The sequence below is a fragment of the Streptomyces sp. NPDC107546 genome, from assembly GCF_055639175.1.
This window is the reverse complement of sequence record NZ_JBVKBA010000033.1, coordinates 1-55,746: the sequence shown is the minus strand read 5'-3', so window position 1 is coordinate 55,746 and position 55,746 is coordinate 1. Positions and strand designations below refer to the sequence as shown.

Genomic DNA, 55,746 nt, shown 5'->3' with positions numbered 1-55,746 from the left:
CTCCAGGGGGAGATCCTGACCGGCGACCGCCTCGCCGAAACCGTCTTCGCCAGCACCGTCCCATTGACTTCCTGGCGTGCCCTGGCCTGTACGGCCCGCGGTACCGCTCTGCTGTGGACCTCGCGGTACGAGGAGGCCGAGGCGAGCTGCTCGGCGAGGCGACCCGTGACGCGCATGCCGCCGGGCACCGCCTGACGCTCGTCCGCGCGCCGGGCCAGCGGGCGCTGCGCGCCCTGCTGGCCGGACGCCATGGGCCGGCGCGCATGCTGAGCGACGAAGCCCTGGACGCGTTCCGCGACGGCCGGCCTGCAGCGGCACTTCGTCGCGGCGCCCGCCTACATCGGCAGGGCCGGCCTGCTCCTCGATGAGGGACGGGCCGACGAGGCCGAACGGACCCTGGCCGACGTGGAAGCGGCGCTGGCGGACTCGTCCGGGACCGGCAGCGAACCCCAGATGCACGCCTGGTACCACGTCACACGGGCACGACTTGCCACTGCTCAGCACAACACGGCCGCCGCAGGGGAGGCCCGTGCGGCGGCCGAGCGGGCAGCGGCCCGGTGCGAGTCACCAGGACCACTGACGAAACTGCTCGGGCGAGTCGGCGAGGACACCGTCGTGCCGCTGGTCGTGTCCGGCCCCCAGGAGCTGTCGCTCGGGGAGCGCCGGGTGCTCCGCGCCCTGTGCGGTCCGCTGACACTGCGTGAGATCGCCTCCGAGTTCCATGTGTCCCACAACACCGTCAAGACACAGGTACGGGCGATCTTCCGCAAACTCGGCGCACACGACCGGAGCGCAGCGGTCGCCAGGGCCCGGGAGTGCGGCATGCTCTGACCCGGGCCCCGGCATCCTGCTACGAGGCGTTCTGACGAGAGGCGTCCTGGCGTCGGGCGTAGTCCGCCTGGGCCAGGTACGCGGTCTCCTGCTCCCCGTCGCTGCTCACGCTCTCGATGCCGCAGACCTTGCGTGCGAGGTCCGCCATGCTGCCGGTGGGGGACATCTCCGCACGTTTCATCGTGAGGCTTCGAATAGCCAGCAGGGGTGTGCCGTTGAAGTTCTCGAAGGTGCTGATGCGGTCGCCCCAGTCGGACAGGAACATGTCGCGGATCACGCGGCTGATCTTCAGCCGGTCGTGCGGCCTGCCGACCGGTCCGGTCTGCAACGCCGCTAGCCACGGCCGCAGTTCGGGCCGCTCCCACTGCCCCTCGGTGGGATAGATGAGCGCGGCACGACCGGACAGGTCGATGAGCTCGTGGGTCAGGTCGGTGATGTGCTCGATGTAGTACGCCCGCCCGAAGTCGAACATCAGGACATTCGGCTTGTAGATGCCGCCGGGAGTGAAGAACCCTTCGTCCTCCGAGGCGATCACATGCGCCTTGAGCGTCTGGAGGAAGCCGGCGAACCGGGCGATCCGGGCCTGGACGGGGGGCAGTTGGTAGGTGCCGATGTGCTCGGTGATCAGCAGGGCCAGACCGAGCATCAGCTCGGCCTTCACCATGGCACGCACCAGCGAGTGGTAGTGCAGCCAGTCGAAGACGCGCTGTGGGTACAGCGAGGCGTGCTCGGGGTTGCCGATGTGGAAGACGCGGTTCCAGGGGATGAGTACGTCCTCGAACACGATGATGCTGTCCAACTCGTCACCCTGCGAGGCGAGCGGGTGCTCCACCTCCTCGCCGTCGCGGACGTTGCTCTCGCGGCAGATGATGGTGACCCCGGGGGTGTTGGGCTTCACCGCCCCGTAGATGATCTGCTCCGACACGATGCCGGGGCGGTAGAAGACGCCGATGTGGATCCAGTCCCCGAAGGCCGCGCCGGTGCTGATCGCCTTCACACCCCGCACGGTGATGCCCTCGTCCGAGGTGGCGACCACCCGCAGGGCGGGGGAGTGGGCCTGTGCGGAATCGCGCGAGCGGTCCGCCTGCGGGTCGACGAAGGCCGGCGTCGCGTTGAGGTCGCCGTCCCGCATCACGTTCCAGAAGTCGAGGATCCCCCCGGTGAGGTCCCGCCCGTCGGTCCCGACGGACTGGCTGCTCCAGGGCTCCGGGTCGTCGACGTAGGTCAGCAGGACGTAGTTGTTGACGTCCGGTGTGCGCGGGATCGCACCGCCGCCCAGTTCCCGCTGCACCGTCTCCATGTAGCGCCGCTTGCGCAGCAGATCCTCCTTGGAGCGGTGCTGGAACCATGTCATGGACCGCCGGACACCGTCCTCGTCCACGAACGTCATGACGTCCTCAAGGTCCGGGCGGTGGTGCAGATCGTAGAAGTCGGCGATGCTCCGGGCGTACGCCCTCGTGCTGGGGTGCGTGGCCACGTTGTCGACGAGCTCGTCACCCACCCACACCGTGCGGCCGTCGTTCAGCGCCGCCAGGTATTCCTTGCCTGTACGCACGTCATGTTCCTCTCGGGGGCAACAGATCTGGACGCCCGGAACCATGCGTCGCGACGGGGTGAGCGGACGGCGCGGAACCGACAATCACCCGGGTGAAAGCGCCGGGCACAAGGGAACCGGCGTTGAGGTGGATGTGGCCGTGCGGCATGCTGGGCCCCATGCGCAGCACAGACCCCGCGGGCGACCGGCCCGGTGGGCGTGGGAAGCAGGCCATGAACGGGCTGCGCCTCAGGGGACGCGGCCGCGAGATGGCCGCTGTCCGTGAGGCCCTGGACGCGGTGCGTGGCGGACGGGGCGCCTGCGTCGTCGTGGAAGGCGCACCCGGCGTCGGCAAGAGCCGGCTGCTCGCGGAGCTGGACGACATGGCACGGCGATCCGGGTTCGACGTGGTGTCCGTACGGGCCGACGAGCTCGACCAGTACGCCGCCGGAGCCGCCCTGCAGTCCGCCCTGCAGTCCTCCGACGGTTCCGAACGAGCGGCCACGGCCACCGACGACCAGCGGCTGTGGCTGCTGGACAGCATCACGGACGCTCTGGAGGAGCGTGCCCAGCGAGCCCCGGTGGCCGTGCTGGTGGACGATGCGCAGTGGGCGGACCCTGCCACGCTCCTGGTGCTGCGCACCCTGCCCCGGCGACTGGCGGCCTCGCGGATCCTGTGGGTGCTGGCGGTACGGTCGGAGACCGAGCGGCCGACCGTTGCCAGGGTGCGAGAGGACCTCGAACGCCTCGGAGCCCGGTGGCTGACCCTCGGCCCCCTGCCGCAGCAGGAGCTGCAGCACATCGCGGCCGACGTCCTCGGGGCGAAGCCGTCACCCGGGCTGGCCCGGCTCCTGGGGGGCGTCGCGGGCAATCCGTTCCTGGCGATCGAACTGGTGCGCGCCTTCGTCGACACGGACGCCGTCAAAGTGGAGGCGGGCGTGGCGAGCCTGCTGCACGACGGCATTCCCGTCGGCTTTCGGCGGAGCGTCGCCGCGCGTCTGGAGCGGCTCCCGGAGGATGCCGTGCGCCTGCTCCAGATCGGGTCCGTCCTCGGCCGGGAGTTCGATCTCGGTACGGCCGCCCGCATGCTCGGCAGGCAGGCCGGCAGCCTGCTGTCGGGCGTCGAGGCGGCGCTGAACGCCGGTCTGCTCTCCGGCGACGGCCCGCGACTGGCGTTCCGCCACGACCTCATCCGGCAGGCTGTCCACGAGAATCTTGCACCGGCCGTACGGACCGCTCTGCACCGGGAGGCCGCCGACATTCTGCGGGGCATCGGGGCACGTTCGGCCGAGGTGGCCTGGCACGTCGTCCTGTCGGGCGGCCCGGTCGACGACGACGCCGTGACCACATTGACCACCGCGGTACGGGAACTGTCCTCGTCGGCCCCTGACGCGGCCGCGGACCTCGCTCAGCAGATCGCCGGACTGCTGCCCCTGCACGACCGGCGGCGCATCGCCCTGCTGACCGACGCCGCCGAGTACCTCGGCCGGACCCGCCGGGTGCACCAGGCGCTCGACCTGGTCGACGCCACCCTGTCGGACCGGCTGGAGCCGCTCCAGGAGGCGCGTCTGCGCCTGGTGGCCGCCGAGATCCACCAGGCCGCGGGGGACGACGCCGCCGCGATGACGCATCTCCAGCAGGCTCTGGCCCTTCCCGGGCTGCCGGCCGACCTGCGGGTCCGGCTGCTCAAGACCAAGGCGACGGGCCACGTGTACCTCGGGGACATCACCGCTGCCGAGCAGACCGACACCGGACTGGTCGAGGCCTCCTACCGCAGCAAGGACCCGGCCGTCGTCGTCAGCGCCATGGTGTTCCAGTCGCAGACGTTCTTCTATCGTGGGCGTCTCGCCCGCGCACTCGACCTCGCCGAGGAGGCCACGGCACGCGCCGGCACGGAGTCCGGCGTACTCCACCTGCGGCCTCCGCGGATTCCAGCGCTGTGGCTGGCCACGGTGCTGACCGCCACCGACCGGCTCGCGGACACCGAGCGGGTGCTGCGGGAGGGGCAGCGCGAAGCGGAGGCGCTGGGCCTGGGCTGGTCACTTCCCCACTGGCATGCGAGCCGTGCCTGCGCGCTGTTCGAACAGGGGGCGCTGGACGACGCGGCCGTGGAGGCCGAGTCCAGTCTGATGGTGGCCGACGAACTCGAGATCACCCAGCTGAATCCCCAGGCCCTCTCTGTGCTGGCGTTGGTGGAGATCAGACGCGGTGACCTCGCCAAAGCCAGGGACCAGCTCCGTGCCGCCGAAGCCGGTTCCGGCACGAGTACCCAGAGGTTCGGCCTGTGGGTGTCGCTCGCGCGCGCCTGCCTGGCCGACTCGGAGGGCCGGGACGCCGCAGCGGCGGCGGCGCTGGGCGGCAGCTTCGCGGACGCCGAGCCGACACAGCTGCTTGCGGTGCCGCCGTCCCACTGGCCCGGGATCGCGCGCATGGCACTCCGCGGCGAGGACCTGTCGCTGGCGCAGGCCGTGTCCGGCGCGTTGCGCACCCTCGCCGAACAGGACGACAGCCAGCAGATCATCGGGACCGTCCGTGCCCATGTGGACGGCCTGCTCCACAACGACCGAGGAGCACTTGCGTCCGCCGTCACCGGTTACCAGAGCACCGGCAGGCGGCTGGCCCTGGCCGCGGCCTGCGAGGACCTCGGGGACCTCGTGGCCGCGTCGGGCGACACCACGTCGGCGATCCCGTACTTCGAAGAGGCGGGTGAGCTGGCGTCGGCTTCCGGAGCCCTGCGCGATTACGAACGGATCATGCGGCGCCTCAGACAGTTCGGCGTGCGCACAGCTGCCCCACGGCACCACACGACCGGCGCACCGGGATGGGAGAGCCTGACCGAGTCCGAGCGGAAGCTCATTCCGCTCGTCGTGGAGGGCCTGACCAACCGGGCCATCGCCGACCGGCTCTACGTGTCCGTGCACACCGTCAACACGCACATGAAGCACATCTTCACCAAGCTCGGCATCAACACACGCGTCGAGCTGACCCGGCTGGCGATCGAACGGGGCGGCATCTCCGACGGGGCGCACTGAGCGACGCCTGCGGCGGCGGGGCGCGGCGGCGAGGATCCCGTGAATGGGCGATGCCGGCGCCTGACGTACGGGTGATGCTGGTCGCGACGGCGCCACAGGCACGGCGCCGTCAGCGATCCGATCACAAGCGGACGGCTAAGCCCGGAGACCGACCGGGCCGCGTACCAGGCGCTCGAGAAGGAGTACCGGCGTGGCGGGACTTTCCCCCGTGTCGCGGACGGATGGTCAACCGCGGCCCGCGTCATTCGGCACCGGCACCTGGATATGGGCCGCCTTCCGCCCATGGCGGCTCTAGCTGCGCTGGCCAGCCTGTTGCTCGCGCGGTGCTGTTCCGGTCCCCTCCTGTGGGGGCTCGTCGGGACGACCACGACGGCTGTCTACCTGCTCGCTGCGAGTGCCCAGTTCCTCTGCTTCGCAGTTCGCCAAATCACCTGGATGCCAAAGCCGTACAGTCACCACCGTCTGATCCACTGCCAGGCATCTGCGCTCCGGAACCCCTCCGGTCATCCACGCGTCCGCAGGCCCGGGGGAGGGTCTCCCCCTCCGGGACGGGTTCCGTCGAGCTCCCGGCGGTGTCGCCGATGGCGGTGTGCGCGGGCGGCCATGGCAGCAGGGCGATCAGGGAGTGTGCCCGATGGATGAGGAAGGCGGCGAGCGGCAGTTCGGTGGCCAGGGCAAGGCCCCCCGCCATCCAGACGTCCTCAGTTCCGAGGTCGAGCGAGATGTCGAACCAGGTGTCGCAGATCAGCAGGACCGCTGTGGCGTGCGCGTACAGAATGACCGAACGGCTGCGGCGCCAGGCCAGGAACGCCGTGGACGCCAACGCCATGATGAGCAGCACGTCGAATCCGACCCAGGTCAGGCGCCACTCGTGCACGTGGTGGGACGGCGGCAGCGTCAGACCCAGCATCACGGTCCACGGTATGAGACAGGCGGCGCACGTGGCGAGCAGCTCAGCGGTGTGCCTCCTGCGGCGGTCCGGCGTGAGGCCGCGGCGGCCGGTGTGTTCCTTGGTCACTTGCGGTCCGTCCTCACGCACTACCTCCGACACCGGCAGGTTTCCCGGATTCCACATGGGCACAGCCGTATACGTCGTTCCGGGTATTCCCGCGGTGTGCCACCGAACCTCTCGGGCCGCGGGCGATGCCGGTGTCACCCCCTACGGGCGTGCCAACCCAAACGTCTTCAGCTGCTCCCAGATCCACGGGTAGAAGCGGTCGTACGTTGAACAGTCCCAGACGTGTCCACGACGTCCGTCGTGGTGCCCACCGACGGTTCCCGTCTCGGCCACCGCACCCGCTCGGGCAGGGACGCGCGCGTCGGCCGGAAGAGCAGCCGCGTTCGCGGAACCCCCGGCGACGAGGAGGGCGCCTCCGGCGAATGCCAGTGCGGCGGCGGCGGTCGCTGTACGCCGTACGAGCTTGTTCTTGGTGCGCAAAACAATCACTCCCTGGTTTCCGGAGAGTAGAAACTGCTAACGCGGCCAGTTTCGATCAGGAAGGTGCGTAGTGCATCGCATGATCTAGTGATTGACTGCTGCCCAGCTGGAGCCATGCTGCAGGTATGTATTGTGGGCTTGAGTCGAGACCTGGTAGTCACATGAATCGCTAGATTGTGCGATGTTCTCAGTTCCTTTCCGGTCCACTCTGTCCAGAGAGTTGACATCGCTCGAGTCTTCTTGACTCGGCGGTCGTCTGCAGAAGAAAAGTGGCACGCGAAACCAGATCGGGGTCGGGGGCGTGGAGGGCCGGGATGTCCAGGCGCAGTAGCAAAATCGAGTTCGTAGGCTCGCAGGGCGTCCCGCTCGTGGCACGCCTGGACCTGCCGGAGGGGACGCCTTGGGCGTACGCCGTATTCGCCCCCTGCTTCACATGCGGCAAGGACTGGTTGGCAGCCGCTCGGATCTGCCGGGAGTTGGCCGAACGCGGAATCGCGGTCCTCAGTGTGGACTTCACCGGCATCGGCGAGTCCGGGGGTGACTTCGCCGACAGTACGTTCAGTTCCGATGTGGACGATCTCGTGCGTGCCGCCGACCACCTGCGTGAGCACTTCACGGCTCCGTCGATCCTCATCGGGCATTCGCTGGGCGGTGCGGCCGTGCTGGCCGCCGCACACCGGATACCCGAGACGGCGGCGGTGGCCACGATCGCTGCGCCTGCGGACCCGGAGCACGTCGTGAGCACTTTCGGTGGCAGGCGGGACGAGATCGAGCGGCACGGGGAGGCCGAGGTGAGTCTCGGAGGTCGCGTGTTCCACATCCGTCGGGAATTCCTCGACGACATCGCCGCGCAGCCTCAGGCCGAGCGCATCCGCCGGCTGCGTCACGCGCTCCTGGTGCTGCACTCGCCGATCGACGAGACGGTGGGTGTGGAGAACGCCCAGCAGATCCTCGAGGCGGCACGGCACCCCAAGTCCTTCGTAGCGATCGACGGTGCCGACCATCTGCTCACCGATCGTGCCGACGCCTGCTATGTCGCGACGATACTGGCCGCATGGGCCGGGCGTTATGCCCGCGATTCGGTCCAGGCCGGGCCGGCGTGACGAAATTCGCACACGCCGAGCTGATAGGACTTCCGTCCGGCGAATGTGCCGCATATCGCATCATTGAAACTTTGTGACGCGGCTGGGGCAGGAGTAGGTTTCGCAGGTGATTAGAATTTCAGCGATCGCATTTATCGGAGCCCTGGCAGCTACATTCGGAGCCTTCGCGTCGACCGTGTCTCCCTGGTGGTGGCCGGCCGCCTTGCTGTGCGCGGCGTTGGCGGGTGTGGGTGCCTATGATCTCCTCCAAAAGCGCCACTCGGTACTGCGCAACTACCCTGTGCTGGGACATGTGCGCTTCATGCTGGAGTCGATCCGGCCGGAGTTGCAGCAGTATTTCATCGAGCGCAATTACGACGGCCGTCCCTACGACCGGGATGTGCGCAGTCTCGTCTATCAGCGCGCCAAGGGCCTGGAGGCGGAGCAACCGTTCGGGACCGAACGGAACGTCTATGCCGAAGGCTACGAGTACTTCGAGTCGTCGATGAGGCCACGCCCGGTGCCGTCGGAGCAGCCGAGGGTCCGCATCGGCGGTCCAGACTGCACCAAGCCCTACGACATGGCGTTGTTCAATGTCTCGGCGATGAGTTTCGGCTCGCTGTCCGCCAACGCCATCCTCGCCCTGAACCGGGGCGCCGCCCTCGGGGGATTCGCTCACGACACCGGTGAGGGCGGCCTGTCGGAATACCATCTGCGTCACGGTGGCGACCTGGTGTGGGAGATCGGCACCGGATACTTCGGCTGCCGCACCGCGGACGGCCGTTTCGACCGGGCGCGGTTCGCGGACAAGGCCGCTCACGACAGCGTGAAGTGCGTGTCCCTGAAGCTGTCCCAGGGAGCAAAGCCCGGCATCGGAGGAGTGCTGCCCGGGGAGAAGGTCACCGCCGAGATAGCCCGGGTACGCGACGTCCCCGAAGGTCGGACCGTCATCTCACCCCCGTACCACGAGGTTTTCAGTACCCCACGGGAACTGATCCGGTTCATCGCCGAGATGCGCGAGCTGTCCGGGGGCAAGCCGGTCGGCTTCAAGCTCTGTGTGGGCTCCCGGCGCGAGTTCCTGGCGGTGTGCAAGGCCATGATCGAGGAGGGCACCGCGCCCGATTTCATCATCGTCGACGGAGCGGAGGGCGGCACCGGAGCCGCCCCGCTGGAGTTCGCCGACCATCTGGGTAGCCCCCTCACCGAGGGCCTCATCACGGTCCACAACGCTCTGGTCGGCGCCGGCCTGCGGGACCGGATCAGGATCGGCGCCGGCGGCAAGGTGGCCACCGGAGCCGACATCGTCAAGCGCATGGTGCAGGGCGCCGACTTCACCAACGCGGCTCGCGCCATGATGTTCGCGATCGGCTGCATCCAGGCGCAGAGCTGCCACACCAACACCTGCCCCGCCGGAGTCGCCACACAAGACCCGCGCCGCGCCCGCGCGTTGCACGTCGACGACAAGTCGGTCCGGGTCCAGCGCTTCCAGTCCGCCACGGTGAACAGCTCCCTGAAGATCATCGCCTCGCTGGGCGTGAACGGACCGGCCGAGCTGCGCCCGCACATGCTGCGCCGGCGCGTGGATCCGGTCACGGTCCGCTCCTACGCGGAGCTCTATGAATGGCTGGACCCGGGGCAGTTGCTGATCGAGCCGCCGGAGTCCTGGGCTGTGGACTGGAAGGCCGCCGATCCTGATCGTTTCGCCGCTTGACTGGTCTTGCCGCGGTGAGCGGGCGGGGTGCGCCATCGACGCCGGCACCCCGCCGCTCTTCGCCGTGTCCAAGTCGCAGCCCGTGCACGGCCCGCGCATCGACCACGTCCTCGCCCAGGCCCCGCCCGAGGCATGGCAGCATCTGTCGGCGGGTGCGGGAGCCAAGGGCGAACGGTTCTACGACTGGGCAGCCGCCCGCTTGCCCGCAGCGTGGGAGTTCGACGGCGACGAGCCGACCCGGCAGCGGCGGATGCCGGCCCGCCGCAGCATGAGCAAGTCCGACGAAATCGCGTACTACCTCGCCTGCGTCCCGCTGGCGGCCACTGTCGTAGGAGTACGAGGTCCGCCGCTACATGGGACGGTGCCGGCACATCACGCTCACCATGCTCGCCCACGCGTTCCTCGCGGTGATGGCCGTCCAGAAGTGAGAAAATGGGGTGACCCGGCCGACGCACCCGACCTCGGGGACCTCACACCAGCTGAAATCCGTCGTCTTGCTGGCAACTGAAGCCCGCCACCCTCCTGCATGCCGCGACCACGCGGTGAACTGGTCCGGATGGCGGCGTCGCCACCAAGTACGCGCTCGCCGCTGTCACTAAGCGCTGTCCCGTAAATGGATCACGGTCCTGCTTGCTGACCTGCCTGCTCTCGGTTCAGCCGATGACGGTGAGGTTGTGGAGGCGGGCGATGCCGAGCATGGCGTGATGGACGCCGTCGCCTTTCAAGCGGCAGTCGCGGAGGATCTTCCAGCTCTTCATCCGGGCGAAGGTGTGCTCGACGCGAGCCCTGACCTTGCGATGCGAGGCATTGTGTTCCTCTTTCCAGGCCGGGAGTTCGGCCTGGCCGGGGTCACGGCGGTGAGGGATGATCAGGCCAGTGCCCCGGTAGCCGCCGTCAGCGATCACAGTGGTTCGGCCGATGGCGTTCTTTGCTCCGGATAGCTCCCATGCCTTGCAGTCGTTGCGGTTCCCCGGGACTGGCCGGCCGACGGCGACGACCGGGCGGGTGTCGGCGTCGATGACGACCTGGTGGTTGGTGGAGTACCTGTAGTTCTTCGACTGCTCGGCGATCGTGTGGTCACGGGTGGGGACCAGGGTGCCGTCGACGATCAGCACAGTGTCCCTCCGGAAACCTCTTGCGAGGCTGCAGGGCGAGCGATGGCCCGAGGTGGGCGATGATCCGGTCCGCGGCCGACTTGGAGACCCCGAACGGCGGGGCGGGCTGCCGCAGGGTGAGGTTCGTTCGCCAGTACGCGGCCACCAGCAAGAGTCTCTCCTCCAGCGGCAGGCCTCAGGGGCGACCTTTCCGTACTGGGTCGGTGCCCTCCCGCCGCAACGCGGTCACGAGCTTGCCGAACTGTCGCGGGCTCAGCCCGGGTAAACGGAGCTATCCAGGAGTTCCGACGCTGTGATCACACCAGCCACGGCGAGATCGTCTCAACTCATTCGAGAACGATCAGTTGGTCGCGCGGCAGGAGCGGAGGGACGGCGGGGACCTCGACGGCGTTCTCGATGTCCTCGGGGCTCATCCTGAATTCTTCGGGGTAATGGTCGCGCCGGGTGCGGCGCGCCGGTTCGCTGGTGCGCCACGTGTACAGGCACCGCTGGCACTGGAGCACGTCCCACACGCCCGGGACGGGTGAGGTGAAGAGCGTCTCGACACTCTCGTGGACGCAACGGGGGCAAGTCGGGGAGGTGTCCATGGCACAGGTCCTTGCGAAGTGGGGGGTCGGGTGGGGTCAGCGGGCGGCAGCTAGCCGTTGCAGCCTGGTGAGCCATTCACCGGTCTCGGGCAGGTCACGCACCCGGGAACTGCGGTCACCTCGCCGTTCGGGTTCGACGGGGGTGGTGGCGTCAATGATCAGCTTGTCGACAATGCCCGGCGTGTCGGCCTGTGGGGCCAGCGGCACCACCGACATGGCGGGGAGCCGGATAAGGTCGTGGGCCGGGTTCATCTTGGTGGACAGCGCCCACATCACCTGGGTCAGGTTGAAGGGGTCGACGTCCTCGTCGACGACGATGACGGTGGCCGCGTAGCCCAGGCCGTGCGACGTGCTCAGCACCCGTGTGCCGACCGCCTTGGCGAAGCCGCCGTAACGTTTCTTCGTGGAGACGATGACGACGAGTCCGTGCGTGTACATGGCGTTGACTGCCTGCACATCCGGGAAGTCTTTCTTCAGCTCCTGATGGATCGGCACACAGGTGTTGGCGGCCATCAAGTAGTCGATCTCGGTCCACGGCATGCCGAGATACAGATGCTCGAACACAGGGTCGGTGCGGTAGGAGATCCGGTCGATGCGGATCACAGGCATGGAGCGTCCGCCGGAGTAGTGACCTGTGAACTCGCCGAACGGACCCTCGATCTCCCTTGTGCGTCCCTCGACGACACCCTCGATGACGACTTCGCTGCCCCACGGCACGGGCAGCCCGGTCAGTGGAGCCTTCGCGATCGGCGCCGGCGCACCGCGCAGTGCCCCGGCCAGCTCGTACTCGTTCTCGTCGTACGCCATAGGAGTCGCGGCGACGATGGAGATGACGGGATCGTTGCCGAGCGCGATGGCGACGGGCAAGTCCTCGCCCCGCTCCTCGGCCTTGCGCAGGTGGAGGGCGATGTCGTGCACCGGCGCCGGCTGCAGGGCGAGCCTGCGCTTGCCCTTGACCTCGATACGGTAGATGCCGACGTTCTGTTTGCCAGTGTTGTCCGGGTCCTCCGGGTCCTTGGAGACGACGGCGGCCTTGTCGATGTAGAAGCCGCCGTCGCCGTCGTTGAGGCGGAACAGCGGGAGCACCTGAAAGACGTCGACGTCACCGCCCTCAACGGCATTCGCCGCCCAGAGGGGTTCCGCGCGCCACTCGGGCTGCACGGGGAAGTTTTCCCAACGGCGGATGAACTCGGCCACCTGCTCCTTGGTCCCCGTCTCCTTGGGGAGACCGAGCGCCAGGGCGTGGTTCGCCCACGAGCCGTGCACGTTCATCGCGATGCGGGCGTCGGTGAAGCCCCGGACGTTGTCGAAGTACAGCGCGGGGGCCGCATCTCCCATACGCGGTGCCGCGTTCGCCGCGGCGGCGATGTCCGGCTCGGGCATCACCTCGTCGGTGACGCGCAGAAGTTGGCCCTCCTTGTCGAGGACATGGAGAAAGCTGCGAAGGTCGTCGTAAGCCATGAGGAAGTGGAACTCCTTGGTACGTGGTGACGCGGCCGGTCAGACGGCGGGCTCGAGCCCGCGTGCGGCGCGCATGCCCGCCCATCGCTCGGCGGCGGGCGCGGGCAGGTCGAACTGGTCGAGGACGCGGGCGGTGACGTGGTCGACGATGTCGTCGACGGATCGCGGGTGGTTGTAGAAGGCGGGCATGGGCGGCACCATCGCCGCCCCCATGCGCGTCAGCGCCAGCATGTTCTCCAGATGGATCTCGCTCAGCGGCGTCTCCCGCGGCACCAGGACGAGCTTGCGCCGTTCCTTCAGGACGACGTCGGCGGCCCTGCCGATCAGCCCGTCCGCGAAGCCCGCCCTGATTCCCGCCAGGGTCTTCATGGAGCACGGTGCGATGATCATGCCGTCGGTCCTGAAGGAGCCCGACGAGATGGTGGCGCCCTGGTCCCCGGGTGCGTGCACCTCGTCGGCGAGCTCGCCGACCTCGCGGACGGAGAGCCTGGTCTCCAGCTCAATGGTGGCGCGCGCCCAGCGGCTGAGCACCAGGTGCGTCTCCACCTGCGGTAGCTGGCTCAGACACTCCAGCAGACGGATGCCGAACACCGCACCCGTCGCGCCTGTCATGCCCACGATCAATCGCACGTCGTATCCCTTTCTCTGGCGCACGGCAGGGAAGACGGCAAGCCACGGACTCTTTCGGTCACCCGCGCTTCCGTGCGTTCACCACGCTAGGTACGGATTGCAGCCACAGCGCAGTACGCTGGGGACACGCTATGAGCAAAAACGGTCAACCTGATGTCACGGACATCCCGTACCAGTCGTCCGTGGGAGCTCCACCGGGGATCGAGGTCCTCGACTTCCCCGGGCTGGCCGCGCGTGCCGCGAGTCACAACATCGACCCGTACTCCCCGTCGAGGGCGGCTTTCCACGAGGTGCTCACCGTGCGGACCGGCTCTTTGCGCTATTCGCTGGACTTCACCGAGCACCAGTTGCACGAGGGCCATTGGCTGTGGGCCCGCCCCCGGCAGATCCACCAGTACCGTTCCGACCTCACGGCCGCCGAGGGCGTCGTCATCCTCTTCCAGCCCGGCTTCCTCGGCGCGGCCACCGCACAGGCCGCCGACGCGGACCGGCCCCCGCCGCGGGGCCTGCTCGTTCCGGACTTCGCCGCTCATGACCGGCTGCAGCGAGTCCTCGAACTGTTGGAGAGGGAGTACCGCGAGCTCGCCGGCCTCCCCCTGGACGTGCACATCCAGGTGCTCGGGCACCTGCTCGCCACCCTCGTCCTGCACCTCGCCCACCTGCAGGGCTCCCAAGGCGGCGGCCAGCTCGGCAATGACGTGTTCCACCGCTTCCGCGATGCGGTGGAACGCGACTACGCCCGGAGCCACCGCGTGGAGGACTACGCCAGGGAGCTCCGTTACAGCGCCCGCACCCTCACCCGGGCCACACGCGCCGCCACCGGGTCCGGCGCCAAGCGCTTTATCGACGACCGCGTCCTGCTGGAGGCGAAACGCCTGCTGGTCCACACCGATCTGTCCGCCGCCGCCATCGGCGAACGACTCGGGTTCCCAAGTTCCACGGTCTTCACGAAGTTCTTCCGGCACCGCGTCGGCCGGACACCGACCGTCTTCCGCGCCTCCGAACTGGGCACCTGGACCTGACTGACCAGACGCCGACGATGCCCTTGGCGCGTGCAGATCTTCAACTCGCCTGTTGGATGTTGATTCACTGATCGTCTCAGAATGAGTTGAGCGCGAGATCGTCTCACCTTGATCATGCTCCGGGCCCGCAGCCTCTGGCGGGACACACCTCGGTCGCCCGGACAGGTTCGGCGTGAGAGCCTCGCGCCCGTGGCTACTGAAACCGAGGTGGGAGAGCTGTTGCACCAGTGCGGCTGGCGGACGGCATTCACAGTCGCTGAAAGGGTGAACACATGGGCCGCCCTGGTGAGCGTCATCGAGCGCGGCTACGGCGAGGACGTCTACGAGTACACCAACGACCTCTACTGCCGAGACTGGCTGCACGAGGCGTGGCTCCTGCTGGACGAACACATCGTCCAGCTCTGGACCCCGCAGATCAAAGCTCTGGACGACCGGTACAAGGCCGCGACCATCGACGACGACGGCCAAGCACTCGACCAGTTCCACATGCTGCCCGGCCCCGACCTGTGGTGGTGGTGGCGACACCCCCGCATCCTCACCGGAGACCTCGGGCGTTCGCTTCGCTCGGCCGGTGCCATCGGCGCCGACCCTGACGCAGCATGACCCTCAGCCTCGTGGGATTACGGGACAACGCTTAGATGCGGCGCGGACACACGTTGGTGGGACAGCCTGTCCAAGACCGTCCCACCCATGCCAAACCCTCGCTACGCTCCCCAGCTCTGACTGACTCACCGCTACTACACCATGACCGGTTTGGCGCTGCCATGCTGGGCCGTGGCGGACGACGTCCAGCGGGAATCCTCCGCGAGCTCAAAGTTCCATCTGCCGATGGAGTCACAGTGCAGGCACCGTATTTCGGTCCATGCCTGGTCAAGAATGAGGTGCTTGCGTCGTCCACGTTCGGCGGGTGTCTCCGCCCGTTCGGCGGCGATCCGCCGAGCCTGTTGCTGGTCCCTGGCGTTGTCGACCAGGTAGAAGCACCGAATTATACGATCGGGGGCAATGCAGTAGCGGAATCCGATCAACCAGATGACGGTGTCAGTCATTGTCGGCTCATCACCTTCAACGAGGGGATAGGGGAATGACATTTTCTGTCAGTGACTCTCCTGGCCGACTGCCAGCCACGGCGGCTTTTGGCGCTGCCGGTTGCTCGGGCTGTGATGCTGGGGCGGGGAGTTCGCGTTGACGGACACCCAGGGTCAGTTGACGTGTCCAAGCTCCGTGAGCTGGTCCCAGACCCAGGGGTAGAAGCGGTCGAAGCGGTCGTAGGCGTAGCGGCCGCAGTGCCCGTCCCAGGGGTTCCCGTGGTGGCGGTAGCCCTCACTCCTGACTCCGACGTACCCGCCGTTGTTCCAGCCGGTGGCTCCCGTCCCCGCAACCACACCTGATTGGGCGGGGGTGGGCGTGTCCGCCGAAAAAGCGGCCGCACTCGCGGAACCGCCGGCAGCGAAGAGAGCACCTGTGGCGACTGCAAGAGACGCAGTCACAATCCCGATGCGATGTGCGAGCTTTTCCATGGTCATTTCTCCTTGTTTTATCGATCGCTAACAGGAATCACTATGGATCGGAAAAGAGTGAGGAACATCGCACGATCGAGTGATTGGTCGGCGTGCGACCCGCCGCCCTTCTTCAGGGCGTCCCTTTCGGGCTCGACCGCAGAAAGATCGACTCAGGGCGATCCCTGTGCGCGTCGTCGAGTATCTCCTCGCCATCGCACGGTCACCAGTAAGGAGGAGTTACTCGCGACAGGGGAGGGAACGGTCGGACCGATCACCAGATCATGTGATGCGCCTCAGTTCCTTGCCGTGCCATTCTGACCAGGCAGAAAACCAGTAGCCCCATTCCCCTCGCCCGCGCGGATGTCGGGTGTGTCCGGCAGGTCATGCGGGCCTGCAGTGCGGGCGACGGCGGGCTCGCTGTCCGGGCCGTCAAGGACTCCGAGTCGCCGGTAGGAACCGAGCCCTCCGCACGAAGGAACGGCCGCAGATGAGCGATCAGACGAAAGTGATGGTCCTGGGAGTGATCGCACTCGTCCTCGGTGTCAGCCTTGTTCTCGTACTGCAGCATGCCTGCACGCACTGATGGACATGGCTCCCGAGTGAAGTTCCCCGTGATCGTGGACAGCGGATGGTTACGCTGCAGGGGCGAGGTCTTGTGCCGTCAGGGCCCTGGTCTCGACCGGGGTGACGTATCCGTAGACGCGATGCTTCCCCAGGCGGGTGCGGTTGTACTCGACCTTGATGAAGCGGAAGACATCGGCGCGAGCTGCCTCGTGGGATGCCCAGATCGTGGTGCCGATCTCCGCCTTCAGCAGCCCGAAAAAGCTCTCAGCTGCGGCGTTATCGTAGCATGAGCCCGTTCTTCCCATGCTCTGCCGAATACCCAACTCCCTTATGAGAGTGCGGTATTCGTGTGAGGTGTATTCCGAACCGCGATCCGAGTGCGCGATGCCCGGCCCTCAGCCCGCCTCGGCCGGCGGCCATCCTCAGCGCGTCGACGACGAGCCCGGCCCGATGGCGGTCAGCCATCGCATAGCCGACGACCTCGCGAGTCGCCAGGTCGATCACCGTGGCGAGATACCACCAGCCGGCCAGCGTGGGCAGGTAGGTGATGTCGGAGACCAGTTTCGTGCCGGGCTCGGCGGCGGTGAAGTCACGCCCGACCAGGTCCGGCGACGCGGACGCCTTCCTGTCCGACCGGGTCAGGCCACGGCGCCGGCGGCGGGTGATCCCGCTGATGCCACGCTCGCGCATCAACCGCTCGACCTTCTTCCGGTGGATCCGCCGCCCCTTCCTGCGTAGCGCCGCCGTGATCCTCGGGGCGCCGTATGCGCGGCGGGACGCAGTGTGGATATGCCGGATCTGGGCAACCAGTTCGTCCTCCCGGCGGGCGCGTTCCTCGGCCATGGGCCGGGCGGCGAGGTAAGCGTAGTAGCCCGAACGGGACACGCCCAGCACCTTGCACATCAGGGTGACACTGTGACCACCGGGGTTGTTCTCGGTGGCCTTCTCCGCGTCGATGAACGCGTAGCGCGCGGCTACCTCGTCGACTCCCTCGCGAAGAAGGCCGCGGCTTTTTTCAGGACCTCGATGGTCTGCTGCTGTTCCCGGTTCTCCCGTCGCAGGCGGCGCAGTTCTTCTTTCTCGTCGCTGGTCAGCGCGCCCTTCGGGCCCTGGCCCCGGTCGGCTTTGTCCTGGTTCACCCAGTTCCGCAGTTCCTCCGGGCTCACGCCGATCTCCCGGGCAACCTCGGTCACCGTCTTCACCGACGAATGGACCAGCGCGACCGCGTCCCGCTTGAACTCGGCCGTGTACCGCTTGCTCATGTTGCTCAAGCGATGGTTTCGGCCGCATCCTCCGGCCGTGCGATGGCGCCGGGGGCCACCGCCACGCGGGGGCGGCGGCTTCCCGGGAAACCAAGATCGTCGCGGTGTGCATCGAGCAGGGCGCATCAACCACGTCGGCCCCGGCCGGCGCCATCCGTGTGGTCTCAAGATCCGTGTCTCGCGTGTCCGAGGTCGAGGCGTTGAGTGCCCGCGCGGACTGATGTCCCGTTGCGCCGGTCATGCAGGGTGAAGTCGGCCCGAACGGCCACCCCGGACTGCAGCAGCTTCTGGTGGACGAGGGGGTCTCGGCCTGGGTGCGAGACGACGACGCTGATGTATCCCTCGGGCAGACCGGTCACGGCGTACTCGCCCCGTGCGTTCGTCGTGGTCCGCACCAACTGCCGGCCGCCGGTGTCCATGACGGTCACCGCGGCATGGCGGACGGGCTGCTGTTCGCCGTCGCGGACGGTGCCCTCCAGCATCGGCAACGGCTCGCCGAAGTGGTGCGGGTGGACCGGCAGCGCGGTCGGTGTGGGCGCCTCCAGGGACGGGTCCTCCACCGGCGGTTCGGGAATGTCCTCCGGCTCGCCCTCCGCTCCCCGTCGTACGGCCATGCGGTGGTGCCGCCACGCGTCCAGGCCCAGTAGCGCCATCCCCGCGGTGATCCACCCGCACAGCACGAGAACCGGCTTCAGCACCCCGGCACCGTCGAAGTACAGCACTCCTCTCAGGGCGTCGACCGCGTTGCCCAGCGGCATGACGGCGTGCAGGGCTTGGAAGAACCCCGGCAGCAGCTGGACGGGGACCAGGCCGCTGGAGGGAACGCTCAGTACGACGTACAGGCCCAGACCCGCCAGGGGGAAGAAGTGCTTGACGAAGGGCGCCATGCCGAGGGAGAACGTGGCCACGGCCGTGGTGAGCAGGAAGGCGATCGCCAGGGCTGTGGGGTCGTTGGGGAAGAAGCCCAGTCCCGTGCCGACGAGGAAGCCCACCGCGCTGAAGAGGCCAGCGACGCCCGCGATCGTGATCAGCTTCTTGCGCCGGTTGAAGGTCACCGCCCGCAGCAGGGTGGTGGCGAGTATGTAGCCGGGGACGTTCCAGGCGATCCCGAAGTAGACCAGGGTCGCGCCGGACCCGTCCTTGCTGATGGTGGGGGCTACGTCCGTGACGGTGAGCTTCTGGTGGTTGTGCGCCGCGAGCTGGGTGAAGCCCTTGGTCAGCGCCTGATCGAGGGACGCGCCGTTGGCCCCGGCCACGTACAGCACGGCATGTCTGCCCTTGGTGGCGAAGCCGGCCACGGCGTCCCGGTCCAGCACCGCCCGGCGGGCTCCCCGGGCATCTGCCACGGCGGTGACGTCGAACCCGCCGGGACGCTGCACCTGCAGAGCGGTGTCGACCTTGCGTTCCACCGCGAGATCAGCGACCACGAGCTTGGCATGGTGGGGCTGGGGCTGGTGAAAGGCCATGGGGAAGCAGAAGAGCAGGCCGAGGAAGAGCACTGCCGGGATCGTGAGGGTCTCGACGAGGACTCTGGCCACGGATATGCCCCGGGGACGCTCGATCCGGTGCTTCACAGGACCACCCCTTGGCCGTCATGGCGACCCAGGTCGCAGAGCCCGCGGGGCACACGGCCGACCGGATGCCCGGTCACCCCGTGGCCGCCTCTCCGGTACCGGTGGTCCTTCACTGTTCGCGGTCCAACCAGTTTCACGGCGCCCCTCTCGGCTGTGCCGCGCCTGACCGTCGCCATGGCGCCACTCTATTAACGTACCGATCGGCACATCTACGTCTTCCTGGACCTTACGCGTACCGGTCGGTACAGTCAAAGCGTGCCTCGCCCCGTCAACGCCGAGAAGCGCGCCGAGCTGCTGAAGCAGGTGGTGCACCACCTCCAGCACCACGGCGTCGCGCAGATGTCGCTGAGTCCGCTCGCCGAGTCGATCGGCACCACCAAGCGGATGCTGCTGTACTACTTCGGCAGCCGGGAGAACCTACTGGCCCAGGCACTGGCCGCCAGCCGTCCCGACGCGCACGCGATGTTCGACGACGTCCGCGACAGCGCGGGACTGCGCGAGGCGGCCCAAACCCTGTGGGAAGCGATGACCGTCGGGGAGCAGTCCGGGCCGGTCCGCATGCTGCTACAGCTGCTCAGCCTGGCCGCCACCGATCCCGAGCAGTACGGCGACATCGCGGCCGAGACCGTCGAGGTCATGATCGGCCCCATCGCCGCGGCCTACGTCCGCCTGGGTCACCCGCCACAGCAGGCGCGGACAGCGGCCACACTCCTCGTCTCCGGCCTGCGCGGTCTGTGCCAGGACCGCTTGGTGACCCATGACGTCGCCCGCACCGACGCGGCCGCTCACCGCCTCATCAGGGACGCAGTCGCGGCGGCCGACTGAGCCTGCGCCCCCGACCACTTCGGGGTCTCGGTATCACCGTTCCTAAACAGTGTCCAGGAGTGGCATCTGATGCCACGTCCCGGAACTGCGCGCATCCCGAACGGTGTTGGATGGGCTGGTCTCCCGCGTTCGCTGAGTCCCCGTCCGGCGACGTGCATCGTGTGCACGCTCCGTGACGGGTGGGCGGGATTCCTTGCGCCCTCGGGCACCCGATCCGGCCTGGGCGGTCCGATGCCCACGACGATCGCTCTGGTCGTCGTGGGGCGGTGCCGTCCGTCGCCGGATCGGGTGCCCGAGGGCGCGTCGCCCGATCGCGACGCCAGCGGCATCGTGTCGGGTCATCTTTCGCTTGTTGCTGGTGAGGGGCCTGCGCCAGTGCTCATCGCCCCATACCGACGTGTACGCCGGATCGACGGCGACGATCGACATGTCCTGCTCTGCGGCCATGGAAACCAGTCGGGCCTTGAGTTTGCCGGTCGGGATGTTGGAGATGAGCTGACGGAACCGCTTCTTACGGCCGTGCTTCTCGCGGGTCTTCTCGGCGGTGAAGTCCAGGTTCTCGATGGCGATCGCCGCGACACCGCAGCGCTTGGCCCAGTGCAACAACTGGCTGATGGCGTGCCGGATCTGGGCGTCTCGATGGTTGGCGGTGCCGGTGAGGTCGTGGAAGAACCGGCGCGGGTCGCCGACGGGGTTGCCGTGGACGTCGAGCTGGTAGGCGGCGAAGTGGTCGGCGTTGGTGTCCACGCCGACCATGCCAGCGGCACGCGCCATCTCCAACGGGATCGTTTTGACCACCGGCCGGGTCCACGACGCGGTGAGGTACCAGCGGTCGCGGGCCACGTCCAGGTGGATGCGGTATGCCACGGCCCGGTTCACTTCGATGCGGTCGCGCCACTCGGTGCCCCGGAATGCAAAGGCGGCCTTTGAGGACAGGACGTACCGGCCGTGCCGGGCGTTCGCCAGGTGAGCGAGAGGGGCAGGAAGCTTGATCGACACTTCGCCGTCAGGGGTGACGCGGATGGTCTCGTTGCCGAAGCGCTTCCCGGACTCGCCGTCGGCTTGGAGGAACCAGCGCGAAGCTTCCCACCGCTGACGGGCATAGGCGCGGACAGAGGGACCATCCCCGGGGGTGCGGGGAGCAGCATGACACAGCGGCCGTCGGTGGATTCGACGAGGGGGCCATCCCGGGGGCGCGGGGAGCAGCGCTGGTTCCGGGAAGGTGAGCGCGAGCGATGGGGACCATCCCCGCGGGTGCGGGGAGCAGTACTTGTCCGGCCGGTACTCCTCGACGGAGTGGGGACCATCCCCGCGGGCGCGGGGACGGTCCCAGCATCGGGGCGCTTGGCGCGTACCAGGTGATCTGCTCCCCGCACCCGCGGGGATGGTCCTCGGGTCGGCATCTTGCCTGTCCAGGCCTCCCGCTGCTCCCCGCACCCGCGGGATGGTCCGACCAGGCCAAGGTTCTGGTGAACCAGATGGGGCTGCTCCCCGCACCCGCGGGGATGGTCCCAAGCCGGAGATGCGCTTCCAGGTCGCCCCGGGCTGCTCCCCGCACCCGCGGGGATGGTCCCCCAGCCAGCCACCGCACCGTCGACTTCGACGACCGAGGCGGCAGAGATCATCCAGTTCGCGGACCTGCTGCTGCGGCAGGTCGAGCGGGCCAAACGGCATCGGCGGGGCAAGCGTGTAGAGGGCGCACACGGTGCGGGGTCTGCGCAGCCGTCGGCCCTCCCGTGGGGAGGCGGGGAGGGACGGCGCGGCGCGCCCAGGTGAACAGCACACGGACGGGGCCATGGGGCGGGGGTCTCCGCCTGGGGGAGGAAGAGGATCACCGCGGCCTCAGGATGGTACTGGATTCGGCCAGGGAACAGGGTTGTGACTGGAATCGGTCGCATGGCGGGGCCGGGCGTGGCGTTCGGCCCAGGCCGGTGGGGGAGCCATGCTGTCTTGAGGTCGCCCCGCCATCCGGGCGCCGTCTGTGGTAGGCCGCCAGCTACGCCGACGGTGCGCTGTGACTGAGCGCTTCAGTTGGCCAGTTGAGGACGGTAGCTGGTCAGTTTGGTGCTCATCCGGCCGTCGATGTGGTCAGCCTTCTGCGTGATCCCGGTCTGAGCCGGGACACCTGTCCGACGTCTGTTCAGCGGGAGGCGAAGCCGTCGCGGCGGCGCAGCACCGCGGTCGAGTTCACGGCGTGGGTCACCGCTTCGCGCGCGCGGCAGCCGGCGGGCCGCTCGTAGGGCCGCCGTGCTGAGCAGCAACGCCTTGGTGGGGATGCAGGCCCAATAGGAGCATTCACCACCAACGAGGCCCTGCTCGATCATGGCCGCGCTGAGCCCGGCGTGGGCCACTCGGTCGGCGGCGTTCTTCCCGGCCAATGACGATGACGGCCAACACGCTGTCGACACTGATGGGGTGGTCGGTCATGTCAGTTGCTCCCACCGGTGCTCCGGCTGGCGTTGTGTCCGAGGCGCAGCGCAGAGACGAGGAAGAAGATGCCGCCGAGCAGGGCGTAGCCGGCCAGATTGCTGAGCGAGGAGTGAGGGGCAGCGGCCTGCCGGAGGAACGAGATCCCGGCGAGCGCGGAGATGCTGCCGCTGGCGATCATCGCCCACTGGCCTCCGAGGTCGCGTCGCCGCAGAGCGACGATGAGCTGGACGAGGCCCGCTACGACGGCCCAGACCCCCCACACGCGCAGGACCCCCGGAATGCCGGAGGTGACCGCGAAGACCAGTCCGACGGCGGCGAACACACTGATGGCGATGTTGACGTAGAGACCAAGAGCGGACCGGCTCGCTCGGGAGGAGCGGGCATCGACGACGGCGGCGCCCACGTCGAAGAGCGGGTAGATCACGAGCAGGGTCGCGCTCACCGGCCCGATGCTCGATGCGGTCAAGAAGAGCACGACGGCCCAGATCAGAGCGAACCCGAAACGAACGAGGTAGAGCCGACGGAGCGCTGACGCGACGGTGGCAGGGGCAGGGGCAGGGGCAGGGGCAGTAGTCGTGGTCATGACTGTTCCTTTCCAAAAGAAAGCCGTTGGATCCGGTGTCTGCTGACGTGGAGCGGGCACCGGCATGGCCGCCGGACTCTTGGTAGAAAGACCGTTCTCTCTTGCAGTGTGGAGCCTGACACGACTCCTCGGCGATTGCAAGACCGATCGTTCTTTCTGCTACGGTGGGGTCATGGCCACCCGGACACGTACCGCGCCCGACAACCCGAACGGCAGCTCATCGGGAGAGCCGGTCCGCTCCGAGGCGCGAGAGCGGCTGCTGTCCACGGCCAGCGGGCTGTTCTACCGCGAAGGCATCAGGGCGGTCGGGGTCGAGCGGATCCTCGCCGAGGCCCCGGCCACGCGGGCGACGTTCTACCGGCACTTCCCCTCGAAAGAAGACCTCGTGGTCGCCTACCTTCGCGGCGTCGACACCGACACGCGGGCCGGCGTACAGGCCGCCATCGAGGCCGCACCGTCCCCGGCCGACGCACTGCGCGCGATCGGGACCACCGTCGCCGACAGCCTGGCCTCGCCGGAGTTCCGCGGCTGCGCGTTCCTCAAGGCCGCCGCCGAGTACCCCGACCCCGAAGACCGGGTGCACCAGGTGATCCTCGATCACCGAGCCTGGTACACGACCACGCTCACCGAACTCTTCGCGCAGGTCTTCGGGAACTCACCGCGTCGCGGCAAACCAGAACACGCCGCCCGGCACTTCGTCATGATGCGCGACGGCGCCATGAGCGGCGCCCACCTCGACGGCGTCGACAGCGTCGGCGCCGCGTTCCGCCGCGGCGTCGAGGGCCTGCTCACCGTCCTTCACTGAGCACCCACACAGCATCGGGCCACGAAGCAACACACAGCGACTTCGCCGCTGGGGCTGGTAGTCGCCCCATTCCGGGGCGCATCGGCATCGTGATGTCCCGCAACGAAACGCGCGGTCGAACACATCAACAGCCGGATGAGCACCAACGTGGCCAACTACCGCGCTCAACTGGCCAACTGAAGTTCTCAGTCACATGCGTCGAAGACCTGATCCCCACCATGTCTACCGGCGGTAGAATCAGCTCTATGAGCAAGCCGACGAGCATCAAAACCAGCGAGGAAGTGCGCGATCGGCTGCGCATCCTCGCGGAGGAGCGCGGTACTACTATCACGGAGCTGCTGGAGGACCTCGCCACCCGGGAGCTCACGGCTGCCGAACGGGAGCAGCGCGCCCGGGAGGCCGCCCGCGAGCTCGGCATCGAGTACACCGATCAGGTCCAGCAGGCCGGCCAGGACGCCTGGGCGAAGATCCGCGCCCATCAGGGCGGCGCCGCCGCATGAACTTGACGGCCGTCCTGGACCACACCGCTCTGGCCGCGCTGTTCCGTGCGGATCCCTTCTTCACCGGCCTCTATATCGAGGCCTCGCGTGGTACGGGCCGGGTCATGATCCCGTCGCTGTCCATGCTGGCCGCCGAACGGCAGGTCACCGGTGCGGGCAGGCACGCGGCGTCCCTGCGGTTCGCGGAGAATGTGCCGTTCACCGCGGCGCACGCGGTGGATGCGATGGAGTGGACAAACGTCGACTGGCCGGTGGCGCATGCGGCGGCGATCGCCTGGCAGGCGGTGAAGGCGGGGGAACCACTCACTGTCCTGTCGCTGGAACCCGACCTGTACGCGGGCACCGGCATCACTCCCTTGAACCCGGCATGACCTTCGAGCCGGCGAGCCCGCAGCGCCGGCCACCGACGGTTGTCAGGATGGCGGATATGGAGAACGCCACGGCGACGTATGACGGGCTGCTACGGGACCTGTAGACGGTTGCTGACGCCGTGCTCTCCGACGGTGCTCAAGTGTTCACTGTGCGTCACATCGCGCGCTACGATCCCTCTGCCGTAAGAGGTCGCGCGGATAGGCGCGGTCGGGGGGCCCCGCAACAGAACGGGCACAAGTCCTGGTGATCATGGAGTTGCGACGCTCTGTGATCACTGAGGAGACCTGTGCCCGCGCTGCCGTCATGGCTCACCGAACCGCTCTGGGACCTTCGTGGCTCTGCTGCCCAGTCGGCTGGAGTTCCATCCGGACCATCCGCTTGGCTGCCACCGTCGGCGCATCAGCGACCGGATCGTCTTCGACAAGATGGTGCAGCTGCTGCGTTTCGGCTGTTCTTACGAGGCGATCGCCGACACGACCTGCTCGGCCACCACGATCCGAAGCCGCCGCGACGAGTGGATACGGCTGGGCGTCTTCGCCCGGCTCAAGCAGATCGCACTGGACGCCTACGACCGGATCGTCGGTCTCGTCCTCGACCAGATCACCGTTGACGGCTCCATCACCAAGGCGCCCGGAGGCGGCGAAGTGGCCGGGCGTTCCCCGATCGACTGCGGCAAACAGGGCCTGAAACGCTCAGGCATGACGGACGGATACGGCATCCCGCTGGGCCGTGTCCTGGCCGGAGCCAACCGGCACGACTCCCCGCTGCTCGCCCCGACCCTGGACCGCCTGGACGGCCTCGGCCCGTTACCCGACGACATCACCGTGCACCTGGACGCCGGCTACGACTCGGACAAAACCCGCACTCTCCTCAACGAACGTGGCCTCCACAGCCGCATCGCGCACAAAGGCGAGAAGGCGCCCATCCAGGCCAGTCAGCGTTGGCACGTCGAACGCACCCACGCCTGGCAGAACGCCTTCTCCCGACTCGCCCGCTGCTACGAACGGCGTACCACCGTCATCGACGCATTCTTCGACCTTGCCGACACCATCATCACCGTGCGTAGCCTGATCCGACGGGCATGGACGACTCACCGCTGGGACTCCCGTCCCCGACGCCGCTCATGACTGATCACCAGGGCGCGGGCGTTCCGTCCCAGGAGAAGAAGCCACCAGTGGGGCCGTCGTCCGGCAGCAGGGCCAGGCGGAGGGCACCCTGCGCGGCCTCGGCCGGGTCGCCGCCGGCAGCGGCGGCCAGGGGGTTGAGATCGGTGGCCCGCAGGCCGGGGGCGAGCGCGTTGACCTTGAAGCCGTCCTCGGCCAGCGTTTGGGCGTAGAGGACGGTGAGGGCGTTGAGGGCGGCCTTGGACGACCGGTAGGCCGCGGCGCCGCCGCTTCCCGGGGTGAACTGGGGGTTGGGGGTGGTGCTCCAGGTCATCGACGCGGTGCCACTGGAGATGTTGACTATGCGCGGGCGCGGGGACCGGCGCAGGGCGGGCAGGAAGGCATTGGTCACCGCCACTACCCCGAACACATTGGTCTCGTATGTGTGCCGGTATTCCTCGACGCCGGTGTCGTTCGGCGGGGCGAGTGACGGCGAGATGCCGGCGTTGTTGACCAGCACGTCCAAGCGGTCCATCTGAGCCGCGGCCTGCGCGATGCCGTCGGGATCTGTCACGTCGAGGACCAGCAGACGGGCCCCGGCTCCGATCTCCTCGACGGCCCTCTGCCCGCGCCCGGGGTCACGGGAGCCCACGTACACGGTGAGGCCCTCGGCGGCGAGCAGCCGGGCGATATGCTTGCCGATGCCCTTGTTGGCACCGGTGACCAAAGCTGTGCGATCGTTCATGGCAACCACGCTTCCCTGGTCGTGGGCGCCCTGCCAGGGACAACCTGTACCAGGCAGTGGGAGGAGGCGACATGGCGCGGCAGGAGCTGGCCCACTACCTGCGGGAGCGCCGGGCGGCCCTGCGTCCGCACGAGATCGGCCTGGCGGCGACGGGCACCGACCGCCGCACACCGGGTCTGCGCCGCGAAGAGGTGGCGGAGCTCGCCCACATGTCGGTCGACTACTACACGCGGCTGGAGCAGGCCCGGGGGCCGCGGCCATCGGCCCGGATTCTGGACGCGTTGTCACAGGCGCTGCGGCTCATGCCGGCCGAGCGCAGTCATCTGTTCCGCCTGGCGGGTTTGAGCGCGCCGCCCGGCATCAGCGCCGTGCGGCGGGTGCGCCCGCACGTGGCCCGGATGCTGGAGCGGCTGCCGGAGACCGGTGCCATCGTCACTGACGCTGCGTACGACGTCGTCACCTGGAACCCCCTGGCCCGGGCACTGCTCGGCGCCGATCTCGGAGGCGGGACGACGAACCTGGCCCGACGCCGCTTCCTGGGCCAGGGGCGGATGTACGAGAGCTCCAGCGGCGAGGAATTCGGGCACATCGTGGTGGCGCGGCTGCGCCGGGCCGCCGACCGCTACCCGCATGACCCGCAGTTGGCCGCGCTGCTGGCCGAACTGCACGCTGGCAGTGAGGAGTTCCGGCAGATCTGGGAGGCGCGTCCGGTCCACGCTCCAGGGCATCGCACCAAGATCCTCCAGCATCCGGAGGCCGGTGCCCTGCGGTTGAACTGCGACGTCCTGCTCGTACCCGAGGATGACCAGGAAGTCGTCCTGATGACGGCCGACCCCGGATCACCTGCCGTGCGGGCCCTGCGCAGGCTGGCCACGCAGGCGACATGACACGAAGGATGCGCACAGGTCTCGACAGCGGTCACAGAGCGTCGCAACTCAAAATTCGCTGCGGCCTGTGCCCACCTTGATCGCGAGGCTTTTCACGGCGGGCTCTAAGAGGTTGTTCTCTTTCCGAACCCCGTGTGCGGATTCCGCTGGTCAGACATGGGATTGGGGCGGTCACGGAAGCATCAACTCGTTGCTGATTGAGTCGCCGTGGGGGTGTCGGATGCCGTCAATGCGGGCGGTTTTGGAAGCGCGGCGGAAGGCCGCGATGGTGCGGGTGGAGGAACTCGAAGCTGAACTCGACCGGGTGCGGGCGGACTTGACTGACGCCGAAGAGATCCTCAGACGCCGGGTGATCGGGCTCGAGCAGTATCTGGAGGCACTGGCCGAGGAGCAAGCACCTGCCCTGGCGGTCGGCGGTCCGTCGCAGAGGAAGCCGGTAGGCCCGCGCCGTGCGGTGCCGCATCGGGAGAACGCGGCCGGGGTCGAAGACCTGTCGGTGGACTACCAGGCGGTGATGGCCGCTGCGGCGGAGGCCGGAGACGATGGGCTGGGCGCCCGGCGGGCGGCCGTGGTGCTCGGCTGGGACAGCGCCTCCGCCTCGCGGGTCGAGGGGGCGAGAGCACGGTTGAAGAGGCTGGTGGAACGGGGCTGGCTGGTGGAGACGAAGCCCGGAAGGTTCACCCTGCCGACAGGGCAGCAGGCCGATGAGGTCGTGCGGCCAGGCGGCGGTTCATGAGTGCGATCATCGACCATCGAATGACGGCTTCGCTCGTGTCGGTGCGTCGCTCGTAGTCCCGGACCAGGCGCCGGCTGCGCAGGAGCCAGGCGAAGGATCTTTCGACGACCCAGCGGCGGGGCAGGACCTGAAAGCCGCCGGCATAGTCGCTGCGGCGGACGATGTCGAGGACGACTCCGAGGTGCTGAGCAGTCCAGTCGGTGAGGTGGCCGGTGTATCCGCCGTCGGCCCAGATGCGGGCAAGTCGCCGGAAGTGATTCTTTGCTGCGGGCAAAAGGGTGCGGGCGGCGTCCCGGTCGGTCGTGCAGGCCGGTGTGACCAGCACGGCCAGAAGCAGTCCGAGGGTGTCGGTGAGCAGGTGGCGCTTGCGGCCGTTGATCTTCTTCCCGGCGTCGTATCCCCGTGAAGCGAGGTGGACGGTGGCGTCCGCCTTCACCGACTGCGAGTCCACGACCGCCGCACTCGGCTCGTCATTGCGGCCCTCAGCCAGGCGGACGGCCTCGCGCAACCGCTCGTGCAGCTCGGTCACCAGCCCCGCGTCCCGCCAGCGGGCGAAGAAAGCGTAGACCCGCGGCCAAGGCGGGAAGTCGGACGGCATCGCCCGCCACTTGATGCCGTTGTCGACGAGGTAGCGCACCGCGTCGATCATCTGCCGGTGGCAGTAGCCCTCCGGCCGGCCGCCGCGGCCCGCCAGCCATCCAGGAACCGGCAGCAGATTCCTCACCACAGCCCACTCCGCGTCGCTCATGTCCGAGCCGTAGCGGGGCCGGCGATCTGGCCGGTCGCAGGCGTTCCCGAACCTGTGGGCGAGGCAGTCACACGCAGGAGTGGAGGAACTGGACCGGGCAACCGCGACCACGCGACACTTCGACAACGGGGCCTCTTGATTCTCGCTGGACTCGACAACCGCGAGCTACCAAGAGGCCCCTCTTCCATGCCCCGGCATCGGCCGACTCACTCGATCCAGGACGCTGTTCGAACCCAGCCGACCACGCAAACGGATAGAGAACAGGCAGTGAGGCGCAGGACCTACTCCCAGCGACCGATGAACCCCTCAGCTTTTGACTCGGGTCGATCAACTTCGGTGCTCAGAGCGGCCAGCGAAGGTGCTCGGTCACACTTGTCTACGGGTCGTCTCAGCCACGCTGTTGGGGCGCGTCGACGACCAGGTGTCCCGCGACGGACGATACCGGAGCCCTCAGCTTGGGAAGCTGCGACCATTTGTGGCTCGAACGGACTCTGAACTGAGCAAACAGCAGTGGTGTGTCCCCGTCGGGCTTGGTTGCTTTTACTGTGATTCCCCGCTGTTCCCCGCTCGTACTGGTGCGCTTGTGGTGCGGTCGTTGAGACAAGGCGCTGAGTCAGTGCTCGCGGCGGCCACACTCAGATGGGTAGAGGGTAGAACCCGGAACAGGCTCGGACGGTGCCTGCCCGAGTCCGAGGCACGCGCCGCCCGACGTATCGGCGGTCAGCGCGTTGATCCGGACGTGCTGTACCGGTTGTTCGAGTGGGGTGTGCAGTTCGGCTTCGACCGGCGTCTGGAACGGTGCGCCTTCAAGGACGGCGATGGCGATCAGAGTGCTGTCGGCCTGGAGCTCCGCCTCCTCGATGGTCAGCCGCCAGTGGAGCTCTGCCTCTGCCAGGAGTTGCTTGCCGTGGACTCCATAAGCGAGAAGAGCACTGCGACGACCGCGGATGTGCCGGGCTATGGCGCAGCGGAGCGGGACGTTGGCGCCATAGGGAGTGTCCACCCGGTTGTGGCCGGCGGTCGGGAAGTAGTCCAGCGCGTTGAACAGAAGCCCCAGGGCTGCGTCCTTGATGCGCGACCGCTGGCCGTGCTCGACGAGGTCCAGCAAGATCGGGGTGGCAGTGTAGGCCGCTGGGAACACCATGGCGGCATGGCAGCAGACGAAGCCGCCACCGGCGAGAAGCGATGCCGCGTCGCCGGTCTCGTTGGCGGTGGTGGACACGGTCAGCAGCCGTAGTGCTTGTGCGACGCGCTCTGGATCGTCGCACCGATGCCAGGTCGGGTTGGGTATCGCCGACCAGTCCACAGCGTCTATGGCGTCAAGGGACACGTCTGCATTCTGCCGCGCCGGTGTGGCGTGTTCACGCGATTCTGGTGCTCTCGGGCTGAGCCCTCAGCTTGGGAAGCTGTGGTCATCTGAAGACGGCTCGGGCGCTGACCTGGGCGAATGTCCGGATCGCGGCCTCTTCGGGCTGGCCCGCATTCACCGTGATTCCCCGCTGTTCCCCGCTCGATGTGGTGCGCTTGTGGTGCGCCTGGGCACCGCTGGATCAGGCCGAGTCATCTGGCGGCCCGGAGCGATCCCGCCAACCGCGGTTCCTCACAGTTTGCCGCCGACCAGGACCGTGCGATGGTTCCCCAGCGCGTGTGCGAATCGGCTCAGGAAGCCGGGGCTGAACTCCGGCCAGTCCCAGAACTCGAAGCCGAGGTAGCCGAAGGCGTGGTAGTCGGCGTCCCAAGTCCACGTGGTCAAGTCACCAGTGCGACGACAGTGCTGGCAGGTGACGGCAGCTTGGCCCGTCTCGTGCCATGTCTCGATGGCCTTCGCGAAAGGCTCCCAAGCGCCGTCGATCGGGTCCCACTCATCGGTGTAGAAGGCCACGTGGGCGGCGCAGTGAGGGCAAGCGGCATACATGGCATCGCCCTGGCCGCCATGAAAGACGGTTCGGCCTGTCTCGATCCTGAGTCCGTCGCTGGGTTCCCAGTCCTCCCGACCGACGGCCTTGGCCCAGAGCGGGCCCGGTGGGTGTCCCAGCGGGGCGCCGAGAACGCAATCGGTGCGCTCGGCAAGGACTATGCCTTCCTTGACGAGCCAGGCAAGGCCCCGCGCTGCGAGTGCTGGCGCGTCCACCGGTGTGGCGTCCAAGTCGACGACCGTCTGAAAGTGGTTTCCCATGAGGAGAGACAGTAGAAGATGCCACTGACAGTCATCGAGGTCCATCCGAGCGGCTTTGAACTCCTCCAGGGAAGGCACCGAGCGGACGTAGCGGCACGCGTGTGGCACGGCGCCCGGAACGGTGAAGGACCGGCCGGGCAGGGAAACCTTCCTGAGCCGGCGCTTCTGTCTGTGCTCCCGGCAGACTTGAACCTGCGACATCCGCTTTGGGAGTTCGATTTGAGCCCGCTCCGGCTACGGTCGTCGGCTGGTGCGACAGTCGGACGGAGACGCTGGTGTACGTCACCGTCCGGCGTCGTTGATGTCAAGCGTAGATGTCAGCAGCCCTCATCCTGACGGTCTCACAGGTCGATCGGTGTACCTGGACAGATGGACAGATGGACAGATGCGAAGGGCTGGTCCACCCTTCACTTCTATGACCGCCCCTCATCGTGAGGCTGCCACGCGATCGCGGCTGCCTGAAGCCATTTGTGTCGTAGCCGAGGAGATAGCCGGTTTGCTCCGGTCGTGTACAGATGCCACGGTGCCCATTCCTGGTGCTGAGTGGACGGTTGGAGAGTCTGCGGCGCATCTGGTCCTGGCCAACAAGTTGATGGCTGCCCTTGCCGCAGGGCGTGAGCAGGTATATGGCGACGGCACACCAGGGGGACTTGCGGCGGCCAACGCCGCCTCGCTGGTTTCCTTCCCCGAACGCGACACCTCCGTCCTGGCGGGTGGCATCGTCCGGCATGCGCGGGCATTCGCCGAGGCGGCCGGCCTGCGGTCGGCGGCCACACCGACGGTGACACCGCTGGGGCCCATGGACTTGGGAATCCTTAGCTCCTACCTGCTGACCCACATGCTTGGGCACGGCTATGACATCGCAGCGGCACTTGGCCAACCACACATGATCGACCGTGACAGGGTCGATTTGGCGATGCCGTTTCTGATCACTGCGATGCCCCGTGTCGTCGATGTACGAGCGGCTGATGGGCACAGTGCCTGTTACGAGCTAAGGGTGCGCGGCCTCTCTCGGCTCACAGTGACGTTCACCAACGGCACGGTGGCCGTGCACGCCGAGCCCCCGCGCCGTCCCGACTGCACGATCATGATCGAACCGATCACGTTCTTCCTGCTCGCACTGGGTAGGCGCAGTGCCACCGGTGCCATCGCCCGCGGCAAGGTCCTCGCCTGGGGGCGCAAGCCCTGGCTCGCGCTAGGTTTCCCCGCATTGTTCACCGCACCATGACGGACGCTTGCCTGGTCCCGCCCAGGAAGCACATTGAGCTTCCTCGAGATGCGAAGAGCGATGCGGGCGTCGCGCGTTTACACGCTGGACCCGATGGCGCGATGATCGAGCGCGACGGCCTGTAGTTGAGCTCGGCCAAGTCCGGCTTGCGGCGCTTCCCAAGCTCTCAGCTTGGGAATCTGCCGGCTCAACCTTCCCAGGTTCGAATCCTGGCGCCGCCACACTGGGGAGTATCGGCCCCTGACCAGCAAGTTTGGTCAGGGGCCGATCTCTTTGTTGGCTGCTCCCTCTCTCCACCGTTCCCCACTGGTCCCCGCTCGTTCTGGCACGCGTGTGGCACGGCGGCGTGACCTTGATCACGAGGTCGGCCGAGCCTCAATGGGCGAGTCAACGGCTGTCGAGTGCGGTCAGTAGCCGAAGAAGTGACGGGCCGGGTCTCTGACCTGCAACCGCGTAATCGATCAACGGTGCGACCTGCGACTTACTGAGGTTTTCGGGTTGTCGTCGGGTAGTGACGGTTCATGATCTCTGCGGTATGCCGGTGGGATGCGTTATCCGGAGGGTGGGGGCCTGACCGCTGAGCGTCGGGCATTTCGGGAGAGGATCCGGCTCCAGGCCGGCGAGCGGTTTGCGGCGGGTGAGAAGACCGCAGTGATCGCGAAGGACCTGCGGGTGAGTGTGCGGTCGGTGGAACGCTGGCGCCGTGCCTGGCGCGAGGGCGGCATGGAGGCTCTGCGCTCCGCAGGCCCGGCCAACTCCCCGACCGTTACCGATTCCCAGTTCGCCGTGCTCGAGGAGGAACTCGGCAAGGGTCCGCCAGCGCACGGCTTCGACGATGAGCGTTGGACTCTGGCCCGGGTCCAGACGGTGATCCGCCGTCGTCTGCGGCTGAGCCTGCCGGTGGCGACGGTGTGGCGGCTGCTGAAGCGGCACGGCTGCTCCTGGAAGACACCTGCCCGCCGTGCACTCGAACGCGACGAGCACGCGGTGGAGTTGTGGAAGAAGGAGGTGTGGCCGCGGGTAAAAGCCTCGCGGCGGCCCACGGGGCCTGGATCGTCTTCGAGGACGAAGCCGGATTCTCGATGACGCCACCCCGCGCCCGTACCTGGTGGGTCGAGGAGATACGCGTAATAACCGCCACTTCACAGCAGAGCGTGACGCTCAAATGCAGTGAGTATGCGTACGCTCCGTGATCTGACCCTGGCCCCGCTACCGGGATCGTCGCTGTTTATGGTGGCCGCTGTCAGGCGGTCAGGCGGTCGGGCGTGGGGCGGTTGGTGTGGCGTCGCTGGAGCGGACGGCGAATACGAGGTTCAAGAGGCTAATTGTCCTTCATCTCGCCCACCGACAGCACCCTCGCCTGCTCGGCCAGCGCGGCCACCTTCGCCGACGGTGTCTTCCCCACCCAGAAGACGGCACCCCCCAGCCCGTCCACCCTCTCCATCCGCTCCGCGTGCGCTCTGAACCGCGACCACGTCGCCCGCCGGGCGGGCTGCTTGATCCACGCGAACAGGCTCTGGTACTCGCCCTCGACGACCTCCAGCATGCCCGCGACCCGCTCCCGAGCCGCATCACTCATGCGCGCGACGATCGCCTCGCACTGCGAGGCTTCCACCTCGGAACGGATACGAGAAGCCATCCCACGGTTCGGCTGCGCGAGCGGCTCACCACGATCGCCGAAACCGTGGACGCCGGCTATCCGGACAACAAGGACCTCACCATCGACCTGGTCACCGGCGTCCCCTCCCTTGCCGTACGCAGAGCAGGCGAGCGCACCGCCTCCGCGGAGAAGCTGGAAGAAGCTCTCTCCGAGCGCCTTCCAGCCCGCAGTGTGCTGGAACATCTGGCGCGGGCGGCGCACTGGACGGACTGGTGGAAACGGCCCGGCCCCCGCTCGGGCAGCGAGCCGAAGCTGAAGGAGCCCCTGCCGCGCTACGTGACCACCGCGTTCGTCTACGGCTCCGGGCTCGGCCCCGCCCAGGCCGTGCGCCACATGCGGGGCAGCGTGACGGCGCACGAGCTCGGCGCAATCGCAAAGCGCCACTTCACCATCCCGGTTCTCAACCGGTGCGGGGCCGATATTGTCAACGCCCACATCGGCCTGGACCTGACGGCGGCGTGGGGTGACGGGTCGGTGGCGGCGGTGGACGGCACCATGATGGACACCGTCATCGACAATCTCCTCGCCGAGACCTCGATCCGCTACGGCGGCTACGGCGGGATCGCCCACCATCTCGTCTCCGACACCTACGTCGCGCTCTTCTCCCGGTTCATCCCCTGCGGGGTCTGGGAGGCCGTCTACCTCATCGACTCGCTCCTTGCCAACGTCGCGGAGGTCAAGCCAGACACCGTACACGCCGACACCCAGGGCCAGTCCTTCCCTGTCTTCGGACTCGCCCACCTGCTCGGCATCGACCTGCTGCCGCGGATACGCAACTTCCAGGACCTCACCTTCCACCGTCCCGACCCGCAGGCGCGCTACCAGCACATCGACGCACTGTTCTCCGCTGATCCGCGCACCTGCATCGACTGGCAGCTCATCGAGAACGGATGGAGAGACCTCATGCAGGTCGGCCTGTCGGTGCGGGAAGGCACCGTGTCCTCCATCACCCTCCTACGGCGCTTGAACAACCACTCACACAGGAATCAGATCTACAAGGTCTTCCGCGAGGTCGGCCGCGCCGTCCGGACGATCGTCCTGCTCCGCTACCTCTCGGATCCACAACTTCGGGAGCAGATCACCAGAGCGACCAACAAGGCCGAGGCATACAACGGGTACACGAAGTGGCTGCACTTCGGCGGCGACGGCTACCTACGCTCCCGCGATCCCGAACTCCAAGAGAAAGCCGTAAAGTTCCTCGACCTGATGGCCAACAGCATCATCTTCTCCACCACCGTCGACATGACCGTTGCACTGCGGCAGATGACCACCCAAGGCTGGGAGCCGAACCCCGACGACATCGCCGCGCTCAGCCCGCGCCGCAGGGACAACGTGCTCCGCTTCGGCGACTACGACACCGCCACCCTCCACATCCCACCCGGCCCATATGACAGCACCCTGCGCCTACGCGCGAATGTCGTGTGACCGAAGCGTGGACCTGCGAGCGTCAGACGGGCTCAACGAAAGTCGGGTTGCCATGCTTGCATCGCAGGTCGAACGATGGCGCCTTGTGACGAAAGCAGGAAAGAAGCCTATGTCACCTCCCTGATGGACGCGCTGGTCTGAGCCAAGGCGGTCCGGGGCGCGGCCCCGACCTCATCGTCGCAACCGGCCTGACGTCATCGAACAAGGGATGGTGAAGTCCCGGCACAAGAAGCCGGAGAACGTCCGCCGCTACTTCAGCCCTCCCCGGAGGCGATCTCCGAGCTGACCAGCCTGCTCGCCCCCGGCGACGCCCGCCGTTGACCGCCTGCGCTGGGTAGGGCAGGGCTGGCCCGCGCGGGGGCGTTCAGCGCGGAATCACCCAGCCCGGTGCCCAGGTCCCGGCGTCGTCGTGGCTGGCCGTCGTGGCGGCGAGGTGGGTGCGGAGGGTGGTCAGCGCTGGGTGGGGGTCCTCGCGGCGCCAGAGGAGCGAGTGCGGGTAGACGGGCGTCGGGTCGGTCACCGGGATGCGGCGCAGGCCGTGGTCGGCGGGCCAGATGAGGCGGGTGTGCTCGCCCATGAAGGTAGCCAGGGCCGGGGTGTCGGAGATGGTGTCGAGGAGCGCGTCGGAGCCGAAGTTGGGGCCGGTCACCTCGATGGTGAGGCCGAACTCGGCGACGAGGTCGTCGTAGTAGGCGCCCCACTCGGTACCGGGGGCGATGCCGGGCATCCAGATCCGGTGCCCGGTGAGCTGGGCGACGGTCACGGACCGGGCGCCTGCCAGTGCGTGGGCGGGGCCGGTAAGGAGTTGGAGCGGTTCGTCGAGCACCCGGACGGAGGCGATGTCCTCGGGAAGGGGTCGGCCGGGCGCGGCGACGGCGCGGAAGGACGCGTCGATCGTGCCGGAGCGGATGGCGGTGACGGCGGTTTCGATGTCGAACAGCATCATTACGTCGAGGTCGATGTCGGGGTGTGCGCGGTGGAATCCGCGCATCAGGTTCGACTGCGCGCTGCGTGAGGCGATCACGTCGACGCGCAGCGGGCGGCGGCCGGGGCGCACGGACGCGCCTGCACGCTCGGCGACGCGCAGCAGCTCGCGTGCGTGGGGCAGGAACGCCTGACCATCGATGGTGAGCTCAGCGCCGCGTGGGGCACGGGTGAACAATCGCACGCCGAGGGTGCGCTCCAGCGCGGCGATGCGTTTGGAGACGGCCTGCTGGGTGATCGACAGGTCGGCGGCGGCTTTCTGGAACTGGCCGGCTTCCGCGACGGCGACGAAGGTACGTACTGCTTCGAGGTCCACGCCGACCCACCTTAGAGGGCATCTGATCTAGGTAGCTGATGTTCTGGGCTGTTTTTGTGACTGTCGGGGGTGGCAGTCGTTTCAGGTGTGTGAGTGCTCGTCGTCCGTACCGCAGTGATGTGTCCGATGCCCGCTGGGCTTTGATCGAGCCGGTCTTCGCCGCCTGGCGGGCGAGACGGACCGGCCCTGGAACGGCGGCTCGGGTTCACGATCTGCGGGAGATCGTCAACGCGATCCTCTACGTCAACCGCACCGGTATCCCGTGGGAGTACCTGCCGCACGACTTCCCGCCGTACAAGACCCTGTACGACTACTACGCCAAGTGGGAAGCCGACGGCACCACCCAGCAGGTCCACGACCTGTTACGAGACAAAACCCGCCGAGCCCACGGCCGCAGCGCACAGCCAACCGCGGCCGTGGTCGACGCGCAGAGCGTGAAGACCTCGACAAACGTGGCCGAAACCAGCCAGGGCATCGACGCCGGCAAGAAGATCAAAGGACGCAAGCGGCACCTGATCACCGACACACTCGGCCTCGTCCTTGCCGTCCTTGTCACCGCCGCGTCCGTGCACGACACGACCGGCGGAAAGCTCCTGCTCGACGACCTGGCCGTGGCGCATCCCGGCGTGTCCAAGGTCTGGGCCGACGGTGGCTACCAGAGCAGCATCTTCAACCATGGCGCCGCCCTGGGCATCGACGTGGAGGTCGTGCAGCGACCGCAGACGAAGGGGTTCGAACCACTGCCGAAGCGGTGGGTGATCGAGCGGACCTTCGGCTGGTTGATGCAACATCGCCGCCTGGCGCGGGACTACGAAGCCCTGCCGCAGCGATCCCGCACGATGATCCACTGGGCGATGGCTAACAAAATGTCCCGCGAGCTGACCGGAGAATCCGCACCAACCTGGCGAATCGAAACGGACATCCCGCTCACAACGGAGTGAACGTTGATCAGATGCCCTCTAAACGGCTGCCGACGCCGAAACCGGCCAAGCTCACCCCTGCGAGCGCCGGGTCCCCGTGAGTCTCCGTCCGTTCCGGCACGACAGTGGCACGACTCGGGGACTGTTCTCCGGTTCACTCGATGAGATATTGACTTTGCCGCTGGCGGCAGGGTTGAACGATGCCCGACATGAACAAAGCCGCACCGCAAAGCAACAAGGTTGTCGCTGTCACCGGAGCCGGCACCGGAATCGGCCGGGCAACGGCTCGTGCCTTTGCTGCCGAGGACGCCCATGTGGTCGCGATCGGACGACGCAGCGAACCACTCAAGGAGACCGCGGCCGGGCACAACCGGATCACGCCGCTGCCCATCGACATCACCGCCGAGGGCGCGCCGGAGCGGATCGTCCAGGCCGTGGTGGAGAGATATGGCCAGTTGGACGTGTTGGTCAATAACGCCGGCATCGTGCGCAGTGGCGCCCTCGGCACGCTGACGCCGGAACTCATCACGGCTCAGCTCGCTACCAACCTCGTCGCTCCCATCCTGCTGGCGCAGGCGGCGCTGCCGCTGCTGGAGACGTCGGACGGAGTGATCATCAATGTCAGTACGTCGGTGGGGCAGCGGGCCTGGCCCGGCAGCTCGGTCTACGCGGCGACCAAGACCGCGCTGGAACTGCTGACCCGCAGTTGGGCGGTCGAGCTGGCACCCCGCGGCATCCGGGTCGTCGCTGTCGCTCCGGGCGCGATTGACACCCCCATCGGGGAACACCAGGGCCTGACGCCGGGGCGGATGGCCGCAGTGCGGCAGTGGCAGTTAGCACACACCCCGCTGGGCCGGATCGGCCGCCCCGAGGAGGTGGCCTGGGCGATCACCCAGCTCGCCGCACCGGCTGCATCGTTTGTCACCGGAGTCGTCCTCCCGGTCGACGGCGGAGCGGTCGTGGCGTGATAGGACTGGCCCGGGAGGATTAACGGGTGCGGATCGGTGAGCTGGCCAGAGCAACGGGGACGACCGCTCGTGCGCTGCGGCACTACGAGCAGGCCGGGCTGATCTACTCCGAACGGGCTTCCAATGGCTACCGCATCTACGATGAGCGGGCCGTGGTGCGGGTCCGCAACATCCGCTACTTGCTGGCCGCCGGGCTCACTCTGGATGACGTGCGCGTATTCCTACCGTGCCTGGACGGCGATGTGGCCGCCGTCCCGCCCTCGGACAAGGGGCTTCGAGTCGCGTTGGAACGACTGGCGATCCTCAACGAACGGATCGCCGCCCAGACCGAAGCCCGCGACCGGTTGGAAGCCGCACTCCGGGAGAAGACCGGCGACCGGATCCGTCCGGTGGCCTGATCGACTTTCTCACCTCGAGGGCGAAGAACTGAGGGTTGGGTCAGGCCGTACACAGTCTTGAAAACCGTCGTGGCGCGAGTCACCGTGGGTTCAAATCCCACACCCACCCGCCAGGCGGAACGGCCCTGACCAGGTAATACGGTCGGGGGCCGTTCCGCTGTGTGGTGCCAGCTCGTCACCGTGGCTCCCCGTGGTTTCCCGCACGATCGGGCACGGTTGGGGCACGGCCAACTTCTGATCCGTAGCTCTACAGAGATCGGTCAACGACGGTCATAGAGGTCGCCGCGAGGTCCCTCAGAGGCACTGCCGGTCATGGTCGAATGCTGCGGTTGCTGTACTTCGCTGCCGTACTGCAGCCATCGCCGAACTCCTGCCTGATCTTTTATGCACCCGTGTTTGCCACGAGTCAGACGTAATCGGCGAAGGCTCGCCGCATCGAGCCTGATAGACGGTCTGGGGCCACCCACCTCGCGATCTGACACTGGCGGGTGATAGCTATGTGCCACATGGACACCGAGCACGCTCGCCCCGAAGACCTGGCCATGCTCCGGGCGGCCTTTGACACCGGGGAGCCCCTGGGCTGGGAGGCAGTCCGCGCCTTCGAGACGGAACAGGGAATCACGTTGCCCGAGCCCTACCGGACGTGCGTCGCGGAGATAGCCGACGGCTGCAGCTTCGGCCCGCCCGACTACGGCCTGGTGCCGCTGGCCGAGCTACCCGATGACTGGGGCGACGACCGCCCGGTCCGTGAGCTGGCCAAGCCGTTCCCGCTCACGGAGATGTGGCTGTGGGAGGAGGACGATATACCGGACGACGAACTGGGTCCGACGCTGGATCCCGTCTTCGACCACGGGTCGATCGTGCTGGGCACTGACGGCTGCGGCATGTACTGGCACTTGATCGTCGCAGGGCCCCACCGTGGACACGTCTGGAACATCTCCGGCGAGGGTGCCGGACCGTTTGGGTCCGAGTTCGGTTTCACCTCAGGCGAGTCCGGCTTCGCCGGCTGGGTGCGTCACTGGGTCGAGGGCAAGCCCTGGTCCGATGCAACGTGACCTTAAATGGCGGCGTGCCTCGGGTGACCTTCTGCCGCGATAACTGCATTTCGGCAGCCAGATCGAGAGATCTGCATCACCGATAGCAGAGGTCGCATTGACCACCGCTTTAGGAGTTCGATCGGGCTGCTCTGGCAGAGCCTTGGGCGGACCTGCTGGACGCCGCGTGAGACTGTTGCTGGCTGCCTTCGTCCACTGCCGTTGATGTCAAGAGTAGATGTCATCCACGGAACGGTTGCGGAGCGGCAGAGCTCCCACACGCTGCCGGGCCCGCTGTTGGTGAGTGGTCGCCGTTGTCGGCCTGTCGGGGACAGCGGTCTCCCAGTGGGCCGATCGTGCTGATCTGGCGCAAGTGTGCACCGTCCACAATCACCTGACGGACCATTGAGGTCTCGCATGTCCTGCCGGGAGGATGGGTAGATCATGCCGGTCATCCGGGGGGGGGAGAATCTGTGGCGAGCGCTGTGGCGGTCGAGCTGCTGCTGGGTGGCACAGTCGTATTGGGCGCATCCGTGCAGTGGCTTACGGGAATGGGGTTCGCACTCATCGCGGTGCCCGCGCTCGTTTTGGTGCTCGGGCCCGCTCAGGGGGTGGTGCTCGCGAATTGCGCGGCCGGCGTCATCAGCGTGGTGGGACTCACCGCGGGCTGGAGGCGGGTGCGACTCGGCGCAATGGTTCCCCTGGTCGTCGCTTCCGCGTGTACCGTGCCCGCGGGTTCCTGGGTGGCCGCCCGACTACCGGAACCCGTACTGCTGGCAGGCGTCGGCGTTCTCGTGACCGCGGCCGTGGTTTTCGTGATGGGAGGCGTGCGCATAGGCGGTCTGAGCGGAACGAGGGGAGCAGTGACTGCGGGCGCCGTGGGTGGCTTCATGAATTCCGCGGCCGGTGTGGGCGGGCCACCGTATTCCCTGTACGCGGTGAATGCGGGCTGGCCGGTACGGGAATTTGTGCCGAACGCGCAGTTTTATGGAATTGCGGTGAACGTGTTCTCGGTCGCCGTCAATGGGGTGCCGAACCTGAGCGGGACGGTGTGGACCGTGGCCGCGGTCGCGATGGCGGCGGGCGCCCTCATCGGCAGGGCGCTCGCGCCGAGGACGCCGGAGCAGTGGGTTCGGCGGCTCATCCTCGTCCTGGCACGACCGGCGGCCTTTCCGTGCTGGCCAAGGGCCTGCAGGCAATGTGATGACCGCCTCGGTCCGCTCGAACCCGGGATGGCGATAGGTCCGGTGCGCTATGCCATGTGCCGTGGGCAGGATTCGAACCTGCAACGCCCGCTTTAGTACTCCAGTTGCAGTTCGCTATCGCCGCTGGTCAGAGGCTGCTTTCTGAGCATACTCAGCTGACGTGCCGTCATGTGGTCGGAGTTCGTGACCGGCGGTTCGGCGTTTGTAGTGACAGCGCATGGCTATCGCCTGGTGACGCCGTCGCCACTGGGACCAGGTCAGTATCCGATCAATGTGGCGGCGGTGGTGGCTTGTCCTGGGGCGGCAAGTCGCCATGAGCCTGCGGATCTCTGCCAGGCTGAGCGGGACGAGGAAAGATCCGTTTCTGCGGTCCCCTTTGCATCTTCGGCCTGCGCTGCCATGGCGGCGGGGAAGGCATGGGCGAGCATCGCGAGAGTGATGTGCCGGTACCAGCCCGGGTAGCGGCGGACTTCGTACTGGTCCAGGCCGCACTCGTTCTTCGCGCTCTGGAAGCAGGACTCGATCGCCCAGCGGGAACCGGCAACCCGCACCAGCTCCGCGACACTGGTGTCGGCGGGTGCATAGGCCAGGTAGTAGGCGATCTCGTCCGGGTGGGCAATGCTGCGGCGGGCGAGTACCCACCGGTGGTGCGAAGGCTCGCCACCGCCGAAGAAGGCAATAGCTGGGATCTGGGCGGCTGCCCAGTCGTAGATGCGCGAACCCTTGGCTCCGTCGCCGCAGGAAAGCCGCTCCCAGGCTTCGTCGGGGGCGTCACCGATGAGTTGGTCGATGCGCCAGCAGCCGGCGAGGGACTTGACCTGCTGCGACTTCGGGACCGCGACGAGGCATGACTGCCAGCCTTCCGTGAAGGGCTGTCAGTTAGCCACCAAAACTGGAACCTGAGAGGTGGGGCAGGTCAACCTGTCACCCGAACCTGCAGCAGACCCAGCCGCAAGCCGCAAGCCGCAAGCTGCAAGCCGTATCGTGGCACAGCAACAGCGCGGCCATCCCGTAGCGGCAGGTATGCCGCCCTGCCGGGCGGCCGCGCTCGCGTGTCACCGCCCACCGCCGTGCCGACTTTCACGTGATCCTTACACGCCTCCGTGGGCAGTGCCGTTGACGTGGGCACTCGGTGTGGGTCGCTTGCCGAGGAAGGGACGCTTCATTGTGATCGTCATAGCGGTCTCGGTGCTGCCCACGCTGGGTTTGATGCTGTGGGTCATGGACCGTGTCGAGAACTGGCTGTCCGGGCCGTCCCCCATCCCGAGCCACGCCCGCAGGCGGCGTCATCTGCGGCTGATTCCCGGTGGGGCGCAGCAATCGGGCTCCCCGTCGATGGCCGTTTCGACCGAGCGGCGGCCGGAGGCTGCCTGAACCCGGTCGGGGCGAGCCACCTGGACGGGCAGATCCCGCACGCCGGAGGGGCCTCGCCGCTCGTGTCCGAGCCGACGCGCGGCGTCTGGCTGAGGGCGCTCAGGCGTCGCGGTCTCGCAGGCCGGTCTCGAGAAGGGCTGCCGCTTTTTCGTTCAGGCGGTCGGCTGTGCCCTCGACATCTGTCCGAGGGCTGCCGGTGGGGCCGTAGACGGAAACGGTGAACAAGGCGTTGCCGTCACACATCTCCAGCGTGCGGCCGAGGCGACCGTCCTTCTCGACTGACAGCCGGTACGTCCATGCGTCGAGGGTTTCAGGGGACGCGCTGGCGCGCTCGAGGTCCTGATGGACACGGTGCACGGAGCAGGCCGGCCCGGCCTTCTCGTAGATGTTCGCGGCGGCGTCCAGCTTCCGTGGGCGAAAGGCTCGCTCATGCCGGCACGGTAGCGCGATCGTGGCAACCGCCCGACAACGCTGACGCGAGCGTGACCGTCACAGACCACGACCGTTGAGCTCACGTGTCCGCCACACGGCGGCTGACGGCGGAAGACCCCGGGCTGTGATGGCCCCCGGGTCCTCCGTTCCGCCCCAACGGCCTTCCGACAAGTCGCCCTACCGGTCGCCGTCCGGGCCGCCGTAGTAGCGGGCCAGGCAGTGCGATTGATCCCGAACCGAGCGCCTGCGTGACCGAGTCCGCGCTGCCGGCGGAGTACCAGCGCATCCTCGCCGCGGTGCGGCAGGCCGCCGGGTCCGGCCATGACCCGGCAGATCGGCGAGGTGCTGGGCTTGGACACGGGGTTGCGGGGTGCAAGCTGGAGCCGCTGCGCGGCAAGCTGACGAAGCTGGCTGACCGGGGCTGGCTGCACAAACGTCCTCACGGACGCTTCGTCGCACGCCGGTAGCCACACGGAACGGGGCGTAACTGGCGGGCTCCCGGCGGCCGTTGCGTTTGGAGTGAAGAAAAACAACCCTCACGCCGAGGGCCCCGACCAACTTGTCTACACCGCCCGTCTGCCGCTGTCGAGCGCCACCTTGACGGGGCGTTGAAGAGGATCGCCCGAAGCTGACTACACGGGCTTTGACGTCAGGGCAGCGTGACGACGGGTGAGAACGTCGAGGAGTTAATGGGACTCCTCCAGTTCGAAAGTCCCCAAACTCTCTGTCCACTTGCGCCCTGCCTGGTTGGCCCGAAGCACACGTAACTGCCGTAGGTCAGGGTGCCCGCGCACTCGCGCTGATCGATGCTGGTGTCGTTCAGCATGTCCTGGGAAGTAGCGTCGGCCCACTGCGTTGAGTGGACCGTGAGCACGACGACCGACTGGAAGTAGTCACCGGTTACCGCGACGCACGGGTTGATGTAGACGCCGCCGGGCCAGGCTTGCGTACCACTACAGGTCCAGTTCGGCTGGTTCCCGCTGTATGTCCACCACGAAACGGTGCTGGCGTTCGCTGATCCGGTGAAGCCGAGCCCCAGCCCCGCCGCCGCGCTCGCAGCAACCGCCAGTCGGGCGATTCGACGAACCATCATTCCCCCCTGATTCGCTTCTGTGGTGCTTGCCGCACTTGGCAAACGGTAGGAATCTAAGCGGACTCAGATGAGTTGCCCAGACGGGAAACCGGACAGCTGCGGGAGCCAGACGACTACGAACTCCTTGGCCTCGGCTACCTCAACTCCCCTACGCCGGGCTGGCAGTGGTCGCCGTATGACCATGAGGCCGCATTGCGCACAAGGTGCTGCCGGAGATGCGTAAGTGCCTGTTTCTGAACCCGGCGGGTGGAGGAGCCCGGCGAGGTGGCAGCTGCCAGAGCAGCAGGCATGGTGCTGCTCCCCAGCTCACTATGGCGCTTGTCAGAACGGTCACGCTCGACATGCGGGACGATAGCGGTTTCGAAGGACAACGGGCACGGTAGTGTGTGGAAAGCGTCGCGTGCTGGTGGCAGACCGTGTCAGGTATGGAGGCGCCGGATCGAAGGAGGCCGACGATGTACTCGTCGCACCCTTCGTTCTCGCGTGACTGAGCGCGAGACGACCAGGGTCGTCGCCTGGAGCCAAGAACTCCGTCGGGTGCACCGCCGACTGCGAGAAGCGCTGTCTGTGACCCGCGCTTCCCTTGCCGACGGCACCCCCGGTGAGGCGGCCACTCGTGAACTGCTGCTGTATTGCCATGGCTTCTGCACGGCTCTTGACGGCCACCACCAGGGCGAAGATCACACCCTGTTTCCGGCCATTGCAGCTGCGCACCCGGAGCTACGCCCAGTGCTGCGCTCACTTGAGCAGGATCACTCGATGATCGCCTACCTGCTCAGCAGCCTGCGTGACGCCGTCGACCGGGCCGCACCGCCTGAGCAGCTTGACTACCACCTCGAAGGCATCGCCGCGATCATGGAGAACCATTTCCGCTACGAGGAGCGGCAACTGCTCACTGTGCTCGAAACCCTCGAGCTGGCAGCCACATCCGGAGAGGTGCTGGGCCCGATATGAACCTCAACCAGACAGTGGATGGCGGTAGGGGCGAGAGACCACCCGACCCTCAGTTCTCCAGGAACCACCGGCGCCAATACCCGCAAGCACTGAACGGTGTTGCCAGCATGAGGTGAGAGCTGAGGGAGACGGCCCTGCGATCGAACTCGGCGTCCAACTTGGCAACGAGCCTGCCGAGGTCTGTCCGAGCACCACGGGGAAGCCACAGGAGCACGTCCTCCAGGCAGTCTCGTGCCACCAAAGGGTCACAGCACTCGCAACCGATCACCGGATCCGGCAGAACGCGCCCTGGCTGCCCCAAATACGATCGGCACTCGGCCAGGGCAGCGCCCACAGCCCCAGCCCACAGGCGCTCTTCTTCCAACTTCCGGATCGCTACGCGAGTCACCGCGGATACACTGCGGATCCGGCGGGCCGGGACACCTCTTCTGGGCTGCCAACGCTCCGCGCGCAGCCCTTTCGGACGCCTACGCGGCATCGGCCTTTCGGGTCAACATGCCGTCATCTTGCCACGGTCCGTACTACCCCGCACGCGATCACTTGGAGGCCGCGCCGCTTCAAGTGCTCTTACTTCTCACCGATATCCCCGCACTCTCCGGACGACGGGCGATGCCGGAACCCACCGACATTTGCTCTCGCTTAAGACTACGCAGCCAGTGAGCCTTTTCCATCCTCAGCCTGAGCTGGTCAGGTGGAGGGTGAGGACGGCTTGGACGAGGCTCGTGATCCGGGTCTTCGTGCAGCGGAGCTTGCGGAGAAGCCGCCAGGACTTGAGGGTGGCGACGGCCTGTTCGACCAGCGCCCGGATCTTCGCGTGGGATCGGTTGACGGCCTGCTGGCCGGTGGACAGGCGGTCCCATCGGCCGCCGTAAGGGACGCGTACCGCGCCGCCTGCGCCCTGGTAGCCCTTGTCTGCCCAGCAGGTGATGCCGGCCTCGGTGAGAGCGGCGATGATGCCGTGCTCGCGAGCGGCCCGGACGTCATGGACGGCACCGGGAAGGGCCGGTGAAGCCCACAGGAGACGGCCCTTCGGGTCGGCGATGACCTGCACGTTCATGCCGTGCTTCTTGTGCTTGCCCGAGTAGAATGGCCGGTCGACAGCGATCCGGTCGATCGGCAGGAGCGTGCCGTCCAGGATCGCGAACGCCTTCCTGCGCGCTGTGATCATCGCTGAGGCCCGGGGCGGGGCAATGGCGGCCAAGACGTCAACGGCCTCGTGTATGTAGCGATACACGGTCGCGATATCGACGCCGAACCCGGCGGCGAGTTGGGCGTAGGTGTCCCCGCACCGCAGGTGGGCAAGCACAAGCAGAGCCTGCCGGCCGACGGGAAGCCGCCGCCAGCGCGTCCCGATCTCGTGTCGCCGAGCCCGCAGCTGCTCGCTCTGGTGGCGCAGGGCGCGGCTGGACAGATCGATCGACGACGGGTAGGCAAGCAAACGAAGCTCCTGGCCAGCATGGGTGATGTTGGTCGTGACCCCAACTACCAGCAGCTTCGTCGCGTTGTACAGCTGGCCAACTCGCCCACGGCGCGCGATCAGGTTGGAAAAATGCCTTGAGAGAGGTCGAGGCCTGTTTGTCGATGCTCACCCGGCTCAGCCAGCCGCCCGCAGCGGGCATCCGGTGCCAACACGTGCGTCGAGCTCGGCCCGCAGGGCGGCAAGCTGCGCCATACGCGCATCGATAACCTTGATCTTCTCCTTGAACAGCGCGGACAACGCCTCGGCGGTGTCGGGCGCGTTCCGCAGTTCCTCGCCGGTCTGTGCGATCTCGGCCAGCGAGAAGCCGAGCGTCTGTGCGGTGCGGACGTACTGCAGCCAGGGCACTGCCTCCGGCGGGAAGTCGCGATAACCGTTGGCCAGACGCCGCCCCGTGACGAGACCGATCTTCTCGTAGAAACGGATGGTGTCCCTGGTCAGTCCCGCTTGCGCGGCCAGCTCCCCGATACGCACGGCTCTCCCTGAACTGCGGACTTGACCTTGGACAGTACTCCACTGTTTACCGTCGTAGCGTCCGTGCAGGAGACCAGCAGGAGCCTCGCCGTGTTCCGTCTTTTCGCCCCTTCCCACCCCGCTTATCTTCGCGTCGTACGCACAAGTGCTTGGTACGACCTCGTGGTCACAGCCGGTTTCGCCACGCCGTGGACCTACGCCCTGGTGCACGACGCGCTGTCGAAGATCGGTGACGCGCTCGGGCTGGGCGCCCTGCCTGCCCTCGACCCGATAGAGATCCTTTACGCGAATCTGATGGGTTCAGTGGTGGTCGTCTGGGCGCTGCTCCGGATCATCAACCCGCTGCCAGCGCACGGACTGTTCGACGGCATCGCGCGCACGCTTTTCGCCGCGTGGCAGGCGTATGCGCTGGCACACGGTGCCCCGCGCTGGCTGTGGCTGTTCTTCGTTGCCGAGGTGGCGTTCGGCTTCGTCCAGCTTGTGCCGTGGTGGCGGGCTCGACGCACCGACCTTATGGACCCCTCTGCCGGACAACCGCTCGGCGACGCGGGCCGGTAATACCCAGACGAGTCTCTTGGTCGAAAACCCATTCGCCAGTGGCCTCGTCACTCCGCTAGGAGCAACTGCCGTGCCATGCACCAGGTTGGAAAAGGCTCAGTGAGTTTCTCCCGGATGACCGCGACTTCGTATGCCTGGAGCTCGGCCGGGCCGGAGCAGAACTTGCAACGTCGGCCCGGGCCCAGATCAGCGGTGGCCAGCCGCGCTCGGCGATGATGTCCCGCAGGCAGGCCAGGCCTGCACGGGCCTGGCGCGGCGACAGCTCACTGGGTCTGACCAGCTGTGCGAAGGTCAGACCGGCCGGGCGGGCCTCGAAGAGCACGAACCGGACCAGTATCTGACCGATCTTGTGGTTCGGATGCGTTCGCGATGCGGTCACTGTGACTGTTCGCCGAACGTTGCCTCCCGGGCCCTCCAGGCCCTCGTGCCGCACCGCCGGGAGCAGTAAACCGCGTTTGAACGGCGGTCCACCCCGGCGACCCAAGTCGCCTTGCACTCAGGGCACTCAGCCTGGCCGGCACCACTCAACTCCGCGGCCACCCGCTTGCGCAACCGGTGGAACCGGCGTCACTGCCTGGCACGACACGCCGCCGAGCAGTAGACGGCAGGGGGCCGTGCGTCTAGCCGCAGCCGTTCACCACAGCCCTGACACACCCGTTCCCCGGGCCTCCCCGGCACCCTCGCACCCAACCGGCCTAGGTTCCAAAGCTACTGCGGTGAGGTTCGCCCAGTGCACGTCGGAGTGGGCGGTAGTCCAGCAGGTGACAGAGGGTGCCGGGATGCCGACGAACTGGGGGATCGCCCGGTCCATGTACTGCTGTCGTACGGCGACGCGGTCAGTGTTCACGGCCGACGCTTTCTCCAGCGTCCCGGCGAGCTCCTGCCACCAGGAGTCCGGCAGCTGGATGTCGTGGTGGAGGTCGGATCGTCGGACAGGACCGGCTGGTCGACGCGCACCGACAGCTCCGCCCGGTAGGCGGTGCCGTCGTCTACGGCGTCGTGGACGGCCAAGAGCGCGGGACGGTGCCCGTCCAGTTCGCCGAAGGCCTGCTGGGCGTCAAGGGCGCCGTCCCACAGCTTCCCCAACGCATTGTCTTTCGGTGCGGACACCAGCCGCAGCCACACCGGTTGTCCGTCGGTGGTGCGGGCCGGGGCACCCAGGGTGCGCCCGGCCCAACCCCAGAACTCCCCGCCCGGCTCGACCCACCACGATCTAGCTTGCTAGGATGCTAGCATCCGCTCGTGAGTGATGAGGAAGTCAAGCAATTCAACGTGTACCTGCCGATCGGACTGATCAAGCAGGTCAAGTACCGCGCCATCGAGTCGGGCATGTCGTTGTCGGCGCTCGTCGCTGACGCGCTGCGCGCTTACCTCGACGACGCCCACGGGAACAAACAGCACTCACCCAAGAAGGAGACCTGACATGACGACCGAAGGAATCGAGGCCGTCTTCCTGACGACGCACAACTGGGGCAGGGCGGCGAAGTTCTTCCAGAAGCTGGGATACGAGCTTGAGTTCGCGACGGACCACAACTCCGGTCAGCTCCGCAACGGCGACGGTCCCTACGTGTTCATCGCCGAGGTTCCCGAGGACCAAGAACTCCAGTCCCGGATCGTGCTGAAGGTGCCGGACGCGGACGCGTGCCGTCTCGATCCTGTCGTCGAGGTGGTCACGCCGTTCGAGGACACCCATTACGGGACCAGGGAGATGACCGTCCGCGACCCCGACGGGCGCCTGTGGAGCCTCCAGGCTCCCGCCAAGAATTGACCGTGACGGAGGGGGAACACCATGGCCCACGAGCAGGTAAAGGCACCGGACAACACCGCAGTGCGGACCGCACTCTGGCGGGCGATGCACCTCCAGGTTGATCCGCCCCCGCATGTGGTCGAGGACGAGATCGGCCTGCAACTGGCGGCTCCCGGTGATGGCTGGCGCAACCGCCCGGACATGGATCCGCAGGCCACCAGCCGGTTCCGGGCAACCATCGTTGCCCGCGCTCGTTTCGTCGAGGACCTGATCGCTGAGCAGGCCGACCGGGGCGTGACCCAGTACGTCATCCTGGGAGCCGGTCTGGACACCTTCGCCCAGCGCAAGAAGGAGCTCGCCTCCCGCCTTCAAATCTTCGAGGTCGACCAGCCTGACACCCAGGCCTGGAAGCGCCACCGCCTGGTCGAACTCGGTTACGGCATCCCCGAGTGGCTGCACCTGGTGCCGGTCGACTTCGAGGCTGGCGCGTCCTGGCCCGAGCAGTTGTCCACTGCCGGCTTCGATCCCGGCCGACCAGCGGTCATCGTCTCCACCGGCGTCACCATGTACCTCACCAAGGACGCCACCGCTGCCACCCTGCGCCAGATTGCCGAGCTTGCACCCGGCACAACGCTCGCCATGACCTTCCTGCTACCGACCGAACTTGTCGACGAAGCTGACCGCCGCGGCCTTCGGGTGAGCGAGGAAGGCGCGCGAGCATCTGGAACGCCGTTCATCAGCTTCTACACCCCGCAAGAGATGCTGGCACTGGCACGCGAAGCCGGCCTCAAAGAGGCCCGGCACATTCCGGGGAGTTTGCTCGCCGAGCGCTACTTCACCGGCCGAACCGACGGCCTTCGCCCGTCAAGCGGAGAGAACCTCCTGCTGGCCACCACCTGATCCTCGTCAACGCCGTCTGGCCTCCAAACTCACCTACAAAACCTGCGCCGCGTCCTGCCCCACCTGGACAAGCAGCACGGGCCGCACCGCGACGCCGACAACGCCGGCGACTTCGCCCACGGCGCGGAGACCAAGAACCCCCGCAGCGCAGGCCGCCACAACCCCACACCACTGCCGGACACCCCGCCCGTATGCGCAACGCCCCCCTGCGGCGGCAGCCGCGCAGCAGGTCCGCCCACGACTCGGTCGACTCGCGCAGTCCCTCCGCCAGCGCGATCAGTTCCTTGGTGCCGTCCAATCGCACCCCGAACAGGACGAGCACGCATGAGTGCGCCTGGCCGAACCGGACCTTGGGGTGCACACCGTCGGCCCACACGTAGACGAAGTCCCGGTCCGACAGGTCGCGGAAGGCAGCGTGGTCGTCATGCCACTGCTTCGTCAGCCGGGTCACTGTCGCCGGCGACAGTCCGGCCGCCGAGCCGAGAAACTGCTCCAGCGCGGGCACGAAGTCCCCCGAGGAGAGCCCGTGCAGGTAGCGCAGCGGTAGGACCTCGGAGACCTTCGGCGACTTTCGGCACCACGGCGCCAGGAGCGACGACGGCCTCGGACGCTCACGCGGCGGGCTGACCACCAAGCTGCACCTGGCGGCCAAGCGGGGACAGAAACCGTTGTCCCTACTCGTCACCGCCGACCAGCGGTACGACAGCCCCCAGTTCAAGCCGGTCCTGGACGCCATCCGCGTGCCCCGAATCGGGTCGGGCCGGGCCGACCACACTCCCGGCCGGACAAGGTCCGTGCGGACCGGGCCTACGGCTCGCGCGCGAACCGCGCCTACCTGCGCAGGCGCGGCGTGCGGTGCACCATCCCGGAGAAGGCCGACCAGATTCGCAATCGCCAGAGGCTCGGTTCCCGCGGTGGCCGCCCGCCGAAGTTCGACAAGGCCGACTACGAGCAGCGGCACGCCGTCGAATACGGGATCAACCGATGAAACGTCATCGCGCCGTCGCCACGAGGTATCGCCGGACCGGTGGGCGTGTCCCGATAGGGGCCTTCGCGACAGGCACCGTCACAGTCCTGATCGCCTCACCTGGCCCGGCGTCGGCCACTGGTATTCCCGATGCGTTCAGGAGACAGGCAGCCGTGCCCAGCATGACTCAGACCGCCCACCCCCGTCACCACGTATCCCAGCTGCCCGAGGACATCGTGCTCGGTGTGGACACCCACAAGGATGTTCAAGTGGCCGCTGTGATCACCACGACCGGGACTCTGCTGGACACCCGGAGCTTTCGCACCACTCAGGAGGGCTACCGTCAACTGCTGGCCTGGGCAGGCACCTTCGGCCGCTTGCAGCGGGCCGGGGTGGAGTGCACCGGCTCCTACGGTGCGGCGTTGACACGCTATCTGCACAGCGAAGGCATCACGGTCACCGAGGTCAACCAGCCTGACAAGGCCACTCGACGGAGGCGCGGGAAGACGGACGCGATCGACGCCGCGGCCGCTGCCCAGGCTGTGCTTTCCGGCCGGGCCACCGCCACTGCCAAGACCTCCGACGGTCCGGTGGAAACCATCCGCATGTTCAAGATGGCCAAGACTTCAGCGATCAAGTCCCGTTCACAGGCGATCAACCAGCTCAAGGCCGTTCTGGTCGCCGCCGATCCCGCTCTGTGCGAGGCGCTGACCGGCCTGAGTAACCCGAAGCTCATTCGCAAGTGCTCCGAACTGGAATCGGCAGACGGCACGGCCCGGCAGCCGCCGCCCGCCACACCCTTCGGCTGCTGGCCAGACGGATCCAGCACCTCACCGAAGAGATCAACGACCTCACCGCAAGGATCACCGCCGCGATCACTGCCCGCGCACCAAAGCTCCTGGGCCGCTACGGCGTATCGGCCCGGACACCGCGGCCGCGCTGCTGATAGCAGCCGGCGACAATCCGGACCGGATGGGCAGTGAGGCATCCTTCGCCGCGCTCTGCGGCGTCAGCCCGGTCGAGGCGTCCTCAGGCAAGACCCAGTGCCGAAGGCTCAATCGCGGTGGCGATCGCCAAGCCAACTCTGCTCTCTACACCATCGTCCTGGCTCGCCTGCGCTGGGACACCTGCACCCGCAACTACGTGGAGCGGCGCGTCAGTGAGGGCAAGACCCGTCGGGAAGCCATAGGGGCATCAAACTCGCCGTCCGCTATCACGCGACCGTGCTGGTCGCAACCATCAACGAGTGGCTATGACCAGCACCGACCCGATTCGTCCTAGCCGTTGATGTCGAGCGCTGTTCCGTACATCCGGTCCACCTTCAACCGGATGACCACGCGGCGCTCGGCAACCAACTGCTCCAGAAAACGCGTCTTCATTCTCCGGTTTCACAGCCTGCGGGATCATTCCGAGCAGTTCCCGACCAACCGCATCGCCAGGAACCCTCGTGATCTCCGAGACCTCGGCCTCGCCTTCGGCGACGGCGAACGACCACACGTCGCCGCCCTGCACATGCAGTGAGGCACGCGGATCGCCTCGCAGGTGCCCGACCTTGATGCGGTCGACCGTCGTTGAGAACCGCACGATGCGGGCCTCGGAGTCCCAGCTGTACAGCATGGTGGTCAGGTGCGGATGGCCACTTCGCTTGACAGTGGCGAGCGTGCCGAACTGCTGCTTGTCGAGCAAATTGGAGAGGGCCTCGTCGGACAGTGGGCGAGGCGCTGGTCCTTGAGTCATGACGTGATCAACATCAATCGGGCGTGCTGGCCTGGCGGTTCGGCTGGTGGGTGATCAGCGGACGGTGTCGCGGACGAGGACGAGTTCGGTGCTCGTCCGGCGGCGGGTGGCCCGCTGCGCGGATCGGTCGGAGACGAGTGAGGCGACCGCGAGATGGGTCTCGGCGTAGGTATCGCGGCGTCCGGTGAAACGGCGCAGGGGTACCCATTGGCGGAGTTCGGCGTTGGTGTGCTCCACACAGATCCTCGCCGAGGACTGCCGTCGCCGTGTCTCGCGCCAGGCAGGCTTGTCACCGTCGCACGCCTCGTCCTTGGGCTTCTTCGGTGGGGCGCTGACCTGGCCGGGAACTCTTTGGCCAGCCCGAGGTACCCGGAATCGACCTTCGCCTTCACGCCGGGACGGGTGCGGAACTGCTCGGCAATGCCCTCGGTCCGCACGGCGGTCTGATCGTGCATCCGGCCCGGGCGGACCAAGCCGGACAGCAGCAGGCGGCCCTGGCCGTCGCTGAACGGGGTGGTCTTGATGGTGTTCTGCTTGCGTTTGCCGGAGACGAACGCCCGGCGCCCAGGACGGTCGGCCTGCGGGCGGCGGACCTGGGTCTCGGCCCCGTCGAGCCGCCGCTCAACGCCCTCCGCCTCGGCATAGGCGAAGACGTCCTCCATCGTCTTCAGCCGCAGATCGGGCCGGTCGGGCACGGCGAAACCACGGGCTGCCAGCAGCGGGCGTACCTGGCGGATGGCCACGGAGACGGTGGAGCGATCCACCTCGAAGAGTTCGGCGAGCAACACGTGCGGCAACTGATGGCGCAGATGGACCAGGGTGACCAGCAGCCGATCGAGGAAGACCAGCTTGGGCTTTCTGCCGGCACCCTCCGCCCTCCGACGCTCCCCGCCCCGGGCCTCGCGGAGCGCGGACTGCCGCGCAGCCTCCCATGCCGTGGCGAGTTCGGCGAACAACTCGCCGGAATGTGCGCGTGAGACGCCGGACAGGGCAGGATGGGAACAGACCGTACGGGCCCAGGTCAGCTTCACAACTCACCCAACCCGTGCGGCCCTTCTCATGTCACGGCCCGACCGGGACGATCACCATGTCCGCCGAGACCGTAAAGCTACCCGGCCTGAATGGCGTCTGCCGGGACCTCGAAGATGATCGTGAGTCCGACGCGCTCGTCCCCCTGCTCGCCGATGCGCGTGAAGCCGAAGCCCTCAATGCACGCCAGGGAGGCGGTGTTGTCGGATCCGATCCTGGCGCGCACGGTCCTGACGTCGGGGTCGGCCGCGGCCCTGACGAGCAACGCCCTCAGCATGGCGCGGGCATAGCCCTGACGGCGGTACCCGGGCACGACGGTATAGCCAACCTCGACCATGCCGGCCTCATCCGGCGGCCCGTGGAACCCGGCGTCGCCAACGACGACCCCGTCCGGATTGGACACCGCGGCACGCGTGATCCAGGGCGCGGCAGAGGGGTCCTTGGCGAGCTGGTCGGCGCGGTAGCCAAAGATCAAGCGGGCTCGCTCACCGACGAAGTGTTCGTCAAGGGCGACCCCGGCCTCGGCGCTGCCGCCAGCGAGGTCACCGTCGGCAAGCGCCCGCAGTGCCTTTGCGCTGAGCTCGACGAAACGGACGCGTTTGGGGGCGGAGAGAGGTTCGTTGTTCATCGCGGTGATGCTCACCCAGAGCCGGAGAGCTGTCCACCGGTTTACGGCCTTGGCGGACATGGAGACGGCCACACGGACGCCGCGACACCCACGCCGAGACCCATCTCGCGATCGCCTCACTCGTCTCCGACCGATCCGCGCAGCGGGCCACCCATCGCCGGACGAGCACCGAACTCGTCCTCGTTCGCGACACCACCCGCTGATCACCCACCAGCCCAGCACGCCCGAAGCTCAATTTCCCCCAGGCCCGTGAGGAGTGAGGCGGGAGAGTCCCGCCGGATGGAGGTACCGCTGTGATCGTCCGACTCCTGGGTGGCCGGCTCGCCGGTCGCGTACTCACGACCACCGACGCCCCGTGGGCCGGAGGCTGGCTCACGGTCGGTGACGCCGACTGGGGCCTGTATGTCCCCGTGCACCGCGACCCGGCGACCGGCATCGTCCTGGCGGAGGCCCAGGTCACCATCCCGCGCCAGCGGTAGCCCCCGATCACCTGCCGGTCAGGACAAAGGGGCGGGCTGCCAGCACCGGCAGCCCGCCCCTCATCGACTTCCGCCCGTCAGGCCAACGGCACGCTGCGGTCGGCGTGCACGACCCTCCCGTCGGCCAGCCCCACGTAGGGCCGCGTCTGCGTGTACGGAATGCGCTGCTCTCGCTCTACCCGTCGCAGCTCATCGGCTCGGATCAGGAACCGTGGGGGAGGGGCGCCGGGAGCGAGCACGTGGGGGAGCGGAGTTGTGGACCTGAGCCTCCCTCCGAGCCCAGGTCCTTCTCCTTGGTGCGGGGCGAACCGCTCACACGGTCCGCCCACGCCCGCGACCGTTACGCGGCGGCGTGGCCCCCGGCCTTGCGGCGCCGCACCGCGAAGACCACGCCACCACCGGCGACGACGGCGACACCGCCGACGAGCGCGATGGTCGGCAGCGCGGAGGAGGAACCGGTGGAGGCGAGGGTGCCGGTCACCTTGTGGGTGTTGCTCTGGTTCGGCT

At 67.6% G+C, this 55,746-nt stretch carries 55 protein-coding genes, 1 tRNA gene and 11 pseudogenes (1 of these 67 only partly in view); 34 read left to right on the top strand and 33 right to left on the bottom strand.

The window, feature by feature from the left end; translation table 11 throughout:
- Nucleotides 1-195 carry the 3' end of a hypothetical protein gene (locus ACZ7L1_RS32475; protein ID WP_471442291.1) on the top strand. The gene continues 333 nt to the left of window position 1, outside the view, so 195 of the gene's 528 nt are visible here — the last part of the coding sequence; its start codon lies off the left edge, out of view; the stop codon is at nt 193-195.
- Nucleotides 196-405: 210 nt separating this feature from the next.
- On the top strand, nt 406-831 hold the full coding sequence (locus ACZ7L1_RS32470; protein WP_471442289.1) for a response regulator transcription factor: 426 nt from the start codon (nt 406-408) through the stop codon (nt 829-831).
- A gap of 19 nt (nt 832-850) precedes the next feature.
- Here ACZ7L1_RS32470 and ACZ7L1_RS32465 read toward each other — a convergent pair whose 3' ends face one another.
- Nucleotides 851-2,386 carry a 4-hydroxyphenylacetate 3-hydroxylase family protein gene (locus ACZ7L1_RS32465; protein WP_471442288.1) on the bottom strand — a complete coding sequence of 512 codons (1,536 nt, stop codon included), beginning with the start codon at nt 2,384-2,386 and terminating at the stop codon, nt 851-853.
- Between the two features lie 158 nt (nt 2,387-2,544).
- Here ACZ7L1_RS32465 and ACZ7L1_RS32460 point away from each other — a divergent pair, with 158 nt between their 5' ends.
- Nucleotides 2,545-5,397, top strand: coding sequence for a helix-turn-helix transcriptional regulator (locus ACZ7L1_RS32460; RefSeq protein WP_471442286.1), 2,853 nt, complete (start codon nt 2,545-2,547; stop codon nt 5,395-5,397).
- 427 nt (nt 5,398-5,824) lie between these two features.
- Here ACZ7L1_RS32460 and ACZ7L1_RS32455 read toward each other — a convergent pair whose 3' ends face one another.
- Nucleotides 5,825-6,415, bottom strand: a complete 591-nt coding sequence (locus ACZ7L1_RS32455; protein WP_471442284.1) for a hypothetical protein — start codon at nt 6,413-6,415, stop codon at nt 5,825-5,827.
- 141 nt (nt 6,416-6,556) lie between these two features.
- The gene (locus ACZ7L1_RS32450; protein ID WP_471442282.1) at nt 6,557-6,835 is read right to left on the bottom strand and encodes a hypothetical protein; all 279 of its coding nucleotides are present in this window, start codon (nt 6,833-6,835) and stop codon (nt 6,557-6,559) included.
- Between the two features lie 314 nt (nt 6,836-7,149).
- On the opposite strand from ACZ7L1_RS32450, the gene ACZ7L1_RS32445 reads away from it, so the two are divergent.
- From ACZ7L1_RS32445 to ACZ7L1_RS32435, 3 genes and pseudogenes are all read left to right on the top strand, one after another.
- Entirely contained in the window at nt 7,150-7,938 is a 789-nt protein-coding gene (locus ACZ7L1_RS32445) for an alpha/beta hydrolase family protein (protein WP_471442280.1), read from the top strand.
- Nucleotides 7,939-8,053: 115 nt separating this feature from the next.
- On the top strand, nt 8,054-9,628 hold the full coding sequence (locus tag ACZ7L1_RS32440; RefSeq protein ID WP_471442324.1) for an FMN-binding glutamate synthase family protein: 1,575 nt from the start codon (nt 8,054-8,056) through the stop codon (nt 9,626-9,628).
- 37 nt (nt 9,629-9,665) lie between these two features.
- Nucleotides 9,666-10,174 (top strand): annotated as a pseudogene (locus tag ACZ7L1_RS32435) (IS701 family transposase); the annotation flags it as partial.
- A gap of 107 nt (nt 10,175-10,281) precedes the next feature.
- On the opposite strand, the pseudogene ACZ7L1_RS32430 reads toward ACZ7L1_RS32435, so the two are convergent.
- The 4 genes and pseudogenes from ACZ7L1_RS32430 to ACZ7L1_RS32415 all read right to left on the bottom strand — a co-directional run bounded on the left by ACZ7L1_RS32430 (nt 10,282) and on the right by ACZ7L1_RS32415 (nt 13,421).
- Nucleotides 10,282-11,052 (bottom strand): annotated as a pseudogene (locus ACZ7L1_RS32430) (transposase).
- A gap of 17 nt (nt 11,053-11,069) precedes the next feature.
- Nucleotides 11,070-11,330: a non-oxidative hydroxyarylic acid decarboxylases subunit D gene (locus ACZ7L1_RS32425; RefSeq protein WP_471442278.1), complete on the bottom strand. Its 261-nt coding sequence runs from the start codon at nt 11,328-11,330 to the stop codon at nt 11,070-11,072.
- Between the two features lie 36 nt (nt 11,331-11,366).
- On the bottom strand, nt 11,367-12,791 hold the full coding sequence (locus tag ACZ7L1_RS32420; protein ID WP_471442276.1) for a non-oxidative hydroxyarylic acid decarboxylases subunit C: 1,425 nt from the start codon (nt 12,789-12,791) through the stop codon (nt 11,367-11,369).
- 39 nt (nt 12,792-12,830) lie between these two features.
- A complete protein-coding gene (locus tag ACZ7L1_RS32415; protein ID WP_471442274.1) occupies nt 12,831-13,421 on the bottom strand; it encodes a non-oxidative hydroxyarylic acid decarboxylases subunit B in 591 nt (196 codons plus the stop codon).
- 182 nt (nt 13,422-13,603) lie between these two features.
- On the opposite strand from ACZ7L1_RS32415, the gene ACZ7L1_RS32410 reads away from it, so the two are divergent.
- Nucleotides 13,604-14,443, top strand: a complete 840-nt coding sequence (locus ACZ7L1_RS32410) for a helix-turn-helix transcriptional regulator (protein WP_471442272.1) — start codon at nt 13,604-13,606, stop codon at nt 14,441-14,443.
- A gap of 189 nt (nt 14,444-14,632) precedes the next feature.
- On the top strand, nt 14,633-15,046 hold the full coding sequence (locus ACZ7L1_RS32405; RefSeq protein ID WP_471442270.1) for a hypothetical protein: 414 nt from the start codon (nt 14,633-14,635) through the stop codon (nt 15,044-15,046).
- 134 nt (nt 15,047-15,180) lie between these two features.
- On the opposite strand, the gene ACZ7L1_RS32400 is transcribed toward ACZ7L1_RS32405, so the two are convergent.
- From ACZ7L1_RS32400 to ACZ7L1_RS32375, 6 genes are all read right to left on the bottom strand, one after another.
- Nucleotides 15,181-15,489 (bottom strand): hypothetical protein, encoded by a 309-nt coding sequence (locus ACZ7L1_RS32400; RefSeq protein WP_471442268.1) that lies wholly within the window; start codon nt 15,487-15,489, stop codon nt 15,181-15,183.
- A 153-nt stretch (nt 15,490-15,642) separates the two neighbouring features.
- The gene (locus ACZ7L1_RS32395) at nt 15,643-15,960 is read right to left on the bottom strand and encodes a hypothetical protein (protein WP_471442266.1); all 318 of its coding nucleotides are present in this window, start codon (nt 15,958-15,960) and stop codon (nt 15,643-15,645) included.
- Between the two features lie 614 nt (nt 15,961-16,574).
- The gene (locus tag ACZ7L1_RS32390) at nt 16,575-16,892 is read right to left on the bottom strand and encodes an integrase core domain-containing protein (RefSeq protein ID WP_471442322.1); all 318 of its coding nucleotides are present in this window, start codon (nt 16,890-16,892) and stop codon (nt 16,575-16,577) included.
- Nucleotides 16,783-17,463, bottom strand: a complete 681-nt coding sequence (locus ACZ7L1_RS32385; protein WP_471442320.1) for an IS3 family transposase — start codon at nt 17,461-17,463, stop codon at nt 16,783-16,785. Before ACZ7L1_RS32385 ends, ACZ7L1_RS32390 begins: the two co-directional genes overlap by 110 nt.
- Nucleotides 17,464-17,480: 17 nt before the next feature.
- Nucleotides 17,481-17,768: a transposase gene (locus ACZ7L1_RS32380; protein WP_471442264.1), complete on the bottom strand. Its 288-nt coding sequence runs from the start codon at nt 17,766-17,768 to the stop codon at nt 17,481-17,483.
- 164 nt (nt 17,769-17,932) lie between these two features.
- Nucleotides 17,933-19,342: a carboxypeptidase regulatory-like domain-containing protein gene (locus ACZ7L1_RS32375; RefSeq protein WP_471442262.1), complete on the bottom strand. Its 1,410-nt coding sequence runs from the start codon at nt 19,340-19,342 to the stop codon at nt 17,933-17,935.
- Between the two features lie 255 nt (nt 19,343-19,597).
- Between ACZ7L1_RS32375 and ACZ7L1_RS32370 the strand changes: the two genes are divergently transcribed.
- A complete protein-coding gene (locus tag ACZ7L1_RS32370) occupies nt 19,598-20,167 on the top strand; it encodes a TetR/AcrR family transcriptional regulator (protein WP_471442260.1) in 570 nt (189 codons plus the stop codon).
- A gap of 42 nt (nt 20,168-20,209) precedes the next feature.
- On the opposite strand, the gene ACZ7L1_RS32365 is transcribed toward ACZ7L1_RS32370, so the two are convergent.
- The 3 genes from ACZ7L1_RS32365 to ACZ7L1_RS32355 form a co-directional block, all read right to left on the bottom strand.
- Nucleotides 20,210-21,010 carry a nuclease/transposase family protein gene (locus ACZ7L1_RS32365; protein WP_471442258.1) on the bottom strand — a complete coding sequence of 267 codons (801 nt, stop codon included), beginning with the start codon at nt 21,008-21,010 and terminating at the stop codon, nt 20,210-20,212.
- A 1,184-nt stretch (nt 21,011-22,194) separates the two neighbouring features.
- A complete protein-coding gene (locus ACZ7L1_RS32360; protein ID WP_471442256.1) occupies nt 22,195-22,491 on the bottom strand; it encodes a hypothetical protein in 297 nt (98 codons plus the stop codon).
- Nucleotides 22,492-22,595: 104 nt separating this feature from the next.
- Nucleotides 22,596-23,180: a hypothetical protein gene (locus tag ACZ7L1_RS32355; protein ID WP_471442254.1), complete on the bottom strand. Its 585-nt coding sequence runs from the start codon at nt 23,178-23,180 to the stop codon at nt 22,596-22,598.
- Between the two features lie 172 nt (nt 23,181-23,352).
- Between ACZ7L1_RS32355 and ACZ7L1_RS32350 the strand changes: the two genes are divergently transcribed.
- The 4 genes and pseudogenes from ACZ7L1_RS32350 (at nt 23,353) to ACZ7L1_RS32335 (ending at nt 25,984) form a co-directional block, all read left to right on the top strand.
- Nucleotides 23,353-23,985 (top strand): TetR/AcrR family transcriptional regulator, encoded by a 633-nt coding sequence (locus ACZ7L1_RS32350; protein WP_471442252.1) that lies wholly within the window; start codon nt 23,353-23,355, stop codon nt 23,983-23,985.
- 245 nt (nt 23,986-24,230) lie between these two features.
- Complete coding sequence (locus ACZ7L1_RS32345) at nt 24,231-24,485, top strand: hypothetical protein (RefSeq protein ID WP_471442250.1); 255 nt, start codon at nt 24,231-24,233, stop codon at nt 24,483-24,485.
- Entirely contained in the window at nt 24,482-24,856 is a 375-nt protein-coding gene (locus ACZ7L1_RS32340) for a PIN domain-containing protein (RefSeq protein WP_471442248.1), read from the top strand. The genes ACZ7L1_RS32345 and ACZ7L1_RS32340 overlap by 4 nt, the downstream gene beginning before the upstream one ends.
- A gap of 287 nt (nt 24,857-25,143) precedes the next feature.
- Nucleotides 25,144-25,984: pseudogene (locus ACZ7L1_RS32335) on the top strand (IS5 family transposase).
- Between the two features lie 4 nt (nt 25,985-25,988).
- Here ACZ7L1_RS32335 and ACZ7L1_RS32330 read toward each other — a convergent pair.
- A complete protein-coding gene (locus tag ACZ7L1_RS32330; protein ID WP_471442246.1) occupies nt 25,989-26,705 on the bottom strand; it encodes an SDR family oxidoreductase in 717 nt (238 codons plus the stop codon).
- 71 nt (nt 26,706-26,776) lie between these two features.
- On the opposite strand from ACZ7L1_RS32330, the gene ACZ7L1_RS32325 reads away from it, so the two are divergent.
- On the top strand, nt 26,777-27,592 hold the full coding sequence (locus ACZ7L1_RS32325; protein ID WP_471442244.1) for a helix-turn-helix transcriptional regulator: 816 nt from the start codon (nt 26,777-26,779) through the stop codon (nt 27,590-27,592).
- A gap of 229 nt (nt 27,593-27,821) precedes the next feature.
- Nucleotides 27,822-28,328, top strand: a complete 507-nt coding sequence (locus ACZ7L1_RS32320) for a hypothetical protein (protein WP_471442318.1) — start codon at nt 27,822-27,824, stop codon at nt 28,326-28,328.
- On the opposite strand, the gene ACZ7L1_RS32315 is transcribed toward ACZ7L1_RS32320, so the two are convergent.
- The 3 genes from ACZ7L1_RS32315 to ACZ7L1_RS32305 all read right to left on the bottom strand — a co-directional run bounded on the left by ACZ7L1_RS32315 (nt 28,270) and on the right by ACZ7L1_RS32305 (nt 31,330).
- A complete protein-coding gene (locus tag ACZ7L1_RS32315) occupies nt 28,270-29,076 on the bottom strand; it encodes an IS5 family transposase (protein WP_471442243.1) in 807 nt (268 codons plus the stop codon). The genes ACZ7L1_RS32320 and ACZ7L1_RS32315 overlap by 59 nt on opposite strands.
- 613 nt (nt 29,077-29,689) lie before the next feature.
- Nucleotides 29,690-30,406: a hypothetical protein gene (locus tag ACZ7L1_RS32310; RefSeq protein WP_471442241.1), complete on the bottom strand. Its 717-nt coding sequence runs from the start codon at nt 30,404-30,406 to the stop codon at nt 29,690-29,692.
- A 270-nt stretch (nt 30,407-30,676) separates the two neighbouring features.
- Nucleotides 30,677-31,330: a hypothetical protein gene (locus tag ACZ7L1_RS32305; RefSeq protein WP_471442239.1), complete on the bottom strand. Its 654-nt coding sequence runs from the start codon at nt 31,328-31,330 to the stop codon at nt 30,677-30,679.
- A gap of 337 nt (nt 31,331-31,667) precedes the next feature.
- On the opposite strand from ACZ7L1_RS32305, the gene ACZ7L1_RS32300 reads away from it, so the two are divergent.
- Entirely contained in the window at nt 31,668-32,480 is an 813-nt protein-coding gene (locus ACZ7L1_RS32300; RefSeq protein WP_471442237.1) for a maleylpyruvate isomerase family mycothiol-dependent enzyme, read from the top strand.
- Between the two features lie 546 nt (nt 32,481-33,026).
- Nucleotides 33,027-33,589 (top strand): annotated as a pseudogene (locus ACZ7L1_RS32295) (winged helix-turn-helix domain-containing protein); the annotation flags it as partial.
- 212 nt (nt 33,590-33,801) lie between these two features.
- On the opposite strand, the gene ACZ7L1_RS32290 reads toward ACZ7L1_RS32295, so the two are convergent.
- Complete coding sequence (locus ACZ7L1_RS32290) at nt 33,802-34,059, bottom strand: hypothetical protein (RefSeq protein WP_471442235.1); 258 nt, start codon at nt 34,057-34,059, stop codon at nt 33,802-33,804.
- Between the two features lie 105 nt (nt 34,060-34,164).
- Between ACZ7L1_RS32290 and ACZ7L1_RS32285 the strand changes: the two genes are divergently transcribed.
- Nucleotides 34,165-35,565 (top strand): transposase, encoded by a 1,401-nt coding sequence (locus ACZ7L1_RS32285; protein ID WP_471442233.1) that lies wholly within the window; start codon nt 34,165-34,167, stop codon nt 35,563-35,565.
- Nucleotides 35,566-35,773: 208 nt separating this feature from the next.
- Nucleotides 35,774-35,886 (top strand): annotated as a pseudogene (locus ACZ7L1_RS32280) (site-specific integrase); the annotation flags it as partial.
- Between the two features lie 43 nt (nt 35,887-35,929).
- Here ACZ7L1_RS32280 and ACZ7L1_RS32275 read toward each other — a convergent pair.
- Nucleotides 35,930-36,865, bottom strand: coding sequence for a LysR family transcriptional regulator (locus tag ACZ7L1_RS32275; RefSeq protein ID WP_471442231.1), 936 nt, complete (start codon nt 36,863-36,865; stop codon nt 35,930-35,932).
- Nucleotides 36,866-36,954: 89 nt separating this feature from the next.
- On the opposite strand from ACZ7L1_RS32275, the gene ACZ7L1_RS32270 reads away from it, so the two are divergent.
- From ACZ7L1_RS32270 to ACZ7L1_RS32245, 6 genes and pseudogenes are all read left to right on the top strand, one after another.
- Complete coding sequence (locus ACZ7L1_RS32270; protein WP_471442229.1) at nt 36,955-37,806, top strand: IS5 family transposase; 852 nt, start codon at nt 36,955-36,957, stop codon at nt 37,804-37,806.
- Nucleotides 37,807-37,985: 179 nt separating this feature from the next.
- Nucleotides 37,986-38,753, top strand: coding sequence for an SDR family NAD(P)-dependent oxidoreductase (locus tag ACZ7L1_RS32265; protein ID WP_471442227.1), 768 nt, complete (start codon nt 37,986-37,988; stop codon nt 38,751-38,753).
- A 26-nt stretch (nt 38,754-38,779) separates the two neighbouring features.
- Entirely contained in the window at nt 38,780-39,151 is a 372-nt protein-coding gene (locus ACZ7L1_RS32260) for a MerR family transcriptional regulator (RefSeq protein ID WP_471442225.1), read from the top strand.
- Nucleotides 39,152-39,183: 32 nt separating this feature from the next.
- A tRNA-OTHER gene (locus ACZ7L1_RS32255) sits at nt 39,184-39,264 on the top strand.
- A 393-nt stretch (nt 39,265-39,657) separates the two neighbouring features.
- Entirely contained in the window at nt 39,658-40,206 is a 549-nt protein-coding gene (locus ACZ7L1_RS32250) for an SMI1/KNR4 family protein (RefSeq protein ID WP_471442223.1), read from the top strand.
- 464 nt (nt 40,207-40,670) lie between these two features.
- Nucleotides 40,671-41,389 (top strand): annotated as a pseudogene (locus ACZ7L1_RS32245) (sulfite exporter TauE/SafE family protein).
- A 258-nt stretch (nt 41,390-41,647) separates the two neighbouring features.
- Here ACZ7L1_RS32245 and ACZ7L1_RS32240 read toward each other — a convergent pair.
- Nucleotides 41,648-42,235, bottom strand: a pseudogene (locus tag ACZ7L1_RS32240) (IS701 family transposase); the annotation flags it as partial.
- Between the two features lie 322 nt (nt 42,236-42,557).
- Between ACZ7L1_RS32240 and ACZ7L1_RS32235 the strand changes: the two are divergent.
- Nucleotides 42,558-42,764 (top strand): hypothetical protein, encoded by a 207-nt coding sequence (locus tag ACZ7L1_RS32235; RefSeq protein ID WP_471442221.1) that lies wholly within the window; start codon nt 42,558-42,560, stop codon nt 42,762-42,764.
- Nucleotides 42,765-42,863: 99 nt separating this feature from the next.
- Here ACZ7L1_RS32235 and ACZ7L1_RS32230 read toward each other — a convergent pair whose 3' ends face one another.
- Nucleotides 42,864-43,121, bottom strand: a complete 258-nt coding sequence (locus tag ACZ7L1_RS32230) for a hypothetical protein (protein WP_471442219.1) — start codon at nt 43,119-43,121, stop codon at nt 42,864-42,866.
- Nucleotides 43,122-44,772: 1,651 nt separating this feature from the next.
- Between ACZ7L1_RS32230 and ACZ7L1_RS32225 the strand changes: the two genes are divergently transcribed.
- Nucleotides 44,773-45,243, top strand: coding sequence for a hemerythrin domain-containing protein (locus tag ACZ7L1_RS32225; RefSeq protein WP_471442217.1), 471 nt, complete (start codon nt 44,773-44,775; stop codon nt 45,241-45,243).
- Between the two features lie 673 nt (nt 45,244-45,916).
- Here the strand turns inward: ACZ7L1_RS32225 and ACZ7L1_RS32220 are convergent.
- Both ACZ7L1_RS32220 and ACZ7L1_RS32215 read right to left on the bottom strand, forming a co-directional pair.
- Entirely contained in the window at nt 45,917-46,681 is a 765-nt protein-coding gene (locus ACZ7L1_RS32220) for an IS5 family transposase (RefSeq protein ID WP_471442215.1), read from the bottom strand.
- A 156-nt stretch (nt 46,682-46,837) separates the two neighbouring features.
- Nucleotides 46,838-47,194: a MerR family transcriptional regulator gene (locus tag ACZ7L1_RS32215; protein WP_351992962.1), complete on the bottom strand. Its 357-nt coding sequence runs from the start codon at nt 47,192-47,194 to the stop codon at nt 46,838-46,840.
- A 90-nt stretch (nt 47,195-47,284) separates the two neighbouring features.
- Between ACZ7L1_RS32215 and ACZ7L1_RS32210 the strand changes: the two genes are divergently transcribed.
- The gene (locus ACZ7L1_RS32210) at nt 47,285-47,752 is read left to right on the top strand and encodes a hypothetical protein (RefSeq protein ID WP_471442316.1); all 468 of its coding nucleotides are present in this window, start codon (nt 47,285-47,287) and stop codon (nt 47,750-47,752) included.
- Nucleotides 47,753-48,595: 843 nt separating this feature from the next.
- Here the strand turns inward: ACZ7L1_RS32210 and ACZ7L1_RS32205 are convergent.
- Nucleotides 48,596-48,862 carry a hypothetical protein gene (locus ACZ7L1_RS32205; RefSeq protein ID WP_471442213.1) on the bottom strand — a complete coding sequence of 89 codons (267 nt, stop codon included), beginning with the start codon at nt 48,860-48,862 and terminating at the stop codon, nt 48,596-48,598.
- A 132-nt stretch (nt 48,863-48,994) separates the two neighbouring features.
- Here ACZ7L1_RS32205 and ACZ7L1_RS32200 point away from each other — a divergent pair, with 132 nt between their 5' ends.
- Genes ACZ7L1_RS32200 through ACZ7L1_RS32190 form a run of 3 tightly spaced genes read left to right on the top strand, consistent with a single transcriptional unit; the run spans nt 48,995 to nt 50,399 of the window.
- A complete protein-coding gene (locus ACZ7L1_RS32200; protein ID WP_471442211.1) occupies nt 48,995-49,174 on the top strand; it encodes a ribbon-helix-helix domain-containing protein in 180 nt (59 codons plus the stop codon).
- A gap of 1 nt (nt 49,175) precedes the next feature.
- Entirely contained in the window at nt 49,176-49,520 is a 345-nt protein-coding gene (locus ACZ7L1_RS32195) for a VOC family protein (protein WP_471442209.1), read from the top strand.
- A gap of 21 nt (nt 49,521-49,541) precedes the next feature.
- On the top strand, nt 49,542-50,399 hold the full coding sequence (locus ACZ7L1_RS32190) for a class I SAM-dependent methyltransferase (protein ID WP_471442207.1): 858 nt from the start codon (nt 49,542-49,544) through the stop codon (nt 50,397-50,399).
- A 118-nt stretch (nt 50,400-50,517) separates the two neighbouring features.
- Here the strand turns inward: ACZ7L1_RS32190 and ACZ7L1_RS32185 are convergent.
- Nucleotides 50,518-51,012, bottom strand: a pseudogene (locus ACZ7L1_RS32185) (transposase); the annotation flags it as partial.
- 237 nt (nt 51,013-51,249) lie between these two features.
- Between ACZ7L1_RS32185 and ACZ7L1_RS32180 the strand changes: the two are divergent.
- Complete coding sequence (locus ACZ7L1_RS32180) at nt 51,250-51,387, top strand: hypothetical protein (protein WP_471442205.1); 138 nt, start codon at nt 51,250-51,252, stop codon at nt 51,385-51,387.
- Nucleotides 51,388-51,539: 152 nt separating this feature from the next.
- Nucleotides 51,540-52,647, top strand: a pseudogene (locus ACZ7L1_RS32175) (IS110 family RNA-guided transposase).
- On the opposite strand, the pseudogene ACZ7L1_RS32170 reads toward ACZ7L1_RS32175, so the two are convergent.
- The 4 genes and pseudogenes from ACZ7L1_RS32170 to ACZ7L1_RS32155 form a co-directional block, all read right to left on the bottom strand.
- Nucleotides 52,644-53,103, bottom strand: a pseudogene (locus ACZ7L1_RS32170) (TIGR03618 family F420-dependent PPOX class oxidoreductase). The pseudogenes ACZ7L1_RS32175 and ACZ7L1_RS32170 overlap by 4 nt on opposite strands.
- Before the next feature lie 54 nt (nt 53,104-53,157).
- On the bottom strand, nt 53,158-53,340 hold the full coding sequence (locus ACZ7L1_RS32165; RefSeq protein WP_471442326.1) for a hypothetical protein: 183 nt from the start codon (nt 53,338-53,340) through the stop codon (nt 53,158-53,160).
- A gap of 179 nt (nt 53,341-53,519) precedes the next feature.
- Nucleotides 53,520-54,134, bottom strand: a pseudogene (locus tag ACZ7L1_RS32160) (transposase); the annotation flags it as partial.
- Nucleotides 54,135-54,211: 77 nt separating this feature from the next.
- On the bottom strand, nt 54,212-54,775 hold the full coding sequence (locus tag ACZ7L1_RS32155) for a GNAT family N-acetyltransferase (RefSeq protein ID WP_471442203.1): 564 nt from the start codon (nt 54,773-54,775) through the stop codon (nt 54,212-54,214).
- A 278-nt stretch (nt 54,776-55,053) separates the two neighbouring features.
- On the opposite strand from ACZ7L1_RS32155, the gene ACZ7L1_RS32150 reads away from it, so the two are divergent.
- Entirely contained in the window at nt 55,054-55,239 is a 186-nt protein-coding gene (locus tag ACZ7L1_RS32150) for a hypothetical protein (protein ID WP_471442201.1), read from the top strand.
- 340 nt (nt 55,240-55,579) lie between these two features.
- Here ACZ7L1_RS32150 and ACZ7L1_RS32145 read toward each other — a convergent pair whose 3' ends face one another.
- Entirely contained in the window at nt 55,580-55,720 is a 141-nt protein-coding gene (locus ACZ7L1_RS32145) for an LAETG motif-containing sortase-dependent surface protein (RefSeq protein WP_471442314.1), read from the bottom strand.
- Nucleotides 55,721-55,746: the final 26 nt, after the last annotated feature.

Coding starts and splice junctions, on each gene's coding strand:
- ACZ7L1_RS32360 (WP_471442256.1), bottom strand. CDS start 22,491: ATGATCGAGCAGGGCCTCGTTGGTGGTGAATGCTCCTATTGGGCCTGC.
- ACZ7L1_RS32445 (WP_471442280.1), top strand. CDS start 7,150: ATGTCCAGGCGCAGTAGCAAAATCGAGTTCGTAGGCTCGCAGGGCGTC.
- ACZ7L1_RS32330 (WP_471442246.1), bottom strand. CDS start 26,705: ATGAACGATCGCACAGCTTTGGTCACCGGTGCCAACAAGGGCATCGGC.
- ACZ7L1_RS32320 (WP_471442318.1), top strand. CDS start 27,822: ATGCGGGCGGTTTTGGAAGCGCGGCGGAAGGCCGCGATGGTGCGGGTG.
- ACZ7L1_RS32380 (WP_471442264.1), bottom strand. CDS start 17,768: ATGAGCAAGCGGTACACGGCCGAGTTCAAGCGGGACGCGGTCGCGCTG.
- ACZ7L1_RS32300 (WP_471442237.1), top strand. CDS start 31,668: ATGACCGCCCCTCATCGTGAGGCTGCCACGCGATCGCGGCTGCCTGAA.
- ACZ7L1_RS32315 (WP_471442243.1), bottom strand. CDS start 29,076: ATGAGCGACGCGGAGTGGGCTGTGGTGAGGAATCTGCTGCCGGTTCCT.
- ACZ7L1_RS32290 (WP_471442235.1), bottom strand. CDS start 34,059: ATGAGTGATGCGGCTCGGGAGCGGGTCGCGGGCATGCTGGAGGTCGTC.
- ACZ7L1_RS32345 (WP_471442250.1), top strand. CDS start 24,231: ATGAGCAAGCCGACGAGCATCAAAACCAGCGAGGAAGTGCGCGATCGG.
- ACZ7L1_RS32460 (WP_471442286.1), top strand. CDS start 2,545: ATGCGCAGCACAGACCCCGCGGGCGACCGGCCCGGTGGGCGTGGGAAG.
- ACZ7L1_RS32250 (WP_471442223.1), top strand. CDS start 39,658: ATGGACACCGAGCACGCTCGCCCCGAAGACCTGGCCATGCTCCGGGCG.
- ACZ7L1_RS32355 (WP_471442254.1), bottom strand. CDS start 23,180: ATGACCACGACTACTGCCCCTGCCCCTGCCCCTGCCCCTGCCACCGTC.
- ACZ7L1_RS32420 (WP_471442276.1), bottom strand. CDS start 12,791: ATGGCTTACGACGACCTTCGCAGCTTTCTCCATGTCCTCGACAAGGAG.
- ACZ7L1_RS32325 (WP_471442244.1), top strand. CDS start 26,777: ATGGCGCGGCAGGAGCTGGCCCACTACCTGCGGGAGCGCCGGGCGGCC.
- ACZ7L1_RS32190 (WP_471442207.1), top strand. CDS start 49,542: ATGGCCCACGAGCAGGTAAAGGCACCGGACAACACCGCAGTGCGGACC.
- ACZ7L1_RS32195 (WP_471442209.1), top strand. CDS start 49,176: ATGACGACCGAAGGAATCGAGGCCGTCTTCCTGACGACGCACAACTGG.
- ACZ7L1_RS32265 (WP_471442227.1), top strand. CDS start 37,986: ATGCCCGACATGAACAAAGCCGCACCGCAAAGCAACAAGGTTGTCGCT.
- ACZ7L1_RS32425 (WP_471442278.1), bottom strand. CDS start 11,330: ATGGACACCTCCCCGACTTGCCCCCGTTGCGTCCACGAGAGTGTCGAG.
- ACZ7L1_RS32350 (WP_471442252.1), top strand. CDS start 23,353: ATGGCCACCCGGACACGTACCGCGCCCGACAACCCGAACGGCAGCTCA.
- ACZ7L1_RS32340 (WP_471442248.1), top strand. CDS start 24,482: ATGAACTTGACGGCCGTCCTGGACCACACCGCTCTGGCCGCGCTGTTC.
- ACZ7L1_RS32400 (WP_471442268.1), bottom strand. CDS start 15,489: ATGACTGACACCGTCATCTGGTTGATCGGATTCCGCTACTGCATTGCC.
- ACZ7L1_RS32395 (WP_471442266.1), bottom strand. CDS start 15,960: ATGGAAAAGCTCGCACATCGCATCGGGATTGTGACTGCGTCTCTTGCA.